The following is a 56805-nucleotide window of genomic DNA, read 5'->3' as shown; positions in this document are numbered from 1 at the left end:
AAGGAGGGGCCGTGCGCGACAGGTCCAGGGGTGAGCGGCACATAGGACTGCTGAACGGCTTCGCGGCCTATGGCATGTGGGGACTGGTCCCGCTGTTCTGGCCGCTGCTCAAGCCGGCCGGCGCGGGGGAGATCCTCGCCAACCGGATGGCGTGGTCCCTCGTCTTCGTCGCGGCGGCGCTGCTGTTCGTACGGCGCTGGGCCTGGGCGGGTGAGCTGCTGCGGCAGCCCCGGCGGCTGGCGCTCATCGCCGTGGCCGCCGCCGTGATCACCGTCAACTGGGGCGTGTACATCTGGTCCGTGAACTCGGGCCGGGTCGTCGAGGCCGCGCTCGGCTACTTCATCAACCCGCTGGTCACGATCGCCATGGGCGTGCTGCTGCTCAAGGAGCGGCTGCGGCCGGTGCAGTGGGCGGCGGTCGGGATCGGCCTCGCGGCCGTGGTCGTGCTGACGGTCGGCTACGGGCAGCCGCCGTGGGTCTCCCTCACCCTCGCCTTCTCGTTCGCCACGTACGGGCTCGTGAAGAAGAAGGTGAACCTCGGCGGGGTGGAGTCGCTGGCGGCGGAGACGGCGATCCAGTTCCTGCCGGCCGTCGCCTATCTGGTCTGGCTGTCGAGCCGGGGCGAGTCGACCTTCACCACGCAGGGCGCCGGGCACGCGGCGCTGCTCGCGGCGACCGGTGTCGTCACCGCGCTGCCGCTCGTCTGCTTCGGCGCGGCCGCGATCCGGGTGCCGCTGTCGACGCTGGGGCTGTTGCAGTACATGGCACCGGTCTTCCAGTTCCTGCTCGGTGTCCTGTACTTCAAGGAGGCCATGCCCGCCGAGCGCTGGGCCGGGTTCGCCCTGGTGTGGCTGGCGCTGTCGCTGCTCACGGCGGACGCGTGGCGCGCGGCGCGGCGGGCCAGGGTGGCCGCGATCAGCGTGCCGAGGGCCGGGAAGCCGGCGTCCGCCGCCGCTGTGGACGCCTGAGCGGGCGGTGCGCCCGGCCCGCTCCGGTGTGACCGCGGAGCGGGCCGGGGGACGTACGGCGGCGGACCGCCGACCGGGGTCCGCGGGTGCCGCTGCGGCCCCCGGGCGGCCCGGCGCCCGGAACCGGCGATTCACGTTGCCGCCGCGCCCGGCGACCCCCTATGAGTGGTCGCATGACACAGGACTCCGCGAGCAGGCCGGCGCCCCTCCACTGGAAGGTCGTCGTCGACTGCGCCGATCCCCGGTCCCAGGCGGACTTCTGGGGCGCCGCGCTGCACTACGAGATCGAGGACAACAACGCGCTGATCGAGCGGCTGCTGGAGCTGGGCGCACTGCCCCGGGAGGCCGTCGTGGAGTTCCACGCGCGGCTCGCCTTCCGGGACCTGGTGGCCGTACGGCATCCGGACGACCCGTACGACGAGGACAGCGGGACCGGGCTGGGGCGGCGGCTGCTGTTCCAGCGCGTGCCGGAGGAGAAGACGGTGAAGAACCGGCTGCATCTCGACGTGCACGCGGCGCCCGGGGAGCGCGAGGCGGAGATCGCACGTCTGGCGGGGCTCGGCGCGCGCGTGGCGCGGCGGGTGAGCGAGCCGTCCGGGGAGTGGGCCGTGATGACGGATCCGGAGGGCAACGAGTTCTGCGTGCACTGAGTGCGCGTCCCGCGTGTGGTGAGGGCGGGCGTCGTCGGCCTCTCCCGGCTCGATGTCGCCAGGACGCGTCCCGCGTGAGGGGGCGGACGGCCCGCTGACCGGCTGCTTTCACAACGTGCCCGCTATGCGAACAATCCTGACCGAACCTGACCGGATACCGCTCTTGACGGAGAGTCAGTCCCGCCTTCACCATCCAGGCACCCATTCACTGTGGAATCCCTGTGATTCCCAAGGAATTCGGAGCCCCCCACATGAAGCTCCCCGCCTCCTGGCGCGCGTCGGCGGCCGCCGTGATAGCCACCGTCACGCTCCTGTCCAGCGGATCGACGGCCGGCGCGGCGCCCGGATCGCCGGCCCTGGCCGCCGCGCCCGACATCCCCGTGGCCAATGTGAAGGCCCACCTCTCCCAGCTCCAGTCCATCGCCAGTGCCAACGGCGGCAACCGCGGCCACGGCCGTACCGGTTACCGGGCCTCCCTCGACTACGTGAAGGCCAAGCTGGACGCGGCCGGTTACACCACGGCCGTCCAGCAGTTCACGGCGTCCGGCCGCACCGGGTACAACCTCATCGCCGACTGGCCGGGCGGCGACCCCAACAAGGTCGTCATGGCCGGCAGCCACCTCGACGGCATCTCCTCCGGTCCCGGCATCAACGACAACGGCTCCGGCTCGTCGGCGGTCCTGGAGACCGCGCTCGCCGTGGCGCGGTCCGGTTACCAGCCCACCAAGCACCTGCGGTTCGCGTGGTGGGGCGCGGAGGAACTGGGCCTGCTCGGCTCGCGCGCCTACGTGAACGGCCTCTCCTCCGCCAACCGCGCGAAGATCAGCGGCTATCTCAACTTCGACATGATCGGCTCCCCCAACCCGGGCTACTTCGTGTACGACGACGACCCGGCGATCGAGAAGACCTTCAAGGACTACTACGCCGGTCTCGGCGTCGCGACCGAGATCGAGACCGAGGGCGACGGCCGCTCCGACCACGCGCCGTTCAAGAGCGCGGGCGTGCCGGTGGGCGGGCTGTTCACCGGGGCGAGCCGGACCAAGACCGCGGCGCAGGCGGCCAAGTGGGGCGGTACGGCGGGGCAGTCCTTCGACCGCTGCTACCACTCCTCCTGCGACACGGCGTCCAACATCAACGACACGGCGCTCGACCGCAACAGCGACGCGGTCGCGTACGCGGTCTGGACGCTGTCGCAGTAGCGCGCGCCCCGTCCACCGGCCGCCGACCGCCGACCGCCGACCGCCGACCGCCGACCGGCCCCCGTCCAGCGACCGACTGGAGGTCGTCAGCCGGTGATGCCGGGTGATGCCGGGTGATGCCGGGTGGTGCCGGGTGGTGCCGGGTGGTGCCGGCCGGTGGTCAGCCCGTGGTGCCGGCCGGTGGTCAGCCCGTGGTGCCGGCCGGTGGTCAGCCCGTGGTGCCGGCCGGTGGTCAGCCCGTGGTGCCGGCCGGTGGTCAGCCCGTGGTGCCGGCCGGTGGTCAGCCCGTGGTGCCGGCCGGTGGTCAGCCCGTGGTGCCGGCCGGTGGTCAGCCCGTGGTGCCGGCGGGCGGTGCGTCCGTCGCGGCGGCGCGGGCGGTGAGGCGGTCCATGCGGGCGCGGGCCGACTCCAGTTCCTCGGGGTCCCGGGCGGCCGGGCCGCCCCCGGCCACCAGTTCGTCCCAGAGCGCGAGCAGCTCCCGGCCCAGGTCCAGCCCCTGGGCCGGGTTGCGCACGGCACGCCAGGCCGTGGCCGCGCCGTGCAGCCCGCTGTAGGCCGCCTCCGCGTCCGCGGCCCGGTGGTAGGCCCACGCCGCCGCCAGGCACAGCGCGAAGGCCCGCTCCGGTTCGCCTCCCAAGTAGGCGATGTACGCGGCGAGTTCCCGCATCCGCAGCACCTCGGGGTGCTCCGGGCCCAGTACGGCGGACGCCTGCGCCACGGTCTGCCGGACGAGCGGCGCCGCCTCCTCCGTGCGCCCCGCCCGCACGGCCTCGTGGATCCGCTCCAGCGGGCCCGCGAAGGGCGAGGTGCCGGGTACGGCGCCCTCGGGCGGGTCGCCCAGGACGGCTTCGGCGACGGCGTCGAACCCCCGGGGCGGGTCGGGCTCGGAGTCGGGGCCCGGAGAGGCGGGCCGGTCGGCCGGAAGGGCACCCGCGGCCCCGCCCATCGACGGCGGCGGCCCGAACACCCCGAGCGGCGGCGCGACCGTGCCCGGCACCCGCGCCGGCCCGCCACCCGTGGGGATCGGGCGCAGCCGGAAGGTGGGTGGGCCGTCCAGCGCGTCGCCGGCGTCCTGACCGGCACCGCCGCGCGGCAGCGGCCGCAGCACCTGCGTGACGGCGTCCCGGTACGGCTCCGGGCCGGCGTCCGCCCGCTCCTCGGACGCACCGGGGCCGGCGGCCGGCCAGACGGCGTCACCGGGCTCCTGGGACTCCCCGGCCTCGCCGGACGCGGTGGACGCGGTGGACGGCGCCGAAGGCCAGACGGGTTCACCAGGACCGGAGGACGGGCGAGCGGACTCGGCGGCGGACGGCCATACGGTGCCGCCGGGCGCGGCGGACGGCGGCGCGGGCGGCGCGGTACCGGCCGCTGCCGGGGAGGCGGGGCGCGGGGCGGGCGCGTGATCCGCCGACCCCTGCGCGGGGCGCGCGGGTTCAGCGAGGCCGACGGGTCCGGCGGGTCCGGTGGGTCCGGTGGGTTCAGCGAGGCCGACGGGGCCAGCGGGTCTGGTGGGTCCGGCGGGTCCGGCGGGTCCGGTGGTGGGCGGGGGCGCCGGGGCGGTGCGTACGGGCTCGGCGGTGTAGCTGCTGGAGCCGTCCTGCTCCACCCGCAGCGGCACGACGTAGCCGATGCGCTCGTCGTGGACCAGGGCGAGGACCGGACGGCCGCCGGCGACGGCGATGCGCTGGAGGTGCGTCAGGACGGCGTGGTGGACCTCCTCCCCCGGGCCCACGGTGACGGGCACGCCGCCGATCGAGGCGTGGCCCGCGCCGCCCGCGGGGACGCGTACGTCGATCGGTGCCGCCTCGGAGACCCCGGCGGCCGCGGCACGCTTCTGTTCCCGCTTCATGGCGCGGCTCAGTCGAGACATGGTTCCCTCACTCACGTGCGTCGGGCACTTCGCCGACGCGCGGTCGGGCTCCATGGTGCTCCCTTCCGCCGCCGGGTTCCGCTTCCCCCGCCGTCACGTCCCGGTCGTACGGGTCGGACACGTCGTCCACGTACCGTCGAGTCTCTCCGGCCGCGCGCGGCGCGGGCGTCACCGTGGCGTCACAGACTCGTTCCAGGAGCTTGTGCCGCGTCCGGGCACCGTCATGCGTGACCACGGGTCTTCTGGCGTGACCGGGAGGGAGTGCGGGCATGGGCACCGACATGCAGCTACAGCGGGGCCCCTCGGAGCCGGGCCCGGAGATCTGGGTGCGGGGCCCGGTCGCGCCGGTCGGGCAACCACCGCCCGCCGCCGCCTCCTTCGCCCCCCGGCGCTTCTCGTGGGTCGGTGTGCACGGCGGAGCCGGTGCCTCCACCCTCGCCGCGGTCTACGGCGGCCGGGACTGCGGTGCCGCCTGGCCGGGTCCTGCCGCACCGCGCTCGGTGCTCCTCGTCGCCCGTACGCACGCCTCGGGGCTGGCGGCGGCCCTCGGCGCCCTGGAGGTCTTCCGGCTCGGGCGGGCGCCGCACGGGCTGGACCTCGACGCCGTGGTCCTGGTCGCGGACGCGCCGGGACGGCTGCCGCGACCGCTCGCCGAGCGGGTGAGGGTGATCGAGTCGGTCATCGACGTGTACCGGGTGCCGTGGGTGCCCGCGTGGCGGCTGGGCGAACTCGACGGGCCACCGCCCGGTCAGGCGCGGGCGCTGGCACGGCTGACGGGGCGTGTGCGCTGAGCGGCCGGGGCGGGGTGCGGCCCGCGCACCTGCCCACCGCCCCGCCCGCCTCGCTCACGGCCGTACGGATCGCCTCCGCGGTGCGGTCCGGGGCGGTGCGCGCGGTCGACGTCGTCGCGCGGACGCTCGAACGGATCGAGCGGCTGGACCCGGCCCTGTCCGCCTTCGCCGAGGTGTGGGGCGAGGAGGCGCTGCGCCGGGCCGGCGAGGTGGACGCGCGGATCGGCGCGGGCGAGCGCCCGCCGCTGGCCGGGGTGCCGCTCGGGGTGAAGGGGCGGCACGGACTGCGCTCGGCGGGCCCGCTGCTCGCGGCGGGATGCGTCCCGGTCGGGGCGACCTCCGTCCCGGGGCCGGGAACTCCCTGGCAGACCTGGGGACTCGGGCGGTTCGGCCCCACGGCCAACCCGTGGCGTGCGGACCGCACCCCGGGCGGCTCCTCGGCCGGTTCGGCGGCGGCCGTGGCGGCGGGGCTGGTGCCGCTGGCGACCGGGAGCGACGGCGCCGGGTCGGTACGGATCCCCGCGGCCTGGTGCGGGGTCGTCGGACTGAAGGCGGGCAACGGGCGGCTGCCGTCGCCGGACCGTACGGGCCTGGCGGCGCCGGGTCTGCTCGCGCGGTGCGCGCGGGACGCCGCGGTGTCCTGGGCGGTGCTGTCGGGGGACGCGCCGGCCGATGGCGCGGCGCACCGCCGCGGCGGTGGCGCGCTCCCCGCCGTCTGGTCGTCCGACCTCGGCTTCGACTCCCCCGACCCGGCCGTCGTCGCCGTCGCGCACACGGCGGCCGTGCGCCTCGCCGAGACCGGTGTGCTGCGCCTGGTCCGGCCCCGGACGCCGCTGCGCCTCGACGACCCGGCCCCCGCCTGGCTCGCGCTGCGGAGTCCGGACGCGGGTCCCTTCCCCGGCGCCGGGCGCGTCCGGGAGGCCAACGACCGCCGTCTGGCGGCCCTCTTCGGCCAGGCGCGGTTGCTGCTGACGCCGACCGCCCCCGTCCCCCCGCACGGCCACGAGGGTCCCGGGGAGCGCTATTCCACCGCCCTCACCTGGGCGTTCAACCTGAGCGGCCATCCGGCGATCAGCGTCCCCGCGGGGCCCGGCCCGGACGGATGCCCGGTCGGCCTCCAACTCGTCGCGGCGCACGGCGAGGAGTCCCTGCTGCTCGCGGTGGCGCAGGCGGCGCAAGGGGCGGTCCGGTGACCGGTCAGGCCGTGACGTCCCTCGTCGTGAACCTCGCCCAGGCCGCGGAGCCGAACACGGCCGCGTAGACGGCCTGGATACCGAGGTTCCTCAGCAGGTCGTCCCAGTACACCGGGTCGCGCATGAGGTCGGCGAAGGACAGCCAGTAGTGGGAGAAGAAGTACGGCTGGATCGCCTGGAGCTGGGGGATCTGGTCGAGGATCTGCACGGTGATCAGCAGGCCGACGGTCGTCGCCATGGCCGCGATGCCGCTGTTGGTCAGCGTCGAGACGAACAGCCCGAGGGCCGCCACCCCGATCAGGGAGGCGGCGACGACCAGGGCGATCAGCAGCGCTCTGAGGAGCCCTTCGCCGAAGCCGATGCGGGTGCCGGAGATGGTGGTCAGCTCACCCAGCGGGAACAGCAGCGCTCCCGTGGTCAGCGCGGAGACCGCGACCACGAGGGTCGCCACCAGGCAGAAGGCCGTCGTGGTCGCGTACTTGGTGAGGAGCAGGCGGGTACGGCCCGCGGGCGCGACCAGGAGGTAGCGCAGGGTGCCCGCGCTCGCCTCGCCCGCGATCGCGTCCCCCGCGACGACGCCGATCGCCATCGGCAGGAAGAACGGCAGGGTCGCGGCCAGGGCCGTGAAGACCAGGAACAGCCCGTTGTTGGTGATCTGCGAGATGAACGCCGGTCCGTCGCCGTGCCCGCCGCCGCCCGCGGGCCCGTCGCCGGTCTCGATCCGCACGGCGATCCCGACCAGGACCGGCACGGCGGCGAGCACACCGAGCAGCGCGAGGGTGCGCCAGCGCCGGAACGTCGTCAGCAGTTCGCTGCGGAAGAGGCCGAGGGTCCACAGCGGTCCGGGCCCGCGGGGCGGCCCGGCGACCGTGCCGACGGGTCCGGACGCCCGCGGCCCCGCATCAGCTCCCGCCTCGGCCGCCGGTCGCGCGCCGGCTTCCCCGTGTCCCGCTCCGGGCCGTACGCCGGGTTCAGCCCGCGACATCGAATCCCTCCCCCGTGAGCGCCACGAACGCGTCCTCCAGGGAGGCCCGTTCGACCGCGAAGCCCCGGACGCGGACACCCGCCCGTACCAGGGCCGCGCTGACCTCGGCGAGGTCGCGGTCCGGCGGCTCGGCGTCCACCCGGTCGCCGTCGGCGACGGCGATGTCGCCGGCGCCCTGCTCCTTCAGCACCCGGGCCGCGTCGGCGGTGTCCGGCGTGGTCACGACCAGCCGGCCGCGGGTCCCGGCAGCCAGTTCGGCCACCGGGCCCTGGGTGAGCAGCCTGCCCCGCGCCATCACGGCCACATGGGTGCAGACCTGCTCGATCTCGTCGAGGAGGTGGGAGGAGAGGAAGACGGTCGTGCCGTCCGACGCCAACTCCCTGATCAGCGAACGGATCTCGCGCATGCCCTGCGGGTCGAGGCCGTTGGTCGGCTCGTCCAGCACGAGCAGGGCGCGCGGCTGGAGCAGCGCGGCCGCCAGCCCCAGCCGCTGTTTCATGCCGAGCGAGTACGCCTTGGCCTTCCTGCCCGCGGCGGCGGCCAGGCCCACCCGCTCCAGCGCGTCGGCGACCCGGGTGCGCCGGGTGCGCGGGTCGGCGGTCGGGTCGGCCGCGTCGTAGCGCAGGAGGTTGTCGCGCCCGGTGAGGAAGCCGTACAGGGCGGGCCCCTCGATGAGCGCGCCGACCCGCGGCAGCACGGCGCGCGCGCCCCGGGGCACGGGGTGCCCGAGGACGCGCGCGCTGCCGGAGGTGGGCTCGATGAGCCCCATCAGCATGCGGATGGTGGTGGTCTTGCCGGAGCCGTTGGGCCCGAGGAAGCCGAAGACGCTGCCCGCCGGGACGGTCAGGTCGAGGCCGTCCACGGCGAGCTGCCCGCCGCGGTAGCGCTTGGTGAGCGCGCGGGTGACGATCACCGCGCCTGCCTCCGCGGCGGGCCGTTCCTCCATGGGCTCCTCGGACTTCTCGGGTTCCTCGGGTTCCTCGGGTTCTTCGGGTTCTTCGGGTTCTTCCACTCGTGGTGCGCCTGCGGCGACCGTGGATCGCGCGTGCTACTTCGCCGAGTCGGCGGCCTTCACGAGGGTGGCCTTGTCGACCGCGCCGACGTAGACCTTGCCGTCGTCCGTGACCAGGGCGTTGATCAGACGGGTCTTGAAGACCGTCCCCGAGCCGAACTTGCCGGTGGCCTTGTCGCCGAGGGAGTCCAGGAAGCCGCCCAGCTGGCCGCCGCCGGCCTCGGCGCCGGACGGCACGCCCTCGCCGCCGGTGTCCAGGACCGCCACGGAGTTCCAGCCCTTGCCGATGACCTCGGGGCCGGCCGCGAGACCCTTGCCCTCGGCCGCCGCGCCGCCGCGCTCCTTCTCGAACTTCTCGCGGAGGGCGTCCCCGGACCCAGGGCCGCCGGACTTGGGGCTGCCGGACTTGGGGCCCCCGGACGGGGGACCGCCGGGCTTCTCGGCCGCCGCCCCGTCCTGGTCGCCGTCCTCGGTGATCTTGGCGCCCTTGGGCGGGGTGAAGGCGAAGGTGGAGGCGTCCGGCTTGGCGAAGCTGACCTTGGTGAAGCCGGCGTCGACCACGGCCGCGCCGCCGGAGGTCGGGGTCAGGGTGAACTTCAGCGGCATGCCCGTCTCGGCGTCCACGGCCACGGTGATCGCGCCGACCGTGGTCCCGGACTGCTTCGGCTTGATGAGCAGCCGGTAGGCGTCGCGGCCCGCGACCTGCGCGGTGCCGTCGACGGTGACGGACGTGGTGTCGTCGACCGCCTTCAGGGCCTGGTCGGTGAACTCCTTCGGCGTCGCCGGGGCCTTCTCGGCCCCGCCCTTGGCGCCCGGCCCCTCGTCGGTGGTGCCGCGGTAGACCTCGTTGGTCTTGCTGTCGTAGCCCCAGATGTCCTTGCCGTTGTGGATGAGGCTGTACTCCGACGCGTCCTGAAGCAGGGAGAGCTTCTGCTTCTCCTCGCCGTCGACGGCGACGCGCAGGGTGTTGGTGCCGGACGCCAGCTGGGTGAGCTTGGCCGTGGGGTCGGCGGACGAGCCGTCACCCGCGCCGGAGCCCGAGCCCATGGCGCCGGAGGCGAAGCCGGACGCCAGCCCGCCCAGGTCGGGCAGCCCCAGATCCGTCGTGATCTTGAACGTGCCGGACAGCTGCTGTACGTCCGACTTCGCGATCTTCTCGATGAGCTGCTGCGCGGTGATCTCCGGCAGATCGGGGTCGCCGGAGTCGGCGATCGCCGGGACCAGCCCGATGGTCGCCGCCGCGACGCCCACCACCGCGGCCGGGACCACGTACCGCGCGGCCTTGCGACGCCCCGCACGCAGGTCGTCGCCCTCCCCGGCGGTCGTCCTGTCGTCGGATTCGTACGGTGCCATGTGTGCCTTACCTCCGTCGTCGGCGGCGGCCGTCCGTCTCGGTTCCTCGTCCGCGGGTCTGGCCCCGCGCACTCGTCCACCCCTGAGCCGCCATTCTCACCCGAATCGGTGAGGAGTGGTGATGTCGTGTTATCCATCTGACCAAATACGCCAGGAAGATTCGTCAGCCTGCGGAGGCAACTCCACGTACGCCTGCGGTATGACACACGGCGGTTGTGCGCGCCCCGACCCGTAGGGGTCCGGGTCAGGAGGCCGCCGTGCGGGCCGGGGGAGGCACGAACTCGGCGCGGGCCTCGCGGTGTTGGAACGCGGTGTTGGGACGCGCGGTGTTGGGACGCGGTGGGGGACGCGGTGTTGGGAACGCGATGGGGGGCCGTACAGCCGGTACGGCCGACGCGACCGGTACGGCTGTCGCGGCGCGCGGCCGAAGTCGCCCCGGCCCGGTGCGCCTCCCGGCCACGCCATCCGGCCCGGTGCGCCGACCCGCCACGCCACCCGGCGCCCAGTGTCACCGGGGCCGCCCGGCCCGGTGGACCACCGGGTTCGCGGGCCGGCCCGAGGATCACCCCGCCCGGTGGACCACCGCGTCGCACAGCTCCATGAGGGCGGCCTTGGCGTCCACGTCCCGCAGCGGCGCCAGCGCGGCCCGCGCCTCCTCGGCGTAGCGCACGGTGTCCCGGCGGGCCTGCTCCAGCGCGGGGTGCGCCCGCAGCGCGGCCAGCGCCTCGGCGTGCCGGGCGTCGTCGCTCAGGTCGGAGTCCAGCAGCTCGCACAGCGCGATGTCCTCGGCGAGTCCGAGCCGCGCGGCCCGCTCCCGCAGCCGCAGCACCGGCAGGGTCGGGATGCCCTCCCGCAGATCGGTCCCCGGGGTCTTGCCGGACTCGTGCGAGTCGCTCGCGATGTCCAGTACGTCGTCCGCGAGCTGGAAGGCGACGCCCAGGCGTTCGCCGTACTGGGTCAGGACGTCCACCACGGTCTCGTCGGCACCCGACATCATCGCCCCGAACCGGCAGGACACGGCCACCAGGGAGCTGGTCTTGCCGCTGAGCACGTCGAGGTAGTGCTCCACCGGGTCCCGGCCGTCCTGCGGTCCGGCGGTCTCCAGGATCTGCCCGGTGACCAGCCGCTCGAACGCCTCGGCCTGCACCCGTACCGCCTCGGGCCCGAGGTCGGCCAGGATGTGGGAGGCGCGGGCGAAGAGGAAGTCACCGGTCAGGACGGCGACGGAGTTCCCCCAGCGGGTGTTCGCGCTGTCGACGCCCCGGCGGACCGCGGCCTCGTCCATCACGTCGTCGTGGTACAGCGTCGCCAGATGGGTCAGCTCCACCACCACCGCCGACGGGACGATGCCCGGCGCGTACGGGTCCCCGAACTGGGCGGCGAGCATCACGAGCAGCGGCCGGAACCGCTTGCCACCCGCCCTGACCAGGTGCTGGGCGGCCTCGGTGATGAAGGGGACCTCGCTTTTGGTGGCTTCGAGCAGTCCCTCCTCGACAGCCGTCAATCCGGCCTGGACATCGGCTTCCAGAGCCTGGTCCCGCACGCTCAGCCCGAACGGCCCGACGACGGTCACGAGGGGTCTCCTGTCTGCTGGTGTCTGCTGGCGGTTACGCGGTTTGTCGATAGGTCGCTGCCCTCAATCAAGTCAGCGTATCCGGTCACGTTTCGATCACCGATGCCGCCCACCCGTCCACCACGGGCGGTATCGGATCACTGCCGGTATGTTTTCGATCACCTGATAAGGATGTATATCGATCCACTTATCAGGAAGTAGCGCCCTATCTCCAGAAAAACCCTCAGATTCGAATTCCCATTCGTTCCCTTTTCACCTGCATCACCCCCTCCGTCGAACCGGGCATGGCCCCCCCTGCCGCCCCACACGACCCCCTCACCCCCCCCTCACCCCCCCTCGGCCCGCGGGCTCGCGCCCGCCGACGCGCGCCCCGGAATCATGCGCGGGCACCCTTCCCACCCCCCCGGCTCCCCGCCCCGGGCGGGGGCCGCGAATCCGCACCCAGGTCCGCCCCGGCCGTCCGGCGCCGCGCCCCGCCGACCGCACCCCTGGCGCCCCCGCACACACCCCTCCGCATGCCCTCCTTCGGCCGAGCGAGTCCACCGACGCACCCTCAACTCCCCGCCACCCACGGCCCGCACGCCGCACCGGTCACCACCCCCACCGCCCCCACCCGCGCGCCACCGCGGGCGATCACCAGCACAACGACGCGCGCCGCGCGGAGGGTTCCGGCACTCGCCGCCTCCACCCTCCCCCTGGAGACGAAGGGTGCGCATCACTCCCAAACGACCAAATCGGACCCCATGGTCCGGCGATTAAGGGTGAGTTGGATTCATTGCCCGATTTGCGGTACTTACGCTCCCTCGTGAGTTGGGTCACGCGGACCCCTTCACACCCTCAGTGCACAGCGGGCGCGGCGCACCCCCGTCACCCCGCCCCCCGTACGCGAGTTGAACGTTGGCAACCGCAAAGGATCAAGCACCCCAAAACCCTCGGACCATGGTCAACTAGCACGTCAGGTGACTTCAGCACTTGTTCCGGGCATGTGCTCTCGCATACGTTCCCGCTCAGTCGAGCGGACGCCTAATCCTGCCGCCGCTCGCGTCATCCACCTACGCAACTCACACGCACGGCAGGAGCGGGGGAACCAGGTAAGTCGCCGGACCGGACGCCTTGATGGCGCCCCGGGCCGGCTAGGGGTGAAGTCGTGCCGTCTCCCTGACGGCGCGGCCGGGCATCTCCCGCCCGAACCCGACAGCTCACCTCGCAGGCGCCGGAGAGGAACAGCGCCATGCCCCGAGGCAAGCACCGCCGCACCAGCTTCAGCCCGCTCACCCGACGAGTCATCGCCGCCGGAACCGGTACCGCCGCCCTCGCGCTCCCGCTGCTGGGCGCGGCCACCGCGACCGCGGCGGAGCCGGCCAAGGCCCCCGCGGTGGCCAAGGTCAAGTCCGTCACGTACACGACGAAGAAGGGCGACACGCTCTACGGCATCGCCGACCGCTACGACGCCCAGGGCGGCTGGCGGCAGCTCTACAAGGACAACCGCAAGGCCGTCGGCGACGACCCGCGCCTGATCCGCACGGGCCTGGACCTGACGGTCCGGACGGCCGGGGCGGGCCAGCCGGCCAAGACGGCCGACCCCGCGGTCGCCCCCGCGAAGAAGTCCGCGGTCGCCCAGGCGACCCAGGCGTCCGCCAGGACGTACGCCAACAACCTCGACGGCTGGATCCGCGAGGCGCTGGACATCATGCGGCAGAAGGGGATTCCGGGGTCGTACGACGGCCTCTACCGCAACATCATGCGGGAGTCGTCCGGCAACCCGGCCGCCATCAACAACTGGGACTCCAACGCCGTGGCGGGCACCCCCTCCAAGGGCCTGCTCCAGGTCATCGACCCGACCTTCGCGACGTACCACGTGGCCGGGACGGCGTACGACCCGTTCGACCCGGTCGCGAACATCACGGCCGCGGCCAACTACGCGGCCGCGCGCTACGGCTCGATCGACAACGTGAACGGCCCCTACTAGGCCGCACTCCCCCGGACCGGGCGGGTCGCCCCCCGGTCGGTCCGGACGGGGGAGGCCCGTCCGGACGGCCGGTGCCTACGGGGGGCGCCTACGGGTTGAGCGCCCCCTCGGCCGGAACGCCGAGCAGGCTGTCCGCCAGCAGTTGTTCGAGGACGACGGCGATGCCGTCGTCCTCGTTCGAGAGGGTGATCGCGTCGGCGACCGCCTTGAGTTCGGGGTGGGCGTTGGCCATGGCCACACCGCGGGCGGCCCAGTCGAACATCGGGATGTCGTTGGGCATGTCGCCGAAGGCGATCGTCTCGTGCGCGCCGAGTCCGAGATGCTCGGCGGCGAGCGCGAGACCGGTCGCCTTGGTGATGCCGCACGGCTGGAGTTCGACGGTGCCGGGTCCCGACATGGTGACGGTCGCCAGGGAGCCGACCACCGCGCGCGCCGTCGCCGCCAACTCGTCGTCGGACAGCGTGGGATGGCGCAGCAGCACCTTGCTGATCGGCTCGCACCAGAGGTCGTCGCGGCGGCCGACGCGGAAGGCGGGCAGGGTGGGGTGCGGCATCAGATAGCCCGGCTCGATGAGCGTCAGCCCGTCGACGCCGTCCTGGTCGACGGCCGCGTACACCTCCCCGACCTCCGCCTCGATCTTGCCCAGCGCGGTCTCCGCCAGTTCCCGGTCCAGGGTGATGGACCACAGCAGACGGTCCGCGCCGGCGTCGTACACCTGCGCGCCCTGTCCGCAGACCGCGAGCCCCGTGCTGCCCATGGCGTCGAGCAGCGGCCGCACTCTGGGCGCCGGCCTTCCGGTCACGACGAGGTGCCGGGCGCCGGCGTCCGCCGCTCGGGCGAGCGCGTGGAGTGACCGGTCGGAGAGTGTGTCGTCGCCTCGGAGCAGCGTCCCGTCCAGGTCAGTGGCGATCAGTGAATATGCAAGGGGTGGGGCCATGATCAGAGAATACGGACAGGACGCCCCCTCGACTCGATGTGAACCGGACGGCTGCCGGGTTCACATGTGTTGACAGCTGTTCCGGTTCCAGTTGTGTCGTTCCGCGCACAACTGCCGTCCGTCTTTGCCTGTTTCACCGAAGTCGCTCCCCAGGTCGTACCCGTGTGTTCGCCGGCGGAGGTGCCGCCGCGGCGCACCGCGACGGTGAAGAAGCGGGTGAGGAGAGGCGCCCGGGTCTCCTCCCTTTCTTCATGATCTGTCTCCATGCCCCGTCGCTCCGCCCCGAGCGGCCCGAGTTCCCGCCCGTGCCGGGCGGCGCGGCGCGCGGGCGATCCGTCCACCGGCCGTCCCGCCTGGTGACCTGGCGGTTCGGCGGTTCGCGCGACGCGGGATCCGCACTGCCCAAGACCGGCACCTCACCCGTAACGTGTGGCCAGACCACATGGCATACGGAGCGTAAGAGAGTGAGGCAGCACCCCATGCCCCCCTTCGATCTCCCCGAGGGCGACCCCTTCGGCACGCACAACCTTCCGTACGGCGTCTTCTCCCTCCCGGGCGCGGACTCCGCGCGGAGGGTCGGCGTCCGGCTCGGTGACCACGTCCTCGACGCGGGCGGGGCCGCCCGTGCGCTCGGCTCCCCCTACGCCCCGCTGCTCGCGCGCGACTCCCTGAACCCGCTGCTCGCCGCGGGCCGCACCACCTGGTCGGACGTGCGCCGCGCGCTGACGGCTTGGGTGACGGTCCCGGCGCACCAGGAGGCCGTCCAGGACTTCCTCCACCCGCTGTCCTCGGTGGCCCTGCACCTGCCCTTCGAGGTCGCGGACTACGTCGACTTCTACGCCTCCGAGAACCACGCCCGCAACGTCGGACGCATCTTCCGCCCCGACGCCGAGGACTCCCTCACCCCCAACTGGAAGCATCTGCCGATCGGTTACCACGGCCGCTCCGGCACCGTCGTGGTCTCCGGCACCGACGTCGTCCGCCCGTCCGGCCAGCGCAAGGCGCCCACCGACCCGGCGCCGGTCTTCGGCCCGTCGGTCCGCCTGGACATCGAGGCCGAGGTCGGCTTCGTGGTCGGCGCCCCCTCGGCGATGGGCGAACCGGTGGCCCTCGGTGACTTCCGGGAGCACGTCTTCGGTCTGTGCCTGCTCAACGACTGGTCCGCGCGCGACGTGCAGGCCTGGGAGTACGTCCCCCTCGGCCCCTTCCTCGGCAAGTCGTTCACCACGTCGGTGTCGGCCTGGATCACCCCGCTGGACGCGCTGGAGGACGCGCGGGTCGCCCCGCCGCGGCGCACCCACCCCCTGCTGCCGTACCTCGACGACTCCGGTACCGACATCGAGCCCGGCGGCTACGACCTGCGGATCTCGGTGACCGTCAACGGGCACCTGATCTCCGAGCCCCCCTTCTCCACCATGTACTGGACGGCCGCCCAGCAGCTCGCCCACATGACCGTGAACGGCGCCTCCCTGCGCACCGGCGACCTGTACGGCTCCGGCACGGTGAGCGGCCCGGCGGAGCGCGAACGCGGCTCCCTGCTGGAGCTGACCTGGAACGGCCGCGAACCCCTCGAACTCCCGGACGGCAAGCGGACGTTCCTGGAGGACGGCGATGTGGTGACGCTGTCCGCGTGGGCGCCCGGTCCGGGCGGGGTGCGGGTGGGCCTCGGCGAGGTCACGGGGCGCGTCGCCGCCGGATGACGCGGACGTCCGGGCCGCCCGGCCGCTGCCGGGGGCCGGTGCACGGCCTCGGGCGCGGCACTCCCGCGGCCGGCCGGCCGTCCCCCGCGTCCCGATCGCCGCTTCCTTCCCGCTGACTGCGGGCACGGCTCACCGTCATACTGGCTGCCGGTGGGACGCACACCCTGACGGGCGTGCGCGGCCCACCGCCCCGCACCGCCGCCCGCGCACCTTCCCTGACCAGGATCCGGAGCCTCTGGCATGACCGTCTGCCTGCTCCTGCTGAGCGTCCTCGGCCTGACGGCCGCCGTACCGGCCCCCCGGGCGCTGACCCGGGCCGCCTGGCCCGAACGCGAACCCGTGCTCGCGCTCTGGGTGTGGCAGTGCCTGGTCGCCACCGTCCTGCTGAGCTGCCTGGCGGCACTCGCCCTGGGCACCGCCGCCGTGTTCGGCACGGTGCGGGCCCAGCTCTTCGCCCCGGCGCCGCCGTCGGTGACCGAGGCGTACGACCTGTCGGCCGCGCCGGTCTGGGCGGTCGCCCTGACCCTGGTGCTGGCCTGCGGGGCCGCGTGGACCGCGGCGATGCTGGGCCGTGAGCTGGTCGAGGCCCGCCGGCGCCGGAGCCTGGCCAGGGCCCACCTGCGGGAGCGGGCCCCCGACCTGCCGGCGGGGCTGGGCCCGGCGCGCGGCCCGCTGCTGGTCCTGGAGGACGAGTATCCGGACGCCTGGTGGATGCCCGGCAGCCCGCCCCAGCTGATCGTCACCACGGGCGCCCTGCACCGCCTCACCGGCCACCAGCTCGACGCCGTCCTCACCCATGAGCGGGGCCACGCCCGCGCCCACCACGACTGGCTGCTGCACCTGTCCACCGCACTGGCCACCGGTTTCCCCCGCATCCCGTTGTTCGCGCACTTCTGCGACCAGACCCACCGCCTGGTGGAGCTGTCCGCCGACGACACGGCGTCCCGCCGCTGCGGCCACCTGACGACCGCCCTGGCGCTGATCGAGCTGAACCAGCACCGGGGTGTGCTCTCCTGCGCCTCCACCCACCGCCTCCTGGGTGAACGCGTCGACCGGCTCCTCCAGCCGCCGCCCCGGCTGGGCCGCCGCGACCGTGCCCTCACCACGACCGCGGCCACGCTGGTGCCGCTGCTGCCCCTGCTGATCACGTTCGCGCCGGGGCTGACCGCGCTGGCCTGACGGGGGCCGGCCCCGCCCGCGGGAGCCGCGCCCGCCGGGCCGGGCTGCCTACCGGTCCCAGTCCTCCGGCTCCTCCGGCTCGGGCTCGGACCAGTCGTCGGCGCCCGGATCGGACTCGGCCGCCCCGGCGGCGGCCGGACCGTCCTGCTCCCCGCGTGCGGACCGCAGCGTCGCGAGGACGCCCTCGCCGTACGTCGCCAGCTTCTTCTCGCCGACGCCGCCGACCGTGCCCAGCTCGCGCACCGAGTCCGGCCACACCGTCACGATCTCCCGCAGGGTCGCGTCGTGGAAGATCACATACGCCGGGACCCCCTGCTCGCGGGCCTGTTCGGCGCGCCAGGCCCGCAGCGCCTCGAAGGCGGGCACCAGCTGCTCCGGGAGCTCCGCGGCGGCGGCCCTGGCCTTGCGGTCCCCGCGCGAGGAACCCGACCCCGAACGGGCGGCCGTCGGCCGCTTCGGCTCCTTGCGCAGCGGCACCTCCCGCTCGCGCCGCAGCACCGATCCGCTCGCCTCCGTGAGCACGAGCGTGCCGTACTCGCCTTCGACGGCGAGCAGGCCCTGGGCGAGGAGCTGGCGGACGACGCCCCGCCACTCGGCCTCGTCCTGCTCCTCGCCGATGCCGAACACGGACAGCTGGTCGTGGTCGAACTGGATCACCTTCGCGGTACGCCGGCCCAGCAGGATGTCGACGATCTGCACGGCCCCGAACTTCTGGCCCCGCTCGCGCTGCAGCCGCACCACCGTCGACAGCACCTTCTGCGCCGCGACCGTGCCGTCCCAGGTCTCGGGGGGCGTCAGACAGGTGTCGCAGTTGCCGCAGCCGGACGCGTCGGGGTCCTGGCCGAAGTAGGCGAGCAGCTGGCCGCGCCGGCACCGGGCCGTCTCGCACAGCGCCAGCATCGAGTCCAGGTGCGCGGCCGCCCGCCGCCGGAACGCCTCGTCGCCCTCGCCCGACTGGATCAGCTTGCGCTGCTGGATGACGTCGTTGAGGCCGTACGCCATCCAGGCCGTGGAGGGCAGGCCGTCCCGGCCGGCGCGGCCCGTCTCCTGGTAGTAGCCCTCCACGGACTTCGGCAGGTCGAGGTGGGCCACGAACCGGACGTCGGGCTTGTCGATGCCCATGCCGAAGGCGATGGTCGCGACCACGACGAGCCCTTCCTCCCGGAGGAAGCGGGACTGGTGGGCCGCGCGTGTGCCCGCGTCCAGGCCCGCGTGGTACGGCACCGCCTCCACGCCGTTGCGCGAGAGGAACTCCGCCGTCGCCTCGACCGACTTGCGCGACAGGCAGTACACGATGCCCGCGTCCCCCGCGTGCTCCTCGCGCAGGAAGCCCAGCAGCTGCTTCTTCGGGTCCGCCTTCGGCACGACCCGGTACTGAATGTTGGGCCGGTCGAAGCTCGCCACGAAGTGCCGGGCCGAGGGCATGCCCAGACGCTGGGTGATCTCCTGGTGGGTGGCGTCGGTGGCCGTCGCCGTGAGCGCGATCCGCGGGACGTCCGGCCAGCGCTCGCCCAGCAGGGACAGGGCCAGGTAGTCGGGACGGAAGTCGTGGCCCCACTGCGACACGCAGTGCGCCTCGTCGATGGCGAACACCGCGATCCTGCCGCGCGAGAGCAGGTTCAGCGTCGAGTCGAGGCGCAGCCGCTCGGGGGCGAGGTAGAGCAGGTCCAGCTCCCCGGCGAGGTACTCCGCCTCCACCGTCCGGCGCTCGTCGAAGTCCTGGGTGGAGTTCATGAACCCGGCCCGCACGCCGAGCGCCCGCAGCGCGTCGACCTGGTCCTGCATCAGCGCGATCAGCGGCGAGACGACCACACCGGTGCCCGGTCTGACCAGGGCGGGGATCTGGTAGCAGAGCGACTTGCCGCCGCCGGTCGGCATGAGCACGACGGCGTCACCGCCGGCCACCACATGCTCGATGACGGATTCCTGCTCGCCCCGGAAGGCGTCGTACCCGAAGACCCGGTGCAGCGTGGCCAGCGCCTCGCTCGCACCGGTCCCCGCCGGCTCGGTCACCGTCGGCATCTGACTGATCCCACCCGTCGCACCCATCGCCATGTCCCCCGCACGTCGTCCCTCGACCACTGCCTCCACGATAGGGGCACGCACCGACAGTCACGGCGGTTGTCCACAGGCTCTCCCCGTCACACGGCGGCGGCCCGGCTCCCCCAGGGGAACCGGGCCGCCGCCGTGCGCGGGGCGCCGGAGGTCAGCGCACGAACACGCCCGCCCGGTTCGCCAGGTCCAGGAAGTACTGCGGCGCCACCCCGAGCACCAGCGTGACCGCCACACCGACGCCGATCGCGGTCGTCGTCAGCGGCGACGGCACGGCGACCGTCGGTCCTTCCGGCGTCGGCTCGCTGAAGAACATCAGCACGATGACGCGGATGTAGAAGAACGCGGCGATCGCGGACGAGATCACACCGACCACGACCAGCGGAGCCGCCCCGCCCTCGGCCGCCGCCTTGAACACGGCGAACTTCCCCGCGAAGCCGGAGGTCAGCGGGATGCCCGCGAACGCCAGCAGGAACACCGCGAACACGGCCGCGACCAGCGGCGAACGGCGGCCGAGACCGGCCCACTTGGACAGGTGCGTGGCCTCGCCGCCCGCGTCGCGCACCAGTGTGACCACCGCGAACGCGCCGATCGTCACGAACGAGTACGCGGCCAGGTAGAACAGGACGGACGACACCCCGTCCGGCGTGGCCGCGATGACACCCGCGAGGATGAAGCCCGCGTGCGCGATCGAGGAGTACGCCAGCAGCCGCTTGATGTCGGTCTGGGTGATCGCGACGATGGCGCCGCCCAGCATGGTGACGATCGCCACGCCCCACATGACCGGCCGCCAGTCCCAGCGCAGGCCGGGCAGCACCACGTACAGGATGCGCAGCAGCGCGCCGAAGGCGGCGACCTTGGTGGCGGCCGCCATGAAGCCGGTCACCGGAGTCGGCGCGCCCTGGTAGACGTCCGGGGTCCACATGTGGAACGGCACCGCGCCCACCTTGAACAGCAGCCCCATGACGATCATGGCGGCGCCGATCAGCAGCAGCGCGTCGTTGCCCATGGTGTCCGCGAGCGCCGGTGTGACGTCGGGGACGGTGCCGTCGACGACCTGGGCGATCGTGGCGTACGACACGGAGCCCGCGTATCCGTACAGCAGGGCGATGCCGAACAGAGTGAACGCGGACGCGAAGGCTCCCAGCAGGAAGTACTTGACCGCGGCCTCCTGCGACATCAGCCGCTTTCGGCGGGCGAGAGCGCACATCAGGTAGAGCGGGAGCGAGAACACTTCCAGGGCGATGAACAGCGTCAGCAGGTCGTTGGCCGCCGGGAAGACCAGCATGCCGGCGACGGCGAACATCAGCAGCGGGAACACCTCGGTGGTGGTGAACCCGGCCTTCACGGCGGCCTTCTCGCTGTCGCTGCCCGGCACCGACGCGGCCTGCGCGGCGAAGGAGTCGACGCGGTTGCCGTGGGCCTCCGGATCGAGGCGGCGCTCGGCGAAGGTGAACAGGCCGACCAGGGCCGCCAGCAGGATCGTGCCCTGGAGGAAGAGGGCGGGGCCGTCGACGGCGATCGCTCCCATGGCGACGATGCCCGACTTGGTCGTGGCGTAGCCGCCGGCCGCCAGCGCGACGACCGCGGCGAAGGACGCGACGAGCGCCACGGCGGCGAGGAACACCTGGACGTGGTACCGCGACCTGCGCGGCACCACGGCCTCGATCAGCACTCCGATGATCGCCGCGCCGACGACGATCAGGGTGGGCGAGAGCTGTCCGTACTCGATCTTCGGCGTGTCGATCTTCGAGATCGGGTCGGCCGCGGTTGTCCACAGGCTGTGGACGGCTGATGCGCTCACTTGGCCGCCTCCACCTCGGGCTGGGGGTCCTTCTTCTGTACGTCGGACATGGTCTTCTCGACCGCCGGGTTGACGATGTCCGTCAGGGGCTTCGGATACACGCCCAGGAAGACCAGCAGTACGACCAGCGGGGCGACGACCGCGATCTCGCGCACCCTGAGGTCGGGCATCGTGGCGACCTCCGGTTTCACCGGGCCCGTCATCGTCCGCTGGTAGAGGACGAGGACGTAGAGCGCGGCGAGCACGATGCCGAAGGTGGCGATGATGCCGATCACGGGATACCGCGTGAAGGTGCCGACCAGGACCAGGAACTCACTGACGAACGGCGCCAGTCCCGGTAGCGACAGGGTCGCGAGGCCGCCGATCAGGAAGGTGCCGGCGAGCACCGGCGCGACCTTCTGCACCCCGCCGTAGTCGGCGATGAGCCGTGAGCCGCGCCGGGTGATCAGGAAGCCGGCCACCAGCAGCAGCGCGGCTGTCGAGATGCCGTGGTTGACCATGTAGAGCGTCGCTCCGGACTGGCCCTGGCTGGTCATCGCGAAGATGCCCATGATGATGAAGCCGAAGTGCGAGATCGACGCGTACGCGATCAGGCGCTTCATGTCCCGCTGGCCGACCGCGAGCAGCGCCCCGTAGACGATGCTGATCAGCGCGAGGACGAGGATCGCGGGCGTCGCCCACTTGCTGGCCTCCGGGAAGAGCTGGAGGCAGAAGCGGAGCATCGCGAAGGTGCCGACCTTGTCGACGACCGCCGTGATGAGGACGGCGACCGGCGCGGTGGCCTCCCCCATCGCGTTGGGCAGCCAGGTGTGCAGCGGCCACAGCGGCGCCTTCACCGCGAAGGCGAAGAAGAAGCCGAGGAACAGCCAGCGTTCGGTGTTCGTCGCCATGTCCAGCGTGCCGTTGGCGCGGGCCGCGGCGATCTCCTGGAGGCTGAAGTTCCCGGCGACCACGTACAGGCCGATCACCGCGGCCAGCATGATCAGACCGCCGGCCAGGTTGTAGAGCAGGAACTTCACCGCGGCGTACGACCGTTGCGTCGAGGCCGCCTTCTCGCCGTGCTCGTGGGCCCGGTCCCCGAAGCCGCCGATGAGGAAGTACATCGGGATGAGCATGGCTTCGAAGAAGATGTAGAAGAGGAAGACGTCGGTGGCCGCGAAGGAGATGATCACCATCGCCTCGACGGCCAGGATCAGGGCGAAGAAGCCCTGGGTGGGCCGCCAGCGCCTGCTTCCGGTCTCCAGCGGGTCGGCGTCGTGCCAGCCCGCGAGGATGATGAAGGGCATCAGCAGGGCGGTCAGCGCGATCAGCGCGACCCCGATGCCGTCCACGCCGAGTTCGTAGCGGACCCCGAACTCGGCGATCCAGGAACGGGATTCGGTGAGCTGGTAGCGGTCGCCGCCCGGGTCGAAGCGGACCGCGATGACGATCGCGAGGGCGAGCGTGCCGAGCGAGACGAGCAGCGCGAGCCATTTGGCGGCGGTGCGCCGCTTGGCCGGCACGGCCGCCGTGGCGATGGCCCCGATCGCCGGGAGCACCGCCGTGGCTGTCAGCAGAGGAAAGGACATCGGTATCAGACCGCCCTCATCAGCAGGGTCGCGGCGACGATGAGCGCCGCACCGCCGAACATCGAGACCGCGTACGACCGCACGAAGCCGTTCTGGAGCCTGCGCATCCGCCCGGACAGTCCGCCGACCGAGGCCGCCGTGCCGTTGACCACCCCGTCGACCAGGGTGTGGTCGACGTAGACCAGGGAGCGCGTGAGGTGCTCGCCGCCGCGGACCAGGACGACGTGGTTGAAGTCGTCCTGGTACAGGTCGCGGCGGGCGGCCCGGGTGAGCAGCGACCCGCGCGGGGCCACGGCCGGGACGGGCCGGCGCCCGTACTGGGCGTAGGCGAGGGCGACACCGATGACCATGCAGGTGACGGTGGCGCCGGTGACCACGCCCGCGCTGATCGGCGGATTGCCGTGTTCGAGGCCGGTGACGGGCTCCAGCCATCCGACGAAGCGGTCGCCGATGCTGAAGAACGCGCCGCCCGCGACCGAGCCGACGGCCAGCACGATCATGGGGATCGTCATGGTCCTGGGCGACTCGTGCGGGTGCGGCTCGTTGCCCTTCTCGTCCGGCTGCCAGCGCTTCTCGCCGAAGAACGTCATCAGCATCACGCGCGTCATGTAGTACGCGGTGATGGCCGCGCCCAGCAGCGCGCACGTGCCGAGGATCCAGCCCTCGGTGCCGCCCTTGGCGAACGCCGCCTCGATGATCATGTCCTTGGAGAAGAAGCCGGACAGACCGGGGAAGCCGATGATGGCGAGATAGCCGAGGCCGAAGGTGATGAACGTGACCGGCATGTACCTGCGCAGACCGCCGTACTTGCGCATGTCGACCTCGTCGTTCATGCCGTGCATGACCGAGCCTGCGCCGAGGAACAGCCCGGCCTTGAAGAAGCCGTGCGTCACCAGGTGCATGATCGCGAAGACGTAGCCGATGGGGCCGAGGCCCGCGGCCAGGACCATGTAGCCGATCTGCGACATGGTCGAGCCGGCCAGCGCCTTCTTGATGTCGTCCTTCGCGCAACCGACGATCGCACCGAACAGGAGCGTGACGGTGCCGACGATGGTGACCACCAGCTGTGCGTCCGGCGCGGCGTTGAAGATGGCGCCGGAGCGGACGATCAGGTAGACGCCCGCGGTCACCATGGTCGCAGCGTGGATGAGGGCCGAGACCGGGGTCGGGCCCTCCATCGCGTCCCCGAGCCAGGACTGCAGCGGCACCTGGGCCGACTTGCCGCACGCGGCGAGGAGCAGCATCAGGCCGATCGCGGTGAGCCTGCCCTCGCTCGCGTCACCGACCAGGCCGGGCTCCCCCTCGCCGCCCAGCACCGGGCCGAAGGCGAAGCTCCCGAACCACAGGAACATCATCATGATCGCGATCGACAGGCCCATGTCGCCGACGCGGTTGACCAGGAATGCCTTCTTCGCGGCGGTGGCGGCGCTGGGCTTGTGCTGCCAGAAGCCGATCAGGAGGTAGGACGCGAGACCCACGCCCTCCCAGCCGACGTACAGCAGGAGGTAGTTGTCGGCGAGGACGAGGAGCAGCATCGCCGCGAGGAACAGGTTGAGATAGCCGAAGAAGCGGCGCCGGCGCTCGTCGTGCTCCATGTATCCGATCGAGTACACATGGATGAGCGAGCCGACGCCGGTGATCAGCAGGACGAACGTCATCGACAGCTGGTCGAGCCGGAAGGCGATGTCCGCCTGGAAGCCCTCGACGGGGATCCAGCTGAACAGACGGCTCGTCAGGGTGCGGTCCTGCGCGCCCCTTCCCAGCAGGTCGGCGAAGAGCGCCACGCCGAAGGCGAAGGAGAGGAACGACAGGAGCGTGCCGATCCAGTGGCCGACGGCATCGAGCCGCCGGCCGCCGCACAGCAGTACGGCCGCTCCGAGCAAGGGCGCCGCGATCAGCAGCGCGATCAGGTTCTCCACGATTCTTTCCGACCCCTCAGAGCTTCATCAGGCTGGCGTCGTCGACCGAGGCCGAGTGGCGGGAACGGAACAGCGACACGATGATCGCCAGACCGACCACGACCTCCGCGGCGGCGACGACCATCGTGAAGAAGGCGATGATCTGGCCGTCCAGGTTGCCGTGCATCCGGGAGAAGGCGACGAGCGTGAGGTTGCAGGCGTTGAGCATCAGCTCGATGCACATGAAGACGACGATGGCGTTGCGCCTGATGAGGACCCCGGTGGCGCCGATCGTGAACAGCACGGCGGCGAGGTAGATGTAGTTGACCGGGTTCACTTCGACGCCTCCTCGGGCCGCTTGAAGGTCGTCGGCTCGATCCCGGTCCGCTCCAGCCGCTCCTCCGCGCGCTGCTCCAGCGCCCGCAGGTCGTTGAGCGCCTCCGTCGACACGTCCCGGATCTGGCCGCGCTCGCGCAGGGTCTTGCTGACCGTGAGCTCGGAGGGGGTGCCGTCGGGGAGCAGGCCCGCGATGTCCACGGCGTTGTGCCGGGCGTACACGCCGGGGGCCGGCAGCGGCGGGACGTGCTTGCCCTCGCGCACGCGCCGCTCGGCGAGTTCGCGCTGGGTGAGGGCGCGCTCGGTGCGCTCGCGGTGCGTGAGCACCATGGCGCCGATCGCGGCCGTGATGAGCAGGGCGCCGGTGATCTCGAAGGCGAAGACGTACCTGGTGAAGATGAGGGTGGCGAGGCCCTCCACGTTGCCGCCCGCGTTCGCCCCGGCGAGGCCGTCGAACTGGGTCAGGGAGGCGTTGCCGATGCCCGCGACGAGCAGGATGCCGAAGCCGAGGCCGCAGAGCAGGGCCAGCCAGCGCTGGCCCTTGATGGTCTCCTTCAGGGAGTCCGCGGCCGTGACGCCGACCAGCATCACCACGAACAGGAACAGCATCATGATCGCGCCGGTGTAGACGACGATCTGCACGATGCCCAGGAAGTAGGCGCCGTTGGCGAGGTAGAAGACCGCCAGGACGATCATGGTCCCGGCGAGGCAGAGCGCGCTGTGCACGGCCTTCTTCATGAAGACGGTGCACAGGGCGCCGATCACGGCGACGGTGCCGAGGATCCAGAACTGGAACGCCTCTCCGGTGGAGGTGGAGTAGGCGGCGAGCTGCTGCGTCATCGGCCGGTCACCTTCCCGGACGCCGGCTCGTCCTCACCGGCGGTCGAGGCGGCCTCCTGCGGGACCTCGCCCTGGGAGAGCGCGACCTGCCGGGTCGTGCCCGGCGCGGCCTCCGTCACCAGGCCCCGGTAGTAGTCCTGCTCGTCGGTGCCCGGGTAGATGGCGTGGGGCGAGTCGACCATGCCCTCGTCGAGGCCGGCGAGCAACTGCTCCTTGGTGTAGATCAGGTTGGCGCGGCTGGAGTCGGCCAGCTCGAACTCGTTGGTCATCGTCAGCGCGCGCGTGGGGCACGCCTCGATGCACAGGCCGCACAGGATGCAGCGGGCGTAGTTGATCTGGTACACCCGGCCGTAGCGCTCGCCCGGCGAGTAGCGCTCCTCGTCGGTGTTGTCCGCGCCCTCGACGTAGATCGCGTCGGCGGGGCAGGCCCAGGCGCACAGCTCGCAGCCGACGCACTTCTCCAGGCCGTCCGGATGGCGGTTGAGCTGGTGCCGTCCGTGGAAGCGGGGAGCGGTGGTCTTCTCCTGCTCCGGGTACTGCTCGGTCAGCCGCTTCTTGAACATGGCCTTGAAGGTCACGCCGAAGCCGGCCACGGGGTTCTGGAAACCGGGCTTGGTCTCCTTGGGCTCCTCAGCCATCGGACGCCTCCTTTCGCTCCAGAGATCCGTCACTCTGAGTATCGGGCCCACCACTGACAATCAGCTCCCGCTCCCGGTGCGAGCGGCGCCGGGGCACCGGGGGAAGTTCCTGTCCGGGCAGGGGCGGTACCGGGAATCCACCCGCCATCGGGTCGAACGCGGCGGGTTCCTCCGGTGGTTCGCCGGCCGCCCCGGACCGCTCGCGGAACAGGTCCGCGAGGAAGGAGAGCAGCAGCAGGGCGAGGACGCCGCCTCCGACGTAGAGGGCGATGTCGGCGAAGCCGTAGTTCTCGTTGCGCAGCGTGCGCATGGTGGCGACGAGCATCAGCCAGACCACGGAGACCGGGATCAGGACCTTCCAGCCGAGCTTCATCAGCTGGTCGTAGCGCACGCGCGGGAGCGTGCCGCGCAGCCAGATGAAGAAGAACAGCAGCAACTGCACCTTGATCACGAACCAGAGCATCGGCCACCAGCCGTGGTTGGCGCCCTCCCAGAAGGTGCTGACCGGGTACGGGGCCCGCCAGCCGCCCAGGAAGAGCGTCACCGACACGGCCGAGACCGTCACCATGTTCACGTACTCGGCGAGCATGAACAGCGCGAACTTGATGGACGAGTACTCGGTGTTGAAGCCGCCGACCAGGTCGCCCTCGGACTCCGGCATGTCGAAGGGGGCGCGGTTGGTCTCGCCCACCATCGTCACGATGTAGATCAGGAACGACACCGGCAGCAGCACGATGTACCAGCGGTCCTGCTGCGCCTCGACGATCGCCGAGGTCGACATCGACCCGGAGTAGAGGAACACCGAGGCGAAGGCGGCGCCCATCGCGATCTCGTAGGAGATCATCTGCGCGCAGGAGCGCAGACCGCCGAGCAGCGGGTAGGTGGACCCCGAGCTCCAGCCCGCGAGGACGATGCCGTAGATGCCGACCGAGGCGACCGCGAGGATGTAGAGCATCGCGATCGGCAGGTCGGTCAGCTGCATCGTGGTGCGCTGGCCGAAGATCGAGACCTCGTTGCCGGCCGGGCCGAAGGGGATCACCGCGATCGCCATGAACGCCGGGATGGCGGCGACGACCGGCGCGAGGACGTAGACGACCTTGTCCGCGCGCTTGACGATGAGGTCTTCCTTCAGCATCAGCTTCACGCCGTCGGCGAGCGACTGGAGCATGCCCCAGGGGCCGTTGCGGTTGGGGCCGACGCGCAGCTGCATCCAGGCGACGACCTTGCGCTCCCACACGATGGAGAACAGCACGGTCACCATCAGGAAGGCGAAGCAGAACACCGCCTTGACGACGACCAGCCACCAGGGGTCGCGGCCGAACATCGAGAGGTCTTCAGCGGCGAGGAAAGGGCTCATGCCTCCACCTCCTCGGGGGCCTCGGACGCGAGGGTCGCCGGGCCGATGCGGACGAGTGAGCCGGGCAGCGCCCCGGTGTCGGAGGCGACGCCGCCGCCCGTCGAGTTCAGGGGCAGCCAGACCACCCGGTCGGGCATCTGCGTGATCTCCAGGGGCAGTTCGACGGCGCCGGCCGGGCCGGTCACCGCGAGGACGTCGCCGTCCTTCACCCCGGCCTCCGCGGCCGTGGCGGCCGACACGCGCGCGCGGGCGGCGTGCCGGGTGCCGGCCAGCGCCTCGTCGCCGGTCTGGAGCAGACCCTGGTCGAGCAGCAGCCGGTGTCCGGCCAGCACGGCCTCGCCGGCCGCGGGCCGCGGCGACTGGGACGCGCTCCCGGCGGGTTCGGCGGGCCGGGCGCCGTCCCAGCCGGCGAGCCGGTCGATCTCCGCGCGCACGGTGCGCAGATCGGGCAGGCCGAGGTGCACGTCCATGGCGTCGGCCAGCATCTGCAGGACGCGGGCGTCGGCCGGGGCGAGGCGGCGGGTCAGCTGCTCGGGCTTGAGCGCGGCCTCGAACAGGCGCACCCTGCCTTCCCAGTTGAGGAAGGTGCCGGCCTTCTCGGCGACCGCGGCGACCGGCAGGACGACGTCGGCGAGTTCGGTCACCTCGCTCGGCCGGATCTCCAGCGACACCACGAACCCGACCTCGGCGAGCGCGGCACGCGCGCGCGCTGGGTCCGGCAGGTCGGCGACCTCGACGCCGGCGACCAGCAGGGCCTGGAGTTCGCCGCTCGCGGCGGCGTCCACGATCCGACCGGTGTCGCGGCCGTGGCGCGTGGGGAGGTTCGCGACGCCCCAGACGGCGGCGACCTCGTCCCGCGCGCGCGGGTCGGTCGCGGGGCGCCCGCCGGGCAGCAGCGTCGGCAGCGCCCCGACCTCGACGGCGGCGCGCTCACCGGCCCGGCGCGGGATCCACACCAGGTCGGCGCCGGTCGCAGAGGCGGCTCGTACGGCGGCGGTGAGGCCGCCCGACACGCCCGCCAGCCGTTCGCCGACGACGATCACCGCGCCCGGGGCGCGCAGGGCCTCGGCCGCCTTGACGCCGTCCGCGTCCAGTCCGACGCCGCCGGCGAGCGCGTCCAGCCACTCGGTCTCGGTGCCGGGGGCCGCGGGCAGCAGGGTGCCGCCGGCCTTGGTCAGTCCGCGCGTCGCGTGCGTGGCGAGCGAGAAGACCCGCTGGCCGTGCTTGCGCCAGCCCTTGCGCAGCCGCAGGAAGACGCCGGGCGCCTCCTCCTCGGCCTCGAACCCGACGAGCAGGACGGCCGGCGCCTTCTCCAGCGAGGTGTGGGTGACGCCCCTGCCGTCGAGGTCGCGGCCGTGGCCCGCGATCCGCGCGGCGAGGAAGTCGGCCTCCTCGGCGCTGTGCGCCCGCGCGCGGAAGTCGATGTCGTTGGTGTCGAGCGCCACGCGCGCGAACTTGCTGTACGCGTAGGCGTCCTCGACGGTGAGCCGGCCGCCCGTCAGCACGCCGGTGCGGCCGCGGGAGGCGAGCAGGCCCTGAGCCGCGATCTGCAGTGCCTCCGGCCAGGAGGCCGGTTCGAGGTCGCCCTCGGCGTTGCGCACGAGCGGCGTCTGGAGCCGGTCGCGCTGCTGGCCGTAGCGGAAGGCGAACCTGCCCTTGTCGCAGATCCACTCCTCGTTGACCTCGGGGTCCTCGGCCGCGAGACGGCGCATGACCTTGCCGCGCCGGTGGTCGGTACGGGTCGCGCAGCCGCCGGAGCAGTGCTCGCACACCGACGGCGAGGAGACGAGGTCGAAGGGGCGCGAGCGGAACCGGTACGCCGCCGAGGTGAGGGCGCCGACCGGGCAGATCTGGATGGTGTTGCCGGAGAAGTACGACGCGAAGGGGTCGCCCTCGCCGGTGCCGACCTGCTGGAGGGCGCCGCGCTCGATCAGCTCGATCATCGGGTCGCCCGCGACCTGGTTGGAGAACCGGGTGCAGCGGGCGCACAGCACGCACCGCTCGCGGTCGAGCAGCACCTGCGTGGAGATCGCCACCGGCTTCTCGTAGGTGCGCTTGCGGCCCTCGAAGCGGGACTCGGCCTGGCCGTGCGACATCGCCTGGTTCTGCAGCGGGCACTCGCCGCCCTTGTCGCAGACCGGGCAGTCCAGCGGGTGGTTGATGAGCAGCAGCTCCATCACCCCGTGCTGGGCCTTCTCGGCGACCGGCGAGGTCAGGTGCGTCTTGACGACCATGCCGTCCGTGCACGTGATGGTGCAGGACGCCATCGGCTTGCGCTGGCCCTCGACCTCGACGATGCACTGGCGGCAGGCGCCGGCCGGGTCCAGGAGCGGGTGGTCGCAGAACCGGGGGATCTCGATGCCGAGTTCCTCGGCGGCCCGGATGACCAGGGTGCCCTTCGGCACGCTGATCTCTGCGCCGTCGATCGTCAGCGTCACGAGATCTTCCGGCGGGACCGCCGTCTCTCCCCCTCCGGAGGGAGCGCTGGTGGTCACAGTCATGCGTTCACCTCCGTGCGGTTGTCGGCCCACACCGTCGACCTGGCCGGGTCGAAGGGGCAGCCGCGGCCCGTGATGTGCTGCTCGTACTCCTCGCGGAAGTACGTGAGCGAGGAGAAGATCGGCGAGGCGGCGCCGTCGCCGAGGGCGCAGAACGACTTGCCGTTGATGTTGTCGGCGATGTCGTTCAGCTTGTCGAGGTCGCTCATCACGCCCTTGCCGGCCTCGATGTCGCGCAGCAGCTGCACGAGCCAGTAGGTGCCCTCGCGGCAGGGGGTGCACTTGCCGCAGGACTCGTGGGCGTAGAACTCGGTCCAGCGGGTGACGGCGCGCACCACGCAGGTCGTCTCGTCGAAGCACTGCAGCGCCTTGGTGCCGAGCATGGAACCGGCGGCGCCCACCCCCTCGTAGTCGAGGGGGACGTCGAGGTGCTCGTCGGTGAACATCGGTGTGGAGGAGCCGCCGGGCGTCCAGAACTTCAGCCGGTGGCCGGGGCGCATGCCGCCGCTCATCTCCAGCAGCTGGCGCAGGGTGATGCCGAGCGGGGCCTCGTACTGGCCGGGGCTCACGACATGGCCGCTGAGCGAGTAGAGCGTGAAGCCCGGGGACTTCTCGCTGCCCATCGAGCGGAACCAGTCCTTGCCCCGGTGCAGGATCGCGGGAACCGACGCGATGGACTCGACGTTGTTCACGACAGTGGGGCAGGCGTAGAGACCTGCCACCGCCGGGAAGGGGGGACGCAGTCGCGGTTGGCCGCGGCGGCCTTCGAGCGAGTCGAGCAGCGCGGTCTCCTCACCGCAGATGTACGCGCCGGCGCCGGCGTGCACGGTGAGTTCGAGGCCGAGTCCGCTGCCGAGGGCGTTCTCGCCGAGGTAGCCCGCCTCGTACGCCTCGCGGACGGCCTCGTGCAGCCGCCGCAGCACGGGGACGACCTCACCGCGCACGTAGATGAAGGCATGCGACGAACGGATGGCGTAGCACGCGATCACGATGCCCTCGATGAGGCTGTGCGGGTTCGCGAAGAGGAGCGGGATGTCCTTGCAGGTCCCCGGCTCCGACTCGTCGGCGTTGACAACTAGATAGTGCGGTTTGCCGTCGCCCTGCGGAATGAACTGCCACTTCATTCCGGTGGGGAACCCGGCGCCGCCGCGTCCGCGCAGACCGGAGTCCTTCACGTACGCGATGAGGTCGTCCGGCGACATGGCGAGCGCCTTGCGCAGGCCCTCGTAGCCGTCGTGCCGCCGGTAGACGTCCAGCGACCAGGACCTGTCCTCGTCCCAGAAGGCCGACAGCACGGGTGCGAGCAGCTCCTCGGGACTGTTTTCCTTCAGCTCGGGTGCCAATGTCATCACTCCCCCTCCTCGGCGACAGGCCCCGCCGGGTGGGCGGGGTCGGATGCCGACGTGTCGTGCGGCGCGTCGTGAGAACTGAGGTGCTCGGTCGGGGACGGCTCGTGCGGCGTGCCCTGCGGGTGCGGGCCGCCGTCGCGCGGGTGGACCACGCGCGCGGGCCCGGCCTCGCCCTTGGCCAGCCGCAGGCCGACCAGGGAGGCGGGTCCCGCGCTGCCGCTCTCCTCGACGGCGCCGGGGCGTTCGTCGGGGAAGCCGGCGAGGATGCGCGCGGTCTCCTTGAAGGTGCACAGCCGGGCCCCGCGGGTGGGCTCGACGGTCCGCCCCGCGCGCAGGTCGTCGACCAGGCTCTTGGCGCTGGCGGGTGTCTGGTTGTCGAAGAACTCCCAGTTCACCATCACGACCGGCGCGAAGTCGCAGGCCGCGTTGCACTCGATGTGCTCCAGGGTGACCTTGCCGTCGCCGGTGGTCTCGCCGTTGCCGACGCCCAGGTGCTCCTGGAGCTCCTCGAAGATCGCGTCACCGCCCATCACCGCGCACAGGGTGTTGGTGCACACGCCCACCTGGTAGTCCCCGCTCGGCTTGCGCCGGTACATGGAGTAGAAGGTGGCGACCGCGGTGACCTCGGCCGTGGTCAGGCCCAGCACCTCGGCGCAGAACTGCATGCCGGTGCGGGTGACATGGCCCTCCTCGGACTGCACGAGGTGCAGCAGCGGCAGCAGGGCGGAGCGGGAGTCCGGGTAGCGGGCGATCACGACGCGCGCGTCCGCCTCCAGACGCTCTCGGACGTCGTCCGGGTAGCCGGGCGCGGGCAGGTGCGGCATGCCCAGGCTGACGCCCCGCTCGGAAGATGAGGTGGTCACCGGTCGACGCCTCCCATCACGGGGTCGATGGACGCGACGGCGACGATGACGTCGGCGACCTGGCCGCCCTCGCACATCGCCGCCATGGCCTGAAGGTTGGTGAAGGACGGGTCGCGGAAGTGGACCCGGTAGGGGCGGGTGCCGCCGTCGGACACGGCGTGCACCCCGAGTTCGCCCTTGGGCGACTCGACGGCCGCGTACGCCTGTCCCGGCGGGACGCGGAAGCCCTCGGTGACCAGCTTGAAGTGGTGGATCAGGGCCTCCATGGAGGTGCCCATGATCTTCTTGATGTGGTCGAGGGAGTTGCCGAGCCCGTCGGGTCCCAGGGCGAGCTGGGCGGGCCAGGCGATCTTCTTGTCGGCGACCATGACCGGGCCCGGCTGGAGCCGGTCCAGGCACTGCTCGACGATCCGGAGCGACTCGCGCATCTCCTCCAGGCGGATCAGGAAGCGCCCGTAGGAGTCGCAGGTGTCGGCGGTGGGGACCTCGAAGTCGTAGGTCTCGTAGTCGCAGTAGGGCTGCGCCTTGCGCAGGTCGTGCGGCAGGCCGGTGGAGCGCAGGATCGGGCCGGTGGCGCCGAGGGCCATGCAGCCGGCCAGGTCGAGGTAACCGACGTCCTGCATACGGGCCTTGAAGATGGGGTTCCCGGTGGCGAGCTTGTCGTACTCCGGGAGGTTCTTCTGCATCTTCTTCACGAACTCGCGGATCTGGTCCACCGCGCCGGGCGGCAGGTCCTGGGCGAGTCCGCCGGGGCGGATGTACGCGTGGTTCATCCGCAGGCCCGTGATGAGCTCGTAGATGTCGAGAATCATTTCACGATCGCGGAATCCGTAGATCATGATCGTGGTGGCGCCGAGCTCCATGCCTCCCGTGGCGATGCACACGAGGTGGGAGGACAACCGGTTCAGCTCCATCAGGAGGACCCGGACGATCGTGGCCCGCTCGCTGATCTGGTCCTCGATGCCGAGGAGTTTCTCGACGGCGAGGCAGTAGGCGGTCTCGTTGAAGAAGGACGTCAGGTAGTCCATGCGCGTCACGAACGTGGTGCCCTGCGTCCAGGTCCGGTACTCGAGGTTCTTCTCGATGCCGGTGTGGAGGTAGCCGATGCCGCACCGGGCCTCCGTGACGGTCTCGCCCTCGATCTCCAGGATCAGGCGCAGCACGCCGTGCGTGGAGGGGTGCTGGGGGCCCATGTTGACGACGATGCGCTCGTCGTCGGCGCGGGCCGCGGACTCGACGACCTCGTCCCAGTCGCCACCGGTGACCGTGTAGACGGTTCCCTCGGTGGTCTCGCGGGCCGATGCTGACTGCGTGCTCACGAGTACGACCTCCGCTGGTCCGGAGCCGGGATCTGGGCGCCCTTGTACTCGACGGGGATGCCGCCGAGGGGATAGTCCTTGCGCTGCGGATGGCCCTGCCAGTCGTCCGGCATCATGATCCGCGTCAGGGCCGGGTGACCGTCGAAGACGATGCCGAAGAAGTCGTACGTCTCGCGCTCGTGCCAGTCGTTCGTCGGGTAGACGGGGACCAGGGACGGGATGTGCGGGTCGCCGTCCGGGGCGCTGACTTCCAGGCGGATCAGCCGGTTGTGGGTGATCGAGCGCAGGTGGTAGACGGCGTGCAGCTCGCGGCCCTTGTCGTTGGGGTAGTGGACCGCGCTGACTCCCGTGCACAGTTCGAAGCGCAGGGCCGGGTCGTCGCGCAGGGTGCGGGCGACGCGGACCAGGTGCTCGCGCTCGACGTGGAAGGTGATCTCACCGCGGTCGACGACCGTCCTGCCGAGGGCGTCGGCCGGGAGGAGGCCCTGCTCCTCCAGCGCGCCCTCCAGTTCGTCGGCGACCTCGTCGAACCAGCCGCCGTAGGGGCGGGAGGCGGCTCCCGGGAGGCGGACCGAGCGGACGAGCCCGCCGTATCCCGAGGTGTCGCCGCCACCCGCGGCGCCGAACATGCCGCGCTGGACGCGGATCTCCTCGCCGCCCTCGCCGCGCTGGCCCGGGAGGTTGGAGGCGGAGAGGTCCTTCTCCGGGTTGGCCCCGTTGGTGCCGTTGGCGTCGCTCACCGCAACAGCCCCTTCATCTCGATCGTGGGCAGGGCCTTGAGCGCCGCTTCCTCCGCCTCACGGGCAGCCTCCTCCGCGTTCACGCCGAGCTTGGAGCCCTGGATCTTCTGGTGCAGCTTGAGGATGGCGTCCAACAGCATCTCGGGCCGCGGCGGGCAGCCCGGGAGATAGATGTCGACGGGGACGACGTGGTCGACGCCCTGGACGATCGCGTAGTTGTTGAACATGCCGCCCGAGGAGGCGCAGACCCCCATGGAGATCACCCACTTGGGGTTCGGCATCTGGTCGTAGACCTGCCGGAGGACCGGCGCCATCTTCTGGCTGACCCGGCCGGCGACGATCATCAGGTCGGCCTGGCGCGGCGATCCGCGGAAGACCTCCATGCCGAAGCGGGCCAGGTCGTAACGGCCGGCGCCGGTCGTCATCATCTCGATGGCGCAGCACGCGAGGCCGAAGGTGGCCGGGAAGACGGACGCCTTGCGCACCCAGCCCGCGGCCTGCTCGACGGTGGTCAGCAGGAATCCGCTCGGCAGCTTTTCTTCGAGTCCCATGTCTAAAGGCCCCTCAGTCCCATTCCAGGCCGCCGCGCCGCCATACGTACGCGTACGCGACGAAGACGGTGAGCACGAAGAGCAGCATCTCCACGAGCCCGAAAAGCCCCAGGGCGTCGAAGGTGACGGCCCAGGGGTAGAGGAAGACGATCTCGATATCGAAGATGATGAAGAGCATCGCCGTCAGGTAGTACTTGATCGGGAAGCGCCCGCCGCCGGCCGGCGTGGGGGTCGGCTCGATGCCGCACTCGTAGGCCTCGAGCTTGGCCCGGTTGTACCGCTTCGGACCGATCAGCGTGGCCATGACCACGGAGAAGATCGCAAAGCCTGCCCCGAGGGCTCCCAGTACGAGGATGGGCGCATACGCGTTCACCGCTCCTCGCTCCTCTCAGTCGGCACTGACTGCTGGCGGTTGCACTGGGCTCACAGCCGCCCCACCGATCCCACGAGCCCCGCTCGTCCCGGCGAAGATCGAGAACATGTGAAGCAGGTCACAAGCCCAACTGCCTCGCATCCTATGCCCGACGCTCTGTGATCTGCGACACGGGGTATTGCACAAGCTTTGTGATCTCCACCACCTGACGAAGGATCATGAAGCCGGATGAGCGGTGATCTTCGCACGAGAAGCGTCCGAGTGATCACCAGAGGTGACATTTTCACTCGTCGCCGCAGGCCAGAGGGGTCGTCTCCATATCAAGAGACTTCTCTTGCGTGCAAATTGGAGTTGGACCGGATGTCTTGATAGAGGACTCCGTTCACACCTCGGAGGGAGCCGGAGGGCGGAATGTGGACGCCCGGACGCGTGCACGCGTTCACGAGCGACACGACGACCGGGGCGCGCACACGGGACGCACACGCCCCCGTGACCGTTGCGTGACCTCTGCCACATCGATGAGAGATCCATGAGAACCGCGCTTGGCCACCGGTCCCAACCGGCGGTAAGCGATGGGCAATTCGGACTTAATGATGAAAGGCCGTGATCACGGGCAGGACGATGACCGTCCGTAATGTCCGTTAGGGCGTCAATAAAGGCCCGCGCGGCGGGAATTTGGGGCCTCGCCTGAACAACTGTGGTGGAGCCCACGTTGCTTGTAGGTATGGAGGAGCCCCTGATACCGGTTGTTCCCATGTCCCACACCGCTCAGATACGCAGCCACCGAAAGCCCCGCCGCAGCGCGAGGACGACCCTCGCGATGCGCGCCGGAGTCGCCGGCGGTGTCCTCGGCATGGCGGCGACGGGTGCCGCGGCCACGGCGAACGCCTCCGAGCCGGTGACGCGGACCCTCGAACTGCCCACCCTCACGGGTGACCTGGCGGGCGAGCTCACCCAGTCCGTGGCCGCCACCGAGCTGGCCGCGGCGCACTACGAACTCGAAGCCGCGCGTGACGCCGCGGCCGCCGCCGCGGCCAGGGAGGCCGGGAAGGACCTCGCGGCCGCCAAGAAGGCCGCCGCCGCGAAGAAGAAGGCCGAAGCGGCGCGCAAGGCCGCGGCGGAGACCGCCGCCTCGCGCGGCTCCGCGCGGACCACGCCGTCCTTGCCGGCGGGTTCGGACACGTCCGCCCCTTCCGGCGGCAACGTCTCCTCGGTCATCGCCTTCCTCAAGGCGCAGGTCGGCGACGCCTACGTCCTCGGCGCGACCGGGCCCAGCGCGTGGGACTGCTCCAGCCTGGTCCAGGCCGCCTTCCGCCAGGTCGGCGTCAGCCTGCCGCGCGTCTCCCAGGACCAGTCGACCGCCGGCACCGAGGTGTCGCTGTCCGGCCTCCAGGTCGGCGACATCCTCTACTGGGGCGCCAAGGGCTCGGCGTACCACACGGGTGTCTACATCGGCAACGGCCAGTACCTGGACGCGGCGAACCCCTCCAAGGGGGTCGTCATCCAGCAGCTCTCGGGCTTCCCGGCGACGGGCGCCGTACGGGTCCTCTGACCCCCGCGCACCGGACGTGAGGGCCGCGGCCGCCCGGGGGCCGCGGCCCTGACGCGTCCCCGGCCGGAGCGCTGTCTTCTCCCCGGCCGCCTCCTGTGATCTGGTGTCCTCGTCCCCGGCGGCGGGGACGGCCCGCGGACCGCGCGGGCCGTGTCCCTGTCGCCTCCAGCGAGACATCAGCACAGGGAGAGACAGCCATGCCGAGTGTGTTCGTCCAGGGAAGGCCCGTCGAGTCGTATCCGCCGCTCGCGCCGGAGGCCCGGCGCGGGTCGGTGCGCCGGATCACCGAGGTGGGTGAGCAGATCCTGCACAAGCCGTGCCGGGACGTCACCGAGTTCGGGCCCGATCTCGCGGCACTGATCGACGACATGTTCCTGACCATGTACATCGCCGACGGGGCCGGGCTCGCGGCCGGCCAGGTCGGGGTGGATCTGCGCCTGTTCGTGTACGACTGCCCGGACGACGACGGGGCCCGGCACGTCGGGCACATCGTCAACCCGGTGCTGGATCCGCTCGGCGTGCCGCGCAGGCGGCTCCTCGACGACAGCGAGGGATGCCTGTCCGTCCCCGGCGCGGTGATGGAGGTGCCCCGCCCGGACCGGGCCGTGGTGCGCGGCCTCGACAAGGACGGCCGGCCGCTCGTGATCGAGGGCACCGGCTACTTCGCGCGGTGTCTGGAGCACGAGACGGACCACTGCGGCGGGCACGTCTACCTGGACCGGCTCTCCCGGCGCGGGCGTCGGGACGCGCTGGAGCAGATGGCGGCCCGGCGGGCGGACGTGCTCGCCCGCCGGGCCGCCAACATCGCGGCGCTGAGCGCCTGATCAGGCCTTCGGAGCCACCTTGCTGAGGCCGTTGATGACGCGGTCCATCGCGTCGCCGCCGGTCGGGTCCGTGAGGTTCGCCAGCAGTTTGAGCGTGAACTTCATCAGCAGGGGGTGCGTCAGGCCGCGCTGGGTCGCGATCTTCATGACCTTCGGGTTGCCGATGAGCTTCACGAAGGCGCGGCCCAGCGTGTAGTACCCGCCGTAGGTGTCCTTCAGGACGCGCGGGTAGCGCTGGAGCGCCAGCTCGCGTCCCGCGGGGGTCGAGCGGGCGTGGGCCTGGACGATGACGTCGGCGGCGATCTGGCCGGACTCCATGGCGTAGGCGATGCCCTCGCCGTTGAAGGGGTTCACCAGGCCGCCGGCGTCGCCGACCAGCAGCAGGCCCTTGGTGTAGTGCGGCTGGCGGTTGAAGGCCATGGGGAGCGCGGCGCCGCGGATGGGCCCGGTCATGTTCTCCGGTGTGTAGCCCCAGTCCTCCGGCATCGAGGCGCACCACGCCTTGAGCACCTCGCGCCAGTCCAGCTCCTTGAAGGAGTCGGAGGTGTTGAGCACGCCGAGGCCCACGTTGGAGGTGCCGTCGCCCATGCCGAAGATCCAGCCGTAGCCCGGCAGCAGGCGGTCCTCGCCGGGGCCGCGGCGGTCCCACAGCTCCAGCCAGGACTCCAGGTAGTCGTCGTCGTGGCGGGGCGAGGTGAAGTACGTGCGGACCGCGACGCCCATCGGACGGTCCTCGCGGCGGTGCAGGCCCATCGCCAGCGACAGGCGGGTGGAGTTGCCGTCGGCGGCCACGACCAGCGGGGCGTGGAAGGTGACCGGGCGCTTCTCCTCGCCCAGCTTGGCGTGCACGCCCGTGATCCGGCCGGTGCGCTCGTCGACGACCGGGGCGCCGACGTTGCAGCGCTCGTAGAGGCGGGCGCCCGCCTTCTGTGCCTGGCGGGCGAGTTGCTCGTCGAAGTCGTCGCGCTTGCGGACGAGGCCGTAGTCGGGGAAGGAGGCCAGATCCGGCCAGTCCAGCTGGAGGCGCACCCCGCCGCCGATGATCCGCAGGCCCTTGTTGCGCAGCCAGCCCGCTTCCTCGGAGATGTCGATGCCCATGGCCACGAGCTGTTTGGTGGCCCGCGGGGTCAGCCCGTCGCCGCAGACCTTCTCGCGCGGGAACTCGGTCTTCTCCAGGAGCAGTACGTCGAGTCCGGCCTTGGCGAGGTGGTACGCGGTGGTGGAGCCGGCTGGGCCCGCGCCGACGACGATGACATCGGCGGTGTTTTCGGAGAGGGGCTCGGTCACGGCGGGATCTCCCCAAGGTTCGAAATGTGCGTGCCGACCGGCACTGGACACGGGCAGTCTATTCAGCAGAATTGATCACCCGGCTGAAGGGCTGCCCTGTGAACCGAGCTCTCCCCGTGGTACGGCTGCGTGTACCCACCGACGAGGACGCGATCGCCTGGCACCGGGCGTTCGCCCACCCGGACGTCATGGAGTTCCACGGCGGACGCGCCGCGGAGCTCTCCGTCTACGAGGAACTCACCGCCCGCCAGCGCCGGCACGACGCCGAGCGCGGGTACTGCCTGTGGACCGTGCTCGACGAGGACGGCCGGGTCATCGGCTTCACCGGCGCCCAGCCCTGGGAGCGGGAGTGGGGGCCCGCGGGCGAGATCGAGATCGGCTGGCGGCTGGGACGCGAGCACTGGGGCCGGGGGTATGTCACGGCGGCCTCGCGGCTGACGCTGGAGCGGGTGCGGGCGGCCGGGGTGCCGGGCGTGGTGGCGATGGTCGACGCCCGCAACACCCGCTCGATCGCCGTGACTCGGCGGCTCGGGATGCGGCTCGCCGAGGTGTTCAGGACCCCGGACAGCCGGCACGAGGGGCACTGCTACCGGCTCGACCTGGCCGCGCCCGCCCGCGGCGCGCAGGAGGCGGCGGCACCGTCACCCTGAGCGAGCGGCTGTCGCGGAACGGCACGACGCTTCCGGACGGCACCTCCGAGCGGTTACCCTGCCGGTACGGCTGGGGGTGACATCTGTGGGCATACCACCCGGAACGCACGAGGTGCGCGTACCGAGGCTCGTCGGACTGATGGCCGTGGACGCACGCGAGGCGGCGTCGTCCCACGGCCTGGTCCTGACGGCGCCCGACCGGACCGACTTCCCGCGCACGGTCGTGGAGTACGTCGTACGCCAGTACCCCCCGCCCGGTGCCGAGGTCCCGCGGGACGCGATGGTCTACGTCTGGTTCGACCTCGGCGAGGGCGAGGGCGGCGGAGGGGTGCGCGAGCCGCGGACACCGCGACCGCCCTCGGGCGGGGTGCCGCGCGAACTGGACGAGCCCGGCGACCCCCGTCCGGCGGTCAGTCCTGCTTGAACCCGCGGTGCAGGGACACGACCCCGCCCGTCAGGTTGCGCCACGCCACCTTCGACCAGCCCGCCTCGCGCAGCCGCCCGGCGAGGGCCGGCTGGTCGGGCCAGGCGCGGATGGACTCGGCGAGGTAGACGTACGCCTCCGGGTTGGAGGAGACCGCGCGCGCGACCGGCGGCAGGGCCCGCATCAGGTACTCGGTGTAGACCGTGCGGAAGGGCGCCCACGTCGGGTGCGAGAACTCGCAGATGACGATCCGGCCGCCGGGCCGCGTGACCCGGTGCATCTCGCGCAGCGCGGTGTCGAAGTCCTGGACGTTGCGCAGCCCGAAGGAGATCGTCACCGCGTCGAAGGTGTCGTCCTTGAACGGCAGCCGGGTCGCGTCGCCCGCCGTGAGCGGCAGCCAGGGGTGCTTGCGCTTGCCGACCTGGAGCATGCCGAGCGAGAAGTCGCAGGGCACGACGTACGCGCCGGTCCGCGCGAAGGGCAGCGACGAGGTGGCGGTACCCGCGGCGAGGTCCAGGACCTTCTGCGCCGGGCGGGCGTCCACGGCCCGCGCGACCTCCGTGCGCCATCTGCGGTCCTGGCCCAGCGAGAGGACGTCGTTGGTCAGGTCGTACCGTTCCGCCACGTTGTCGAACATCGAAGCGACTTCGTGCGGCTGCTTGTCCAGGGATGCGCGGGTCACGCCCCCATTGTGGCAGGACGCCCCGACGGCGGGCGCCTCGGCTCCCGCCGCGCGGCAGCCTCCTCCCCCACCCCCGCTACCGGCCCCGGCCCTCCCCCTCCCCCCTCCCCCGGCACCGGCACCGGGACGCCTCCTGAGCCCAACAGCCTTTCCCCGGAGGCGGATACCAGGTGTGGCGCCCGAGTCCGCCGCTTCTCCGGGAGTCGCCACCGGGCGCGCGCGGGGGTGAGAGGTTTGCCGGTATGCACAGGTATCCAGGGCCGGCGGCGGCCTTGCTCGCGGGTCTGCTCGCGCTGACGACGGCCTGCTCGGCGCCGTCCGGCGGGGCGGACGCCGCGCCCCCGGCGACGGCCGCGCCCTCGTCAGGCAGCGGCTCCCCCGGCACCTCCTACGCCCCCTACGTCAACGCCACCCGGGCCTCCGGACTGGACTCCGCGGGGTCCCCGGCGGTCTACAACCTGGCCTTCGTCATCTCGGACGGCAGCGCGTGCACCCCGCTGTGGCACGGCGTCACCGCGGTCACCGACGCGGCCGCCGTCTCCCGGGTCCGCGCGCTGACCGACGGCGGGGCCGCCGTCCGGGTCTCCTTCGGAGGCGCCGCCGGGACGGAACTGGCGGCGACGTGCGACAGCGCGCCCGCGCTAGCGCGGGCGTACGGCGAGGCGCTGGACGCGGCGGGCGCCACGCGCGCCGACTTCGACATCGAGGGCGAGGCGCTGACCGACTCCGCCTCCCTCGCCCTGCGCTCCGAGGCGATCGCCCTGCTCCAGCGGGAGCGCCCCGGCCTCCAGGTCTCCTTCACCCTGCCGGTGATGCCCGACGGCCTCGACGCGGCGGCTCTGGCGCTGCTGGCCTCGGCCAACCGGGCCGACGTACAGGTCTCGACGGTCAACATCATGACGATGAACTACGCCGAGTCCTACGACGGCGACATGGGCGACTACGCCCTCGCCGCCGCGCGGGCCGCCCACGCCCAGCTGCGGAGGATCTTCGGCACGTCGGACGCGACGGCGTGGAAGGCGCTGGCCCTGACGTCGATGCTCGGCGTCAACGACGTGGGCGGCGAGACGTTCACGCTCCAGGACGCCGCGCAGGTGCGGGCGTTCGCCGCGGAGAAGGGGATCGGGTGGGTGTCGGTGTGGGCGAGCTTCCGGGACCGGCCGTGCGCCCCGGGCGCGTCCTCGGACGACCCGGCGACGAACTGCAGCGGGGTGCGGCAGGAGGCGGGCGCGTTCGCCGAGGCGTTGAGCGGCTGAGCGGACGCGCCGGGCGGGGCCGGCCCCTCAGCGCCGCCGGTGGACCAGCCGTCCGGCGATCACGGTGGCCACGCAGGTGCCCGCGCCGCGCTCGGCCAGGTCCGCCTCGTCGCGCACGTCGAACACCGCGAACCGGGCGGGCGAGCCGGGCTCCCTCGGCGCCGCGAACTCCACCGGCAGCCCGCAGGCGTACGGGTCGAGGGCCGGGGTGCCGCCGGGCGGGCCGGGCCGGCCGACGACCGCGAGGCCGGAGCGGTGCACCGCGTCCCGCACGGCACGGCTGCGCAGGTCCGCGCAGGCGACACCGACGGTGCCGTGCGCCAGCATGCGCTGGAGCCCGCGCCGGGCGCTGGCTCCCCGGCGGGCCTCGTCCGGGGCGAGGGCGGCCCGCGCGCCGCCGGTCAGCGGCTCGGTGCCCAGCGCGTCGGCCTCGCGCGGATCGGGGTGGTAGGCCCCCTCCAGCAGCTCGTCGCCGTGGGGGTTGATCAGTCCGGGCGTCAGGATGCCGGGCCACCGGCGCACCCGGGCCGCCGGGAGGGCGGCGGTCAGCTCGGCCGAGGGTCCCGCGGCGGCGATCCACGCGCCCTCGACGGCGAGCGCCCGGCCGCGGGAGTCGGCGTGGATCGTCAGCACGGGCGCGTCAGTTGGCGGCGAGGATCTTCAGCTCGGGGTGGGCGGTGCCGCCCGCGATCGCCGTGGAGGAGATGTGGGAGGCGACCCGCTCGTCGACGGGGTCGTCGGCCGGGTCGTCGTGCACCACCAGGTGCTCGTACGTCGTCGCCCGCTGGGCCGGTACCCGCCCCGCCTTGCGGATGAGGTCGATGATCTCCATCCGGTTGGAGCGGTGCTTGGCGCCGGCCGAGGAGACCACGTTCTCCTCCAGCATGATCGAGCCGAGGTCGTCGGCGCCGTAGTGCAGCGACAGCTGGCCGACCTCCTTGCCCGTGGTCAGCCAGGAGCCCTGGATGTGCGCGACGTTGTCCATGAACAGCCGCGCGATCGCGATCATCCGCAGGTACTCGAAGAGCGTGGCCTGCGTACGGCCCTTCAGATGGTTGTTCTCGGGCTGGTAGGTGTACGGGATGAAGGCCCGGAAGCCGCCGGTGCGGTCCTGGACGTCCCGGATCATCCGCAGGTGCTCGATGCGCTCGGCGTTGGTCTCGCCGGTGCCCATCAGCATGGTCGACGTCGACTCCACGCCCAGCCCGTGGGCGATCTCCATGATCTCCAGCCAGCGCTCACCGGACTCCTTCAGCGGGGCGATGGCCTTGCGCGGCCGCGCGGGCAGCAGTTCGGCGCCGGCGCCGGCGAAGGAGTCGAGGCCCGCCTCGTGGATGCGGGTGACGGCCTCCTCGACCGGCACCCCGGAGATCCGCGCCATGTGCTCGACCTCGCTCGCCCCCAGGCTGTGGATGACGAGCTGCGGGAAGGCGGCCTTGATGGCGCTGAAGTGCTTCTCGTAGTACTCGACGCCGTAGTCCGGGTGGTGGCCGCCCTGGAACATGATCTGCGTGCCGCCGAGTTCGACGGTCTCGGCGCAGCGCCGCAGGATGTCGTCGAGGTCGCGGGTCCAGCCCTTGGCCCTGTCCTTGGGCGCGGCGTAGAACGCGCAGAACTTGCACGCCGTCACGCAGACGTTCGTGTAGTTGATGTTGCGCTCGATGATGTACGTCGCGATGTGCTCGGTGCCCGCGTACCGGCGGCGGCGTACGGCGTCGGCGGCAGCGCCCAGGGCGTGCAGGGGCGCGTCGCGGTAGAGCACGAGCGCTTCCCCGGGCGTGATGCGCCCGCCCCCGGCGGCACGGTCGAGGACGGACTGAAGGTCGGCCTTCTCGGTCACCGGGACGTCCCTTTCGTGAAGGAATACGGACCGAACCAGCGTACGTCAGCCGCTCCCGCGCCCCGACGTCAGGCCGCGTACGCCCCGACCAGCAGCCCGGCGAGCGCACCGCCCAGCAGGAAGGGGCCGAACGGCACGGCCGTCGTGCGCCCGGCCCGCCGCAGGACGACCAGCGCGCCCCCGTACACCGCCCCGGACAGGAAGGCGGCGAAGGTGCCGAGCAGCACGGTCGGCCAGCCGTACCAGCCCAGGACCGCGCCCGCCCCGAGCGCCAGCTTCACATCGCCGAAGCCCATGCCGCCGGGGTTGACGTACCACAGCAGGAAGTAGCCGCCGCCGAGGGCGAGGGCGCCGCCCAGGGAGGTCGGCCACTCACCGGCGTGCTCGGGCACCAGCGCCACCAGGCCGAGCAGCGCGAGCGCGGCGGCGGCGAGCGGCAGGGTGAGCACGTCGGGCAGCCGCCGCACCCGCAGGTCGACGACGGCGAGCAGCACGCCGACGGGGGCCAGCAGCAGCCAGACGGCCAGCTCGGGCCGGGTGTCCGTGGCGGCGGCCAGGGCGGCGCAGACCAGTGTGGTGGCGGCGGCCATCGCGCCCGCGCCGGGACTGGGCGCGGGCGCGCACCGCCCGCAGCGGACCCGTCCGACCCATCCGGTGCGCGCCCGGTAGGGGTGGCCGCCGGGGCACCGCTCCCGCCACGCCTCCCCCTCCGGCACGGAGAACCGGTGGGCGGCCCGGGGCAGCAGCGCCCCCGCCGCCGCGCCCCAGAGCGCGGCGAGCGGGACCAGCAGGGCCGTACTCATGACGGGTGTCCCCCAGTGCGGAGGCGGGGCGGGCACGCGGACGGGCCGAGCCTACCGAGGCCGCCGCGGGCCGTCCCCGCGCGTCGGCCGGCCTCCCGCCGGGCGGGGGCGGCCGGGGCGGGGGCTCCGGCCGCCGGTTGGCAGCTGTGAAGGACTCAGTAGAGTGCCGCCGACGGCATCGGCAGAAGGTCACGGGGGTGGGCGGACGTGCGCACGGTCACGGCGAACGGCACGGTGGGGAGACGGCGTTGCACACGCACCCGTGCCGCACACGTACTCCTCGTCCTCTGCGCCCTGGTCACGCTGTTCACGGCCGCCACCGCCGCCCCGGCCCGCGCGGCGGCCGACACCGCCGCCCAGGCCGCCTACCTCGCGGACCGCCTGCGCGAGAACCCGGTCCATGTGACCGACCAACTCCCGCGCGAGATACCGCGGTCCACCGCCCGCGCCTTCGCCGCGGCGGCCGCCCGCACCGGCGTACCGACGTACGTGCTGGTGCTGCCGAGCGGCAGCGGGGACGCCGGTCTGCTCGACGCGGTCCGCAAGCGGCTCGGCCGGGACGGGCTGTACGTCCTCGTCGACGGCGAGGCCGTCGCGGACGCCCGCGCGTACGGGGTGCGCGCCCCGGCCGACGAGGCCGTGACGGCCTCCCGCTACGAGGTCCCCCACGACGCCGGCGCGCTGCGCCGCTTCGAGCGCTTCGCCGAGGTGGTCGCGCTGGGGGAACGCGGGGCCGCGGCGCGGGCGGACGCGGCGCGCGCGAAGTACGGGGACGGCGACACCGAGCAGCCCGACCTGTACATCGACTCCACCGACCGCAGCGAGCAGTCCGCGGCCACGGGCATGCTGGTCGTCGCCGTACCGCTGCTGATCCTGGCGCTGGTCCCGTACGTACGCCGCTGGTGGCTCCGTCTGCGGCGGACCACCGGGGCCGCGGGGACCGGGCCCCGGGAAGCGGCCGGGGCGGCCGACGACGGCCCGAAGGGCGCCGCGCGGACCGTGAAGAGCAGGCCGGCCAAGGGCAAGGGCAAGGGGAACAAGGGCCGCAAGGGGGCGAAGGGCGGCGGGAGGAACCAGGTGCCCGCCGCGGGCCCCGCCCTGCGCTGGACCGTGGTGGGGCTGGCCCTCGCCTCGGTCGCCGCGATCACCGTGACCGCCCCCGTCGTCTACGACCAGACCAGGTCGAGCTGGTCGCCGCGGCCCCGGGCGGCCGAACTCAACGCGCGCCTCGACCGGGTGGCCGGCGGTCTGGCGAAGGACCCGGTGTACGCGGACCCGGAGTCCCCCTCGGTGCTGAGCTCCGCGCGGGAGCGGGAACTGCACGACCGCATCCGGGCGTTCTCCCGGTCCGAGGGCGGCGGCCCGGTCTTCATGGCGCTCGTCCCGCAGCTGCCGGACGACGAGTCCGGCGGCGGCGAGGCGGTCTTCGCGGCGGCGCTCCGCGACAAGCTGGGCAGGGACGGCGTCTATGTGGTCGCGGACCCGGTGGACGGCCGCATCAGCGCCTTCAACCTCGGTCTGCGGCTGGACGGTTACCGCCTCGCCGATCTGCCGGCCGCCGTCGCGGAGGGCGACGAGCGGGCCCTGGAGGCCGGCGACCGGCTCCTGGGCAGCCGCCTCGGGGCCCTGATGACCCTCCTCGACAAGGCGGACCGCACGGACGAGCCGACCAGTGCCGGCGCGCCGTACCCGGCGGAGGACGCCGTCCGGGAGGACGAGTTGGCCCCGTTGTACGGGCCCGACTTCTGGTCGGCCCTGTTCCCGGGCGTCCTGCTGGCCGGGGCGGTCTTCGGGCTGGTGGCGGGCGTGCTCGGGACGGCGGGCTGGTTCGTGCGGCGCCGCCGCACAGCCCGGCCGGGCGTCTGACCGCCGCCACCCGACCGCGCCGCCGCGCTCACGGCCGGAGCAGGTCCACCCGCACATCGGCCGGGAATCCGGTGGTCGGCCCCACCCGCCGCGCGAACTCCGCGACCGCCGCGAGCTGCGGCCCGCCGAAGCGGAAGTCGAGCGTCGTGAAGTAGCGCTCCAGGACCTGCTCGTCGAACGCCTCCCAGCGGGCCGCCTGCTCGGCGACCTTGCCGACCTCCTCCAGGGAGAGGTTGCGCGAGGCGAGGAACGCCTCGTGGACCTTGCGGGTGATCGCGGGCTCGCGCTCCAGGTAGTCGCGGCGGGCCGCCCAGACCGCGAAGACGAAGGGCAGGCCGGTCCACTCCTTCCAGAGCGAGCCGAGGTCGTGCACCTCCAGGCCGTAGCGCGGGCCGTCGAGCAGGTTCGCCCGCAGCGCCGCGTCGCCGATGAGGACGGCGGCCTCCGCCTCCTGCATCATCAGGCTGAGGTCGGGCGGACACGTGTAGTAGTCGGGCCGGACCCCGAAGCGCTCGGCGAGCAGCAGCTGGGCGAGGCGGACCGAGGTGCGCGAGGTCGAGCCGAGGGCGACACGGGCGCCGTCCAGCTCGTCCAGCGGAACCTTGGAGACGATCACGCAGGACATCACCGGGCCGTCGCAGCCGACGGCGATGTCGGGGAAGGCGACCAGCTCGTCGGCGTGGCGCAGGAACTCGACGAGGGTGATCGGCCCGATGTCGAGGGCGCCCCGCACCAGCTGCTCGCTGAGCTTCTCCGGGGTGTCCTTGGTCAGCTCGAAGTCGAGGAGCGTGCCGGTCCTCGCGAGGCCCCAGTAGAGGGGCAGGCAGTTCAGGAACTGGATGTGGCCTACGCGCGGCCGGGTGCGAGAATTGTCCACATCGCGACACTAGACCCCATGGGGTACCGTTCGGCCATCAGGGTCGTGGCACCCCTGTCTCAGCCTCTCGGTCAACCCGGACACCCCTCTTCAAACGTCCGGGTGACGTGATCTTGAGCTCTATTGCTTTCGGCTGCCTGCGTGCTAAGCTCGCCGCAAGTTGCAGTTTGGTTTCCCTTGCAGTACAGAGCCTGCGGAGCATGTAACCGCGGGCTCTAGTCGTTTTCAGACGTATGCAGATGTGCGGCACTCGTTTTCACACTTGCAGGTTCTGGAGCAGGGCAACCCTTTGGGCCCAAGGAGGGCTTATGGCTACCGGAACCGTGAAGTGGTTCAACGCCGAAAAGGGCTTTGGCTTCATCGCCCAGGAAGGCGGCGGCCCCGACGTCTTCGTCCACTACTCCGCGATCAACGCGAACGGCTTCCGTTCGCTGGAGGAGAACCAGCAGGTCTCCTTCGACGTGACCCAGGGCCCCAAGGGCCCGCAGGCGGAGAACGTCACCCCCGTCTGATCGTTCGGTCTCGGAGCCTGGTGCTTTGATCCGGAACTGAGTGCAGTACCCAAGGAGCCCCGCGCCGCAAGGCGGCGGGGCTCCTGCCTTTCCCCGGCGCGCCCCCGCGGCGCCGGGGGCCGGCAGGGTCGCCCGGCATGACCGAAGCCGACTTCATCGCCACGACCCGTACCTTCTACGACGCCGTCGCCGAGGACTACGCGGAGCTGTTGTCGCTCACCTTCCGCCGCCGGGACCCGGAGCGGATGGCCGGACTGCTGGCGGAGGCCGGCTTCACCCTCGTCTCCCGCACGGTCCGCGAGCCGGACCCCGCACTGGACGAGACGGTCGCGCAGGCGTTCCTGATCGCCCGCCGACCGCCGTCCGGAACCCGCTAGGGCGTGTCGGGACGGTTCACCGGCTCGGGACGCCCCGGCGGACCCTGCCTGCCGCAGCGCTGGTGCCGCGGCCGGGAGGGCCCGCGCCACCGGTCCCGGCGCACTTTCCCGCTCCCGGCGTCGGGCGCCCGCGGCGAGGTCCCGCGCGGGGAGGTGCCCGAACGCCGTCGCCGGGCCGGTGGGGGAGCCCGCGCCCGCAGAGGACCGCGGCCCGGCGGCGCTCGGGCGCCGGGCCGCGGGGGCGGGGTGCGCTACTTCAGACCGATCGCGGCGCAGTCGGCCGCGTAGGCCGGGGTGCAGATCTGGTCGACGGTGTACACGCCGTCCAGCAGTACCGTCTCCTCGATGTTCTTCTTCGTCAGCGCGACCACCGTCACCAGCTGGGCCGGGATGTCCCGCTGGGTGGGGCTGTCGACGGAGTCCTGCGTGAGGGCGTCGAACTCGATGTCGCGCCCCTGCACCTTGAAGACGGCCATCTTCGCGGCGTTGGTCGCCTCCAGCAGGAAGGACTTGTACACGGTCATGAACTGCTCGCCCGAGACGACCCGTTGCACGGCGTCCAGGTTGGCGTCCTGTCCGGTCACCGGCGGTATGTCCTTGACGCCGGCCTCCTTCAGCGCGTCGATCACGGCGCCCGCCATGCCGTCGTTGGCCGAGTAGACCGCGGCGATGCCGGACGCGCCGATCGCCGCTATCGCCTCGCGCATGTTGGCCTTGGCGACCTCCGGCGCCCACTTGGCGGTGTCGTACCGCTTGACGATGTTGACCTCGCCCTTCAGCTGGGCGAGCGCGCCCCTCTTGAACAGGGCCGTGTTGGGGTCGGCCGGGTCGCCGTTCATCATCACGACCTTGCTGCTCTCGGCCTTGGGGCCGAGTTCCTCCACGAGGGCGCGGGCCTGCACCTCGCCGACGAGTTCGTTGTCGTGGGAGACGTAGGCGTCGATGGGCCCCTCGGCGAGACGGTCGTAGGCGATGACCGGGATGCCCGCCTCCTTGGCCCGGCGCACGTCCGGCGCGACGGCCTTGGAGTTCAGGGCGTCGAGCAGGATCACGTCCACCCGGTCCGCGATCATCTTCCGGAACTGTCTGCTCTGCTGCGCCGTGCTGGCCTCGGCGTTGGCGTAGACGACCTTGCCCTTGCCGTTGGTGAGGGTGGCGACCTCCTTCGTGATGAGCGGGCGGTCGAACCGCTCGAAGCGGGCCGTCTGCTTGTCCGGCAGCAGCAGCCCCACGGTGATGTCGTCGCCCTTCCCGGGCGACTCGGAACTGCCCGCGCCGCCGAGGCCGTCGACGGCACCGCACGCGGTCAGCGACAGCGCCGCGGCGGACGCGACGAGGGCGGTGCGGAGACGGCGTACTGCGGGGGTGCGGGGTGTACGAGCGTTCACTGCCTGCCTTCCGGGCCGGGAGGCGTCGCCGCGCCGGGTGGCGGCGGCCGACGCGGATATGACTTGTCACGTCAAGCTGGTGTCGTCGCGGGACCGCGACCGTGCGGGTACGCACACGCGGACGCGGGCGTCACCGCTCGTAGAGGGACTCGATCTCGGCGGCGAAGTCCCGTGCCACCGCGTCCCGTCGGAGCTTCATGGACGGGGTCAGATGGCCCTCCGCCTCCGTGAGGTCGACCGGCAGGACCGCGAAGCGGCGGATCGACTCCGGTCGGGAGACCAGCTTGTTCGCCTCGTCCAGGGCTCGTTGCAGGATAGCCCTCAAGTCGGGGTCTTTCACCAGGAGTTCGGCGGGAACCGGGTGCCTGCCGTTCATCCGGCGCCAGTGGGTGACGCCGTCCATGTCGAGGGTGAGGAGCGCGCAGACGTAGGGACGGCGGTCGCCGACGACCATGCACTGGGAGATCAGGGGGTGCGAGCGCAGCCAGTTCTCCAGCGGGGCCGGCGCCACGCTCTTGCCGCCGGAGGTGATCAGCAGCTCCTTCTTGCGGCCGGTGATCGTCAGATAGCCGTCGTCGTCCAGGGCGCCGATGTCCCCGGTCGCCAGCCAGCCGTCCGCCGCCGCGGGGACGACGCCGCCCGCCGCGGGGTCCCAGTAGCCGCGCAGCACATGCTCCCCGGCGAGCAGGATCTCGCCGTCGGCCGCGATCCGCACGCGGGTGCCGGGCAGCGGCCAGCCGACCGTGCCGAGGCGGGGTCGGAGGGGCGGGGTCACCGTGGACGCGCCGGTCGTCTCCGTCAGGCCGTAGCCCTCGTAGATCTCGATGCCGGCGCCCGTGTAGAAGGAGGCGAGCCGCCGGCCGAGCGGGGAGCCGCCGCAGATCGCGTACTTGACCCGGCCGCCCATCGCGTTGCGTATCCGCCGGTAGACCAGCGGGTCGTAGAAGGCGCGGGCCGCTTTCAGCGCCGCGCCCGGTCCGGGTCCGGTGCCGGCGTGGCGGGCCTCCAGGGCCTCCCCGTAGCGCTCGGCGACGGAGGCGGCGCGGTCGAAGGAGGACGCCCGGCCACCCGTCTCGGCCCTGGCGCGGGCGGAGTTGAAGACCTTCTCCAGCATGTAGGGGATGGTCAGCAGACAGGTCGGGCGGAACGCGGCGAGATCCGGCAGCAGGTCCTCGGCCTTCAGGCTGGGCGCGTGCCCGAGGCGGACCCGGGCGCGGGCGCAGGCCACGGCGACCATGCGGCCGAAGACATGGGACATCGGCAGGAAGAGCAGCACGGACGCCTCCTCGCTCGTCCTCGCCTTGAAGATCGGGTAGAGCAGCTCGATCGCGTTGTCGACCTCGGCGAAGAAGTTGGCGTGCGTCAGCGCGCAGCCCTTGGGGCGGCCGGTGGTGCCGGAGGTGTAGATGAGGGTCGCCAGGGTGTCCGGCGCCAGCATCCCGCGGCGGACGGCCACCTCCCCGTCCGGCTCGTGCGCGCCGGCCTCCGCCAGCCGGTCCACGTGGCCCTTGTCGATCACCCACAGATGGCGCAGGTCGGGCACCCGGTCCAGTTCGGGGCCGAGCGCGGCCGCCTGCGCGGCGGTCTCGGTGACCAGGGCGACGGCGCCGGAGTCCTGGAGGATCCAGCGGGTCTGGAAGACGGAGGAGGTCGGGTAGACGGGGACCGTGACGAGTCCGGCGGCCCAGGCGGCGAAGTCCAGGAGCGTCCACTCGTAGCGGGTCCGCGCCATGACCGCGATCCGGTCGCCGGGCACCAGGCCCTCGGCGATGAGCCCCTTGGCCACCGAGCACACCTGGCCGGCGAAGTCCGCCGCCGTCACATCGCTCCACCGCCCGTCCTCGCCCCTGCGGCTGAGGACCACCGCGCCGGGGGCCGCCTCCGCGTTGTCGAACGGCAGGTCGGCGAGGGAGCCATGGGTCACCTGCGGCGCGAACGGGCGTACGTACGCCTCCCGTACGGCACCGTCCAGCCGCCGTGTCTCCGGCTGCACCAGGACCGGTCCGGGCGCGTCGGCGAAGGAGGCGGAGGGGGCGAACGAGGGAAGCGGGGTGGACACGGGCGGCTCCTGCGGCGGGCTTGCAGCGGCGGAACTGCTTGCTGCGTGGCGTACGTGCCTCGCGCACCGTGGCGTTCACCTGCCGAGGCCTGCGGAAAGGGTTACCGCTGATCAGGCACGAGATCGTACGGTGCGTTCGTGTGGACGTTGTGCGGGTTCCGCGACGGTGGCGGGCCGGGTATGTGCAACCTCGGGGGTTGTGTGAGGGATCCTCAGCTTCACTCCGGGACCACCGGCGCCCCGGGGCGCGCGGGACGCGACCCTCGGGCATTACCTGCGGTAACCTTACTTCCGAGTCAGTTCCGGAGTACAGGGGGAGTCGTCCATGGCCGACCGCTGCCAGAGGTCCACCGGCACCGCACCCGGCCGGCCGCCGCGGGGCGCGCCGCCGGTTCGGGGGGCGGGCCGACGGCTCAACCACCTTGCGCAGCACGGGTTTCCGGCCGCTGCCGCCGGGACCGCGACCCGCCCGGGGGCGTGATGACGACCGTGCTGACCGCGTCCCCGTCCCTGCCCGCGCTGCTCGCCCGCGGCGCGCTGCTCTCCGCGTTCAAACGCCCGCGCCCCGGCGCGGAGTTCGCCCGCACCCCGCTCGTCCTGGCGGGCGTACGCGTCGATCTGGCCCGGCTGGCGGCGTACGAGCGGGTGTGCGGCTTCCCGACCGGCGAGGACTCGCTGCCGGTCACCTACCCCCATGTCCTCGGATTCCCGCTGGCCATGCGGCTGATGAGCGCGCGGGAGTTCCCGCTGCCGCTGCTGGGCCTCGTGCACACCTCCCTCGCGATCACCCGGCGCACCGCGATGCCGGCGACGGCGGCGTACGACCTCGGGGTGCGCGTCGACGCGCTGCTGCCCCACCACCGGGGCACCGAGGCCGTGGTGGTCACCGAGGCGCGGGCGGACGGGGCCGTGGTGTGGGAGTCGACGAGCAGGTATCTGGCCCGGCACCGCACGGACGGTCCGGGCCCCGACGCCCCGGCGCGCGCGGCAGGGGAGCGCGAGCCGCTGCCGCAGGTCGCGGAGTGGCGGATCGCCGGGGACGTCGGCCGGCGCTACGGGGCGGTCTCCGGCGACCGCAACCCCATCCATCTGCACCCGCTCACCGCCCGCCCGTTCGGCTTCCCGCGCGCCGTGGCGCACGGGATGTGGACGGTGGCGCGCTGCCTCGCGGCCCACGGCACACCGCGGGCCGCGGAGGTACGGGCCCGCTTCCGGGCCCCGGTCCCGCTGCCGTCGACGGTGGCCTACACGGCCCGGGACGGCCGGTTCGCACTGGGCGGCCACGACCGCCTCCACCTGACCGGCGAGGTCCGTCCGCTCGTCTAGGGCGGTGGCCGGGAGGGTGCACCGGCGCGCGGCGCCCGGCCACCGCACCGGGGCGGCGGCGTTCGCCCGGCCACCGCGTCAGTGAGCGGCCTCGGGGGGTGTCCAGCGGCTGCCGGCCATGAGGTTGCCGAGGCCCGCCCAGGCGACGTTCATCAGGGTGGCCGCCGCCTGACGTGCCGTCACTTCCGGTCCGGCGTTGGCCCAGTCGGCGAGCGACTCGGCGGCGCCCACCAGGGCCTCGGCGACCCCGGCGACCTCGCTCGCGGGCAGATCGGGGTCCCGGTGCGCCTCACGCGCGGCCACCAGGATGAGCTGGGTGACGAACGCGACGATCTCCGCGCGCATCGCGGCGACCTCGGAGGCGAACGGCTCCCCGTGGGTGCGGGCCTGGAGATGCAGCACGGACCAGGCGTCCGGGTAGTGCGAGGTGTGGGTGAAGAACGCCCGCAGCCCGTCCCAGAGTTGGCGGTCGGCGGGCAGTCCGGGCCGCACGCCGGCGCGCACCGCCGCCGTGAGGGCCGCGGCCTCGCGCCGGATGCAGGCGGTGAAGAGGTCTTCCTTGGAGTTCAGGTACAGATACACCAACGGCTTCGACACGCCCGCGAGTTCGGCTATCTCGTCCATCGACGCGGCCATGTACCCACGTCGCCCGAACGTCCGCACGGCGGCGTCCAGCATCTGCTGCTCACGGACCGCCCGCGGCATCCGCTTGGTCTTCACGGCACCCATGGCGCTCAGCGTACGGGCCGCGGGCGGATATCCCACCCGGCCCGTCGGCGACCGCCCGCCGGACCGCCTCGCGCGGACGTGCCGCGCGCGGGGGCGGCGGGCCCCCGGCGGAGGGCTCTCAGGAGGTGGTCTGCTCCTGGGCGCGGGCGGCGTCGTCGGCGGCGTCCTCCTGGCTGCGGCTGGAGTCCATGTTGGCCTTGAAGCGGTCGACCCGCTCCACGATGCCCACGGACGCGCGCTCGCGCTCCTTGCGCAGGGCGACGTAGCTGATCGGGCCCGAGATCAGCAGGGCCAGCAGAACGATCCACATGCCGTTGGAGGCACCGAGGCCGCGGGGGGCGAGGCCGAAGTAGACGAGGCCCCAGACGACCACCAAACAGCCCACGAAGATGCCGAGGCGCTTCAGCGTGTAGCGGAGCATCTCAATCCACTCTTCCGATTCCAAAAAGGTCCACCGCCAGTGAAGCACGCGCTCGGGGCGATCTTGCAGGGGGGTCAGCCCAGGGGCAGCAGCATGATCACGTCGTCGCGGTCGTCGCCCGGCGCGACCCGGATGGCACCCGGTATCCGGCCGACCTCCTTGTAGCCGCAGGAGCCGTAGAACCGCTCCAGGCCGAGCCCGCCCCGGCAGGTGAGGCGTATCGCCCCGACGCCGTCGAAGGAGGCCGCGGCGCGCTCGGCGGCGGCCAGCAGGTCGCGCCCGTAGCCCTTGCCCTGGTGGCGGGGGTGGACCATCACCGTGTAGAGCCACACCCAGTGCGTCATCAGCCGGTGGGTGTTGAAGGTGAGGAACGCCGTCGCGGCGACCTCGCCCGCCTCGTCGTGGCCGACGAGCAGCCGGGTGCGCCCCTCCTGGACGCCGACCAGGTGCCGCAGCAGTTCGGGCCGGACGTCCTCGCGGGTCACGGGCGGTACGAAGCCGACGGCTCCGCCCGCGTCGGAGACGTCGACCCACAGGTCGAGGACACCGTCGCGCAGGGCGGGGGTGACGGCCGGATCGAGGGTGAAGGTAAGGGACACCCGGTCAGCGTAGTCATTACACCGGCCGGGGGCCGCACCGTCTCACAGAGCGGCCCCCACCGCCTCTGACCTGCCGAGACCGGCTCGGGCCTGCTCAGACCGACGCGGGCCTGCTCAGACCGACGCGGGCCTGCTCAGACCCGCATCGGCTGCGGCGACTCCCGGCGCAACGGGTCCGGACCGTCGTACTCGCGGATGATCTCGTAGCGGGTGTTGCGCTCCACCGGGCGGAAACCGGCGTCGCGGATCAGGTCCAGCAGGTCGTCGCGGGTCAGTTTGTTCGGCGTGCCGAAGTTGTCCGCGTCGTGCGTGATCTTGTACTCGACGACCGAGCCGTCCATGTCGTCCGCACCGTGCTGGAGGGCCAGCTGGGCGGTCTGGACGCCGTGCATGACCCAGAACACCTTGACGTGCGGGACGTTGTCGAAGAGGAGACGGGAGACCGCGAAGGTCTTCAGGGCCTCGGCGCCGGTGGCCATCTGGGTGCGGGCCTGGAGGCGGTTGCGGACCTTGCCGTCCTTCATGTCCACGAAGTCGTGCTGGTAGCGCAGCGGGATGAAGACCTGGAAGCCGCCCGTCTCGTCCTGGAGCTCACGCAGCCGCAGTACGTGGTCCACGCGGTGGCGCGGCTCCTCGATGTGGCCGTAGAGCATGGTGCACGGGGTCTTCAGGCCCTTCTCGTGCGCCAGGCGGTGGATGCGCGACCAGTCCTCCCAGTGGGTGCGGTGGTCCACGATGTGCCGGCGGACCTCCCAGTCGAAGATCTCCGCGCCGCCGCCGGTCAGCGACTCCAGGCCGGCGTCGATCAGTTCGTCGAGGATCTCGGAGGCGGACAGGCCGCTGATCGTCTCGAAGTGGTGGATCTCGGTGGCCGTGAACGCCTTCAGCGACACGTCCGGCAGGGCGGCCTTCAGCTCGCGCAGCGAGCGCGGGTAGTACCGCCAGGGGAGGTTCGGGTGCAGGCCGTTGACGATGTGCAGCTCGGTGAGGTTCTCCGACTCCATCGACCTGGCCAGCTTCACGGCCTCCTCGATGCGCATGGTGTACGCGTCCTTCTCCCCCGGCTTGCGCTGGAAGGAGCAGTACGCGCACGAGGCCGTGCAGACGTTGGTCATGTTCAGGTGCCGGTTGACGTTGAAGTGGACGACGTCGCCGTTCTTGCGCGTGCGCACCTCGTGGGCGAGGCCGCCGAGCCACGCCAGGTCGTCCGACGCGTACAGCGCGATGCCGTCCTCACGGGTCAGCCGCTCGCCGGAGCGGACCTTCTCCTCCAGCTCGCGCTTGAGCCCGACGTCCATGCCTACACCCTCTCCTCGACGAACTCCGCCCACGGTACTCCCCGGCCCGCGGGCCCGCGGCACCCCCCGTACCTGCCGCTACACCTCTTCCGGCAGCTGACCCACCCGGTTCTCCCACTTGGTGGAGAGCACGATGGTGGTCCGGGTCCGGGAGACTCCGGTGGTTCCGCTCAGCCGCCGGATGATCTTCTCCAGCCCGTCCACGTCGGCCGCGCGGACCTTGAGCATGTAGGAGTCGTCGCCGGCGATGAACCAGCAGTCCTCGATCTCGCCGAGGTCCTTCAGCCGGGCCGCCACGTCCTCGTGGTCGGTGGCGTCCGACAGGGAGATGCCGATCAGCGCGGTGACGCCGAGGCCGAGCGAGGCGGCGTCGACGGTGGCGCGGTAGCCGGTGATGACCCCGGCCGTCTCCAGCCGGTTGATGCGGTCGGTGACGCTGGGTCCCGACAGTCCGACGAGGCGCCCCAGCT

Annotated in this window: 51 protein-coding genes and 1 riboswitch (1 of these 52 running past the window's edge); of the genes, 17 read left to right on the top strand and 34 right to left on the bottom strand. The window is 72.4% G+C overall.

Features of this window, described 5'->3' with window-relative positions; translation table 11 throughout:
• Nucleotides 1–11: 11 nt before the first annotated feature.
• The 3 genes from rarD (at nt 12) to SZN_RS01875 (ending at nt 2817) form a co-directional block, all read left to right on the top strand.
• Entirely contained in the window at nt 12–968 is a 957-nt protein-coding gene (rarD, locus tag SZN_RS01885; protein WP_007490972.1) for an EamA family transporter RarD, read from the top strand.
• A gap of 173 nt (nt 969–1141) precedes the next feature.
• Nucleotides 1142–1618, top strand: coding sequence for a VOC family protein (locus SZN_RS01880; RefSeq protein WP_007490971.1), 477 nt, complete (start codon nt 1142–1144; stop codon nt 1616–1618).
• A gap of 251 nt (nt 1619–1869) precedes the next feature.
• Nucleotides 1870–2817 (top strand): M28 family metallopeptidase, encoded by a 948-nt coding sequence (locus SZN_RS01875; protein WP_007490969.1) that lies wholly within the window; start codon nt 1870–1872, stop codon nt 2815–2817.
• 328 nt (nt 2818–3145) lie between these two features.
• Here SZN_RS01875 and SZN_RS41845 read toward each other — a convergent pair whose 3' ends face one another.
• A complete protein-coding gene (locus tag SZN_RS41845; RefSeq protein ID WP_043727551.1) occupies nt 3146–4687 on the bottom strand; it encodes a hypothetical protein in 1542 nt (513 codons plus the stop codon).
• Nucleotides 4688–4956: 269 nt separating this feature from the next.
• On the opposite strand from SZN_RS41845, the gene SZN_RS42215 reads away from it, so the two are divergent.
• Nucleotides 4957–5478, top strand: a complete 522-nt coding sequence (locus tag SZN_RS42215; protein WP_007490966.1) for a DUF6668 family protein — start codon at nt 4957–4959, stop codon at nt 5476–5478.
• 14 nt (nt 5479–5492) lie between these two features.
• Nucleotides 5493–6671, top strand: coding sequence for an amidase (locus tag SZN_RS01860; protein WP_007490964.1), 1179 nt, complete (start codon nt 5493–5495; stop codon nt 6669–6671).
• A 4-nt stretch (nt 6672–6675) separates the two neighbouring features.
• On the opposite strand, the gene SZN_RS01855 is transcribed toward SZN_RS01860, so the two are convergent.
• The 4 genes from SZN_RS01855 to SZN_RS01840 all read right to left on the bottom strand — a co-directional run bounded on the left by SZN_RS01855 (nt 6676) and on the right by SZN_RS01840 (nt 11594).
• Complete coding sequence (locus SZN_RS01855; protein ID WP_007490962.1) at nt 6676–7656, bottom strand: ABC transporter permease; 981 nt, start codon at nt 7654–7656, stop codon at nt 6676–6678.
• Nucleotides 7643–8602 (bottom strand): ABC transporter ATP-binding protein, encoded by a 960-nt coding sequence (locus SZN_RS01850; RefSeq protein ID WP_043727543.1) that lies wholly within the window; start codon nt 8600–8602, stop codon nt 7643–7645. The genes SZN_RS01855 and SZN_RS01850 overlap by 14 nt, the downstream gene beginning before the upstream one ends.
• A gap of 102 nt (nt 8603–8704) precedes the next feature.
• On the bottom strand, nt 8705–10021 hold the full coding sequence (locus tag SZN_RS01845; protein WP_007490959.1) for a LolA family protein: 1317 nt from the start codon (nt 10019–10021) through the stop codon (nt 8705–8707).
• Nucleotides 10022–10583: 562 nt separating this feature from the next.
• The gene (locus SZN_RS01840) at nt 10584–11594 is read right to left on the bottom strand and encodes a polyprenyl synthetase family protein (protein WP_007490957.1); all 1011 of its coding nucleotides are present in this window, start codon (nt 11592–11594) and stop codon (nt 10584–10586) included.
• Nucleotides 11595–12633: 1039 nt separating this feature from the next.
• Nucleotides 12634–12820, top strand: a riboswitch (cyclic di-AMP (ydaO/yuaA leader).
• A gap of 5 nt (nt 12821–12825) precedes the next feature.
• Between SZN_RS01840 and SZN_RS01835 the strand changes: the two genes are divergently transcribed.
• Nucleotides 12826–13563 (top strand): LysM peptidoglycan-binding domain-containing protein, encoded by a 738-nt coding sequence (locus tag SZN_RS01835; protein ID WP_007490955.1) that lies wholly within the window; start codon nt 12826–12828, stop codon nt 13561–13563.
• Nucleotides 13564–13651: 88 nt separating this feature from the next.
• Here the strand turns inward: SZN_RS01835 and SZN_RS01830 are convergent, their stop codons facing one another.
• A complete protein-coding gene (locus SZN_RS01830) occupies nt 13652–14500 on the bottom strand; it encodes a Cof-type HAD-IIB family hydrolase (protein ID WP_050814983.1) in 849 nt (282 codons plus the stop codon).
• Nucleotides 14501–14979: 479 nt separating this feature from the next.
• Between SZN_RS01830 and fahA the strand changes: the two genes are divergently transcribed.
• Both fahA and SZN_RS01820 read left to right on the top strand, forming a co-directional pair.
• Nucleotides 14980–16200, top strand: a complete 1221-nt coding sequence (fahA, locus tag SZN_RS01825; protein ID WP_007490951.1) for a fumarylacetoacetase — start codon at nt 14980–14982, stop codon at nt 16198–16200.
• Between the two features lie 240 nt (nt 16201–16440).
• Complete coding sequence (locus SZN_RS01820; RefSeq protein ID WP_007490950.1) at nt 16441–17379, top strand: M56 family metallopeptidase; 939 nt, start codon at nt 16441–16443, stop codon at nt 17377–17379.
• A 48-nt stretch (nt 17380–17427) separates the two neighbouring features.
• Here the strand turns inward: SZN_RS01820 and recQ are convergent, their stop codons facing one another.
• The 15 genes from recQ to SZN_RS01745 all read right to left on the bottom strand — a co-directional run bounded on the left by recQ (nt 17428) and on the right by SZN_RS01745 (nt 35565).
• Complete coding sequence (recQ, locus tag SZN_RS01815; RefSeq protein WP_043727539.1) at nt 17428–19428, bottom strand: DNA helicase RecQ; 2001 nt, start codon at nt 19426–19428, stop codon at nt 17428–17430.
• A gap of 157 nt (nt 19429–19585) precedes the next feature.
• The gene (gene nuoN / locus SZN_RS01810; RefSeq protein WP_007490947.1) at nt 19586–21235 is read right to left on the bottom strand and encodes an NADH-quinone oxidoreductase subunit NuoN; all 1650 of its coding nucleotides are present in this window, start codon (nt 21233–21235) and stop codon (nt 19586–19588) included.
• The gene (locus tag SZN_RS01805) at nt 21232–22803 is read right to left on the bottom strand and encodes an NADH-quinone oxidoreductase subunit M (RefSeq protein ID WP_007490946.1); all 1572 of its coding nucleotides are present in this window, start codon (nt 22801–22803) and stop codon (nt 21232–21234) included. The genes nuoN and SZN_RS01805 overlap by 4 nt, the downstream gene beginning before the upstream one ends.
• A gap of 5 nt (nt 22804–22808) precedes the next feature.
• The gene (nuoL, locus tag SZN_RS01800) at nt 22809–24722 is read right to left on the bottom strand and encodes an NADH-quinone oxidoreductase subunit L (protein WP_007490945.1); all 1914 of its coding nucleotides are present in this window, start codon (nt 24720–24722) and stop codon (nt 22809–22811) included.
• A gap of 16 nt (nt 24723–24738) precedes the next feature.
• The gene (gene nuoK, locus SZN_RS01795) at nt 24739–25038 is read right to left on the bottom strand and encodes an NADH-quinone oxidoreductase subunit NuoK (RefSeq protein WP_007490944.1); all 300 of its coding nucleotides are present in this window, start codon (nt 25036–25038) and stop codon (nt 24739–24741) included.
• Nucleotides 25035–25877 (bottom strand): NADH-quinone oxidoreductase subunit J, encoded by an 843-nt coding sequence (locus SZN_RS01790; protein ID WP_007490943.1) that lies wholly within the window; start codon nt 25875–25877, stop codon nt 25035–25037. The genes nuoK and SZN_RS01790 overlap by 4 nt, the downstream gene beginning before the upstream one ends.
• A complete protein-coding gene (gene nuoI / locus SZN_RS01785) occupies nt 25874–26515 on the bottom strand; it encodes an NADH-quinone oxidoreductase subunit NuoI (RefSeq protein ID WP_007490942.1) in 642 nt (213 codons plus the stop codon). The genes SZN_RS01790 and nuoI overlap by 4 nt, the downstream gene beginning before the upstream one ends.
• A complete protein-coding gene (gene nuoH / locus SZN_RS01780; protein ID WP_007490941.1) occupies nt 26508–27872 on the bottom strand; it encodes an NADH-quinone oxidoreductase subunit NuoH in 1365 nt (454 codons plus the stop codon). Before nuoH ends, nuoI begins: the two co-directional genes overlap by 8 nt.
• Nucleotides 27869–30373 carry an NADH-quinone oxidoreductase subunit G gene (locus SZN_RS01775; RefSeq protein ID WP_043727467.1) on the bottom strand — a complete coding sequence of 835 codons (2505 nt, stop codon included), beginning with the start codon at nt 30371–30373 and terminating at the stop codon, nt 27869–27871. Before SZN_RS01775 ends, nuoH begins: the two co-directional genes overlap by 4 nt.
• A complete protein-coding gene (gene nuoF, locus SZN_RS01770; protein WP_007490939.1) occupies nt 30370–31719 on the bottom strand; it encodes an NADH-quinone oxidoreductase subunit NuoF in 1350 nt (449 codons plus the stop codon). Before nuoF ends, SZN_RS01775 begins: the two co-directional genes overlap by 4 nt.
• A complete protein-coding gene (gene nuoE, locus SZN_RS01765) occupies nt 31719–32582 on the bottom strand; it encodes an NADH-quinone oxidoreductase subunit NuoE (RefSeq protein WP_007490937.1) in 864 nt (287 codons plus the stop codon). The genes nuoF and nuoE overlap by 1 nt, the downstream gene beginning before the upstream one ends.
• The gene (locus SZN_RS01760) at nt 32579–33901 is read right to left on the bottom strand and encodes an NADH-quinone oxidoreductase subunit D (protein WP_007490934.1); all 1323 of its coding nucleotides are present in this window, start codon (nt 33899–33901) and stop codon (nt 32579–32581) included. Before SZN_RS01760 ends, nuoE begins: the two co-directional genes overlap by 4 nt.
• Nucleotides 33898–34641 carry an NADH-quinone oxidoreductase subunit C gene (locus SZN_RS01755; protein WP_007490932.1) on the bottom strand — a complete coding sequence of 248 codons (744 nt, stop codon included), beginning with the start codon at nt 34639–34641 and terminating at the stop codon, nt 33898–33900. Before SZN_RS01755 ends, SZN_RS01760 begins: the two co-directional genes overlap by 4 nt.
• Nucleotides 34638–35192 carry a NuoB/complex I 20 kDa subunit family protein gene (locus tag SZN_RS01750; protein ID WP_007490930.1) on the bottom strand — a complete coding sequence of 185 codons (555 nt, stop codon included), beginning with the start codon at nt 35190–35192 and terminating at the stop codon, nt 34638–34640. The genes SZN_RS01755 and SZN_RS01750 overlap by 4 nt, the downstream gene beginning before the upstream one ends.
• Before the next feature lie 13 nt (nt 35193–35205).
• Nucleotides 35206–35565, bottom strand: a complete 360-nt coding sequence (locus SZN_RS01745; protein WP_007490928.1) for an NADH-quinone oxidoreductase subunit A — start codon at nt 35563–35565, stop codon at nt 35206–35208.
• Between the two features lie 724 nt (nt 35566–36289).
• Here SZN_RS01745 and SZN_RS01740 point away from each other — a divergent pair.
• Complete coding sequence (locus SZN_RS01740; RefSeq protein ID WP_043727463.1) at nt 36290–37117, top strand: C40 family peptidase; 828 nt, start codon at nt 36290–36292, stop codon at nt 37115–37117.
• Nucleotides 37118–37314: 197 nt separating this feature from the next.
• Entirely contained in the window at nt 37315–37941 is a 627-nt protein-coding gene (gene def, locus SZN_RS01735) for a peptide deformylase (RefSeq protein WP_007490924.1), read from the top strand.
• Here the strand turns inward: def and SZN_RS01730 are convergent, their stop codons facing one another.
• A complete protein-coding gene (locus SZN_RS01730; RefSeq protein WP_007490922.1) occupies nt 37942–39228 on the bottom strand; it encodes a geranylgeranyl reductase family protein in 1287 nt (428 codons plus the stop codon).
• A gap of 71 nt (nt 39229–39299) precedes the next feature.
• Here SZN_RS01730 and SZN_RS01725 point away from each other — a divergent pair, with 71 nt between their 5' ends.
• Together SZN_RS01725 and SZN_RS01720 are read left to right on the top strand one after the other, a co-directional pair.
• Nucleotides 39300–39878 (top strand): GNAT family N-acetyltransferase, encoded by a 579-nt coding sequence (locus tag SZN_RS01725; protein ID WP_078508355.1) that lies wholly within the window; start codon nt 39300–39302, stop codon nt 39876–39878.
• Nucleotides 39879–39963: 85 nt separating this feature from the next.
• A complete protein-coding gene (locus SZN_RS01720) occupies nt 39964–40302 on the top strand; it encodes a PASTA domain-containing protein (protein WP_244313269.1) in 339 nt (112 codons plus the stop codon).
• On the opposite strand, the gene SZN_RS01715 is transcribed toward SZN_RS01720, so the two are convergent.
• Entirely contained in the window at nt 40289–40984 is a 696-nt protein-coding gene (locus SZN_RS01715; protein WP_007490918.1) for a demethylmenaquinone methyltransferase, read from the bottom strand. The genes SZN_RS01720 and SZN_RS01715 overlap by 14 nt on opposite strands.
• A gap of 242 nt (nt 40985–41226) precedes the next feature.
• On the opposite strand from SZN_RS01715, the gene SZN_RS01710 reads away from it, so the two are divergent.
• Entirely contained in the window at nt 41227–42240 is a 1014-nt protein-coding gene (locus SZN_RS01710) for a chitinase (protein ID WP_007490917.1), read from the top strand.
• A gap of 27 nt (nt 42241–42267) precedes the next feature.
• On the opposite strand, the gene SZN_RS01705 is transcribed toward SZN_RS01710, so the two are convergent.
• From SZN_RS01705 to SZN_RS01695, 3 genes are all read right to left on the bottom strand, one after another.
• Nucleotides 42268–42873: an amidohydrolase family protein gene (locus SZN_RS01705; RefSeq protein ID WP_007490916.1), complete on the bottom strand. Its 606-nt coding sequence runs from the start codon at nt 42871–42873 to the stop codon at nt 42268–42270.
• A 7-nt stretch (nt 42874–42880) separates the two neighbouring features.
• On the bottom strand, nt 42881–44080 hold the full coding sequence (gene mqnC, locus SZN_RS01700) for a cyclic dehypoxanthinyl futalosine synthase (RefSeq protein ID WP_007490915.1): 1200 nt from the start codon (nt 44078–44080) through the stop codon (nt 42881–42883).
• Between the two features lie 68 nt (nt 44081–44148).
• Nucleotides 44149–44883: a prepilin peptidase gene (locus SZN_RS01695; protein WP_007490914.1), complete on the bottom strand. Its 735-nt coding sequence runs from the start codon at nt 44881–44883 to the stop codon at nt 44149–44151.
• Between the two features lie 207 nt (nt 44884–45090).
• On the opposite strand from SZN_RS01695, the gene SZN_RS01690 reads away from it, so the two are divergent.
• Entirely contained in the window at nt 45091–46749 is a 1659-nt protein-coding gene (locus SZN_RS01690; RefSeq protein ID WP_007490913.1) for a hypothetical protein, read from the top strand.
• 28 nt (nt 46750–46777) lie between these two features.
• Here the strand turns inward: SZN_RS01690 and SZN_RS01685 are convergent, their stop codons facing one another.
• Entirely contained in the window at nt 46778–47626 is an 849-nt protein-coding gene (locus SZN_RS01685; protein WP_007490912.1) for a menaquinone biosynthetic enzyme MqnA/MqnD family protein, read from the bottom strand.
• A 308-nt stretch (nt 47627–47934) separates the two neighbouring features.
• Between SZN_RS01685 and SZN_RS01680 the strand changes: the two genes are divergently transcribed.
• Nucleotides 47935–48138 (top strand): cold-shock protein, encoded by a 204-nt coding sequence (locus SZN_RS01680; protein WP_007490911.1) that lies wholly within the window; start codon nt 47935–47937, stop codon nt 48136–48138.
• Between the two features lie 137 nt (nt 48139–48275).
• A complete protein-coding gene (locus SZN_RS01675; protein ID WP_007490910.1) occupies nt 48276–48515 on the top strand; it encodes a hypothetical protein in 240 nt (79 codons plus the stop codon).
• 251 nt (nt 48516–48766) lie between these two features.
• Here the strand turns inward: SZN_RS01675 and SZN_RS01670 are convergent, their stop codons facing one another.
• Complete coding sequence (locus tag SZN_RS01670; protein ID WP_007490909.1) at nt 48767–49903, bottom strand: sugar ABC transporter substrate-binding protein; 1137 nt, start codon at nt 49901–49903, stop codon at nt 48767–48769.
• A 130-nt stretch (nt 49904–50033) separates the two neighbouring features.
• Nucleotides 50034–51962, bottom strand: a complete 1929-nt coding sequence (locus tag SZN_RS01665) for an AMP-dependent synthetase/ligase (protein ID WP_007490908.1) — start codon at nt 51960–51962, stop codon at nt 50034–50036.
• 480 nt (nt 51963–52442) lie between these two features.
• Here SZN_RS01665 and SZN_RS01660 point away from each other — a divergent pair, with 480 nt between their 5' ends.
• Complete coding sequence (locus SZN_RS01660; RefSeq protein WP_007490906.1) at nt 52443–53288, top strand: MaoC family dehydratase; 846 nt, start codon at nt 52443–52445, stop codon at nt 53286–53288.
• A 78-nt stretch (nt 53289–53366) separates the two neighbouring features.
• Here SZN_RS01660 and SZN_RS01655 read toward each other — a convergent pair whose 3' ends face one another.
• The 5 genes from SZN_RS01655 to SZN_RS01635 all read right to left on the bottom strand — a co-directional run.
• Nucleotides 53367–54017 (bottom strand): TetR/AcrR family transcriptional regulator, encoded by a 651-nt coding sequence (locus SZN_RS01655; RefSeq protein ID WP_007490904.1) that lies wholly within the window; start codon nt 54015–54017, stop codon nt 53367–53369.
• Between the two features lie 118 nt (nt 54018–54135).
• Nucleotides 54136–54438, bottom strand: a complete 303-nt coding sequence (locus SZN_RS01650) for a DUF4229 domain-containing protein (RefSeq protein WP_007490902.1) — start codon at nt 54436–54438, stop codon at nt 54136–54138.
• Nucleotides 54439–54512: 74 nt separating this feature from the next.
• On the bottom strand, nt 54513–55037 hold the full coding sequence (locus tag SZN_RS01645; protein WP_007490901.1) for a GNAT family N-acetyltransferase: 525 nt from the start codon (nt 55035–55037) through the stop codon (nt 54513–54515).
• A gap of 134 nt (nt 55038–55171) precedes the next feature.
• Nucleotides 55172–56335 (bottom strand): aminofutalosine synthase MqnE, encoded by a 1164-nt coding sequence (gene mqnE / locus SZN_RS01640; RefSeq protein WP_007490899.1) that lies wholly within the window; start codon nt 56333–56335, stop codon nt 55172–55174.
• Nucleotides 56336–56413: 78 nt separating this feature from the next.
• A protein-coding gene (locus tag SZN_RS01635) for an Lrp/AsnC family transcriptional regulator (protein WP_007490897.1) crosses the window boundary here: on the bottom strand, nt 56414–56805 show its 3' portion. It continues 64 nt past the right edge of the window; the window shows 392 of its 456 coding nt (coding positions 65–456); the start codon falls outside the window, past its right edge; the stop codon is at nt 56414–56416.

This window comes from Streptomyces zinciresistens K42 (assembly GCF_000225525.1).
GTDB classification, from domain to species: domain Bacteria; phylum Actinomycetota; class Actinomycetes; order Streptomycetales; family Streptomycetaceae; genus Streptomyces; species Streptomyces zinciresistens.
The sequence above is the reverse complement of the archived record's forward strand: the minus strand, read 5'-3'. Positions and strand labels throughout refer to the sequence as shown.

What these genes read in the sequence shown, in the direction of transcription:
- SZN_RS01880 (WP_007490971.1), top strand. Translation starts at nt 1,142, where the DNA reads ATGACACAGGACTCCGCGAGCAGGCCGGCGCCCCTCCACTGGAAGGTC.
- SZN_RS01875 (WP_007490969.1), top strand. Translation starts at nt 1,870, where the DNA reads ATGAAGCTCCCCGCCTCCTGGCGCGCGTCGGCGGCCGCCGTGATAGCC.
- SZN_RS41845 (WP_043727551.1), bottom strand. Translation starts at nt 4,687, where the DNA reads ATGTCTCGACTGAGCCGCGCCATGAAGCGGGAACAGAAGCGTGCCGCG.
- SZN_RS42215 (WP_007490966.1), top strand. Translation starts at nt 4,957, where the DNA reads ATGGGCACCGACATGCAGCTACAGCGGGGCCCCTCGGAGCCGGGCCCG.
- SZN_RS01855 (WP_007490962.1), bottom strand. Translation starts at nt 7,656, where the DNA reads ATGTCGCGGGCTGAACCCGGCGTACGGCCCGGAGCGGGACACGGGGAA.
- SZN_RS01850 (WP_043727543.1), bottom strand. Translation starts at nt 8,602, where the DNA reads ATGGAGGAACGGCCCGCCGCGGAGGCAGGCGCGGTGATCGTCACCCGC.
- SZN_RS01845 (WP_007490959.1), bottom strand. Translation starts at nt 10,021, where the DNA reads ATGGCACCGTACGAATCCGACGACAGGACGACCGCCGGGGAGGGCGAC.
- SZN_RS01835 (WP_007490955.1), top strand. Translation starts at nt 12,826, where the DNA reads ATGCCCCGAGGCAAGCACCGCCGCACCAGCTTCAGCCCGCTCACCCGA.
- SZN_RS01830 (WP_050814983.1), bottom strand. Translation starts at nt 14,500, where the DNA reads ATGGCCCCACCCCTTGCATATTCACTGATCGCCACTGACCTGGACGGG.
- fahA (WP_007490951.1), top strand. Translation starts at nt 14,980, where the DNA reads ATGCCCCCCTTCGATCTCCCCGAGGGCGACCCCTTCGGCACGCACAAC.
- SZN_RS01820 (WP_007490950.1), top strand. Translation starts at nt 16,441, where the DNA reads ATGACCGTCTGCCTGCTCCTGCTGAGCGTCCTCGGCCTGACGGCCGCC.
- recQ (WP_043727539.1), bottom strand. Translation starts at nt 19,428, where the DNA reads ATGGGTGCGACGGGTGGGATCAGTCAGATGCCGACGGTGACCGAGCCG.
- SZN_RS01805 (WP_007490946.1), bottom strand. Translation starts at nt 22,803, where the DNA reads ATGTCCTTTCCTCTGCTGACAGCCACGGCGGTGCTCCCGGCGATCGGG.
- SZN_RS01790 (WP_007490943.1), bottom strand. Translation starts at nt 25,877, where the DNA reads ATGACGCAGCAGCTCGCCGCCTACTCCACCTCCACCGGAGAGGCGTTC.
- nuoI (WP_007490942.1), bottom strand. Translation starts at nt 26,515, where the DNA reads ATGGCTGAGGAGCCCAAGGAGACCAAGCCCGGTTTCCAGAACCCCGTG.
- nuoH (WP_007490941.1), bottom strand. Translation starts at nt 27,872, where the DNA reads ATGAGCCCTTTCCTCGCCGCTGAAGACCTCTCGATGTTCGGCCGCGAC.
- SZN_RS01775 (WP_043727467.1), bottom strand. Translation starts at nt 30,373, where the DNA reads ATGACTGTGACCACCAGCGCTCCCTCCGGAGGGGGAGAGACGGCGGTC.
- nuoF (WP_007490939.1), bottom strand. Translation starts at nt 31,719, where the DNA reads ATGACATTGGCACCCGAGCTGAAGGAAAACAGTCCCGAGGAGCTGCTC.
- SZN_RS01750 (WP_007490930.1), bottom strand. Translation starts at nt 35,192, where the DNA reads ATGGGACTCGAAGAAAAGCTGCCGAGCGGATTCCTGCTGACCACCGTC.
- SZN_RS01740 (WP_043727463.1), top strand. Translation starts at nt 36,290, where the DNA reads ATGGAGGAGCCCCTGATACCGGTTGTTCCCATGTCCCACACCGCTCAG.
- def (WP_007490924.1), top strand. Translation starts at nt 37,315, where the DNA reads ATGCCGAGTGTGTTCGTCCAGGGAAGGCCCGTCGAGTCGTATCCGCCG.
- SZN_RS01710 (WP_007490917.1), top strand. Translation starts at nt 41,227, where the DNA reads ATGCACAGGTATCCAGGGCCGGCGGCGGCCTTGCTCGCGGGTCTGCTC.
- SZN_RS01695 (WP_007490914.1), bottom strand. Translation starts at nt 44,883, where the DNA reads ATGAGTACGGCCCTGCTGGTCCCGCTCGCCGCGCTCTGGGGCGCGGCG.
- SZN_RS01680 (WP_007490911.1), top strand. Translation starts at nt 47,935, where the DNA reads ATGGCTACCGGAACCGTGAAGTGGTTCAACGCCGAAAAGGGCTTTGGC.
- SZN_RS01675 (WP_007490910.1), top strand. Translation starts at nt 48,276, where the DNA reads ATGACCGAAGCCGACTTCATCGCCACGACCCGTACCTTCTACGACGCC.
- SZN_RS01660 (WP_007490906.1), top strand. Translation starts at nt 52,443, where the DNA reads ATGACGACCGTGCTGACCGCGTCCCCGTCCCTGCCCGCGCTGCTCGCC.
- SZN_RS01655 (WP_007490904.1), bottom strand. Translation starts at nt 54,017, where the DNA reads ATGGGTGCCGTGAAGACCAAGCGGATGCCGCGGGCGGTCCGTGAGCAG.
- SZN_RS01650 (WP_007490902.1), bottom strand. Translation starts at nt 54,438, where the DNA reads ATGCTCCGCTACACGCTGAAGCGCCTCGGCATCTTCGTGGGCTGTTTG.
- mqnE (WP_007490899.1), bottom strand. Translation starts at nt 56,335, where the DNA reads ATGGACGTCGGGCTCAAGCGCGAGCTGGAGGAGAAGGTCCGCTCCGGC.